Consider the following 57161-nt stretch of genomic DNA (forward strand, 5'->3'; position numbering starts at 1 on the left):
CGCGGGATCGGCTCGACCAGGCGGCTCGACGAGCGTCGGCGCCGCTGGCGGCCAGGTGCCGTGGCGCCAGTCGTGCCCTGGCCACGGTGGCCGGGGCCGTCGAACATCTGCCCCCATTGCGCAGCGGTGAAGATCCCAGCACACGTACCTGACGTCGCCGCCCCCGCCACCGTGGCACAACTTCTGTGAACTACCCCGCATCCGCTCCGAGCGACCCGCCTTCGAGCTGCACCGCCCCGACATGATCGACCGCATGCGCATCGAAGCGCACATCGGGTGGGGCTCCCGTGCTGGCGCGCCGAGAGCCACTCCGCGACAACGGTTTCCGCGACACCGTCGGCCCAACCCGCGGAGGCTCGGCGTCGCTGGGGCAACCCCGAACACGCCATTGGTCGGCTTATTTCTCGGGCAAAGGGTATTCGGCCCGCAACGGAGGTGTCCATGTATGACCAGTTCGCAGCGTCGGACGATCGTCCCATCTCGTCGGCGCAGTCGCGCATCGCGTTCGCCGACAACCTATTGCGGGCCGCAACTCGACCGGAACGAATTGCCGAGGTGGTCGCTGAGATCATCGGCGACCACATCGAAACCGGCCCGATCGCGGTGGGTCCGGGTGGGCTCTTCTCCGCGATAGCAACCGGCCGGACCGAGCGAGTGCAGGTCGCGTCGTCGGAAACGGACTGCTGCGAGATGTCGGTGCTGGTGCCGGTCACGTTCCGGATTCAGGCCGGCCTGGGTGGGATCTCGGCCCACTACCTTGCCGCGGCATGTGTGCAAACGCGGGTCACGCTCGTTCCCGACGCACCGTGTGCGCTGCTGGTGCGGCATCAGCTGATCTCCCGGCAGGATGTGGTCACGAAGGTGCGTCCGCAGAACGTGCTCGCTCGCCTCACCGAACCCTTCGCGCGCCTGAATTCCCTGGTCGCCGACCAGGTGGTCGCCTACGTCAATACCCTGGTGACCAGCCCGCGGGTGCGTGAGTTGAGCCGCATCGACGTCGCAGAGCTCATCGAGCGTGCCTGGGAAACCGGCCTCCTCACGAGCCGCTCGGTCGGATACCCATGAAGGTGCTGATCACCGGAGCGAGCGGCAATGTCGCTACGGCACTGCTGCTTACCGGGCGCGGAGAACTGGGAGGTGATGGGCATCGCCCGTCGCCCACCCGCCGCGGACCGCGCACCCTACACGGGTGTCCCTGGGTCCGCTGCGACATCGGCGACCGAGCGGCGCTGCCGATGCTGACCCGCGCGTGCACCGGCGCAGATGCGGTCGTCCATCTGGCGTGGGCGCGGGTAGGGCTGCAACCGCTGCGGGCTGGCTTGACCTGGCCGACCAGGCGTGCCTGATCGATGCAGGCCGGGCCCGCCGGGAGCTTGGTTGGTCGCCGAAACACGACGCCATCGCCGTGGCCACCGAACTCGCCCACCGGTTGCGCACGCCGGCACGGCGCCAGCCCGGTGCTCGCACCGCCGCGAGCTCCGTTTCGATTCGGATCGCCGACCCATCAGCGCCATACCGCTGATAAATCAGAATGAAATTGGTGTTTGCGCAACGTTTTTGGAGGTAGTCGCGCCGAGAAGGGGTTTCACTTCTATTCCTGGAGGCTGACGTGTTTCGACATACCGACCATCTGCAATTCGATGTCAAACCGGAAAAGCCGGACCCGGTGTACGCGCGCAAGCTCCAGGAGCTCATCGGCGGTGCCTACGGTGAGATGACCGTGACGATGCAGTACCTGTTTCAGGGATGGAACTGCCGGATGCCCGGCAAGTACAAGGACATGATCATGGACGTGGCGACCGAGGAAATCGGTCACGTCGAGATGATCGCGACCATGGTCGCCCGCCTGCTGGAAGGCGCGCCGGCTACCCACGCAACCCAGGCGGCGATGGGCGATCCGGTGGTCGCCGCGGTGCTGGGCGGGATGGATCCGCAGCAGGCCATCGTCTCCGGTGGTGGGCCGGTACTCGCCGACAGCAACGGCGTGCCGTGGAACGGCCGCTATATCGTGGCCAGTGGCAACCTGCTCGCCGATTTCCGGGCCAACGTCAACGCCGAATCCCAGGGCCGCATCCAGACCGCACGGCTGTATCACATGACCGACGACCCGGGTGTGAAGGACATGTTGAAGTTCAACCTGGCTCGCGACACCTACCACCAGAATCTGTGGCTGTCGGCTATTGCGCAGCTCAAAGCGGACGGCATCGAGGACACGATCACCCCGAACGCGCTGTTCGACGAGGAGCATTCCGAACACGCGACCAGTTTGTGGCATCTGTCCGACGGTGCCGCGGCCGATCAGGGCATGTGGGCGCATGGTACGGCGCCGGACGGTGTGCACAAGAACGGGTTCATCCCCGATCCTGTACCGCTGGGGGACAAGGCCGCACCGCCGCCGCCGGACCCGCAGCTCTACGTCACCTACGACGGCTCCCAGGGCAAGCCGCGCTCGACCGAGCTGGGCACCCAGGCGGGTCTGATGGGCAAGATCAAGGACACGCTGGATCCCGACAAGCCTTGACCGGCAACCATTTCACCGACGAGGAGTTCGACCTGGCCGCATCGACCAGAGGGCACTCGGCACGCGCGCCGTGTCGGTGTCCTCGCGGCAAGCACGTTATTGGGCATCGACCTGGACTTCGTGCCCGCGGGCCGCATTCCGAAGACATATCTGATCGACGCGGCCATGGAGATCGGCTGGATCGCCGCATGGTGCCGCCTGGCATCAGCGCAGAGGTCGGCTACTTCCGCAGGTGGACCGGGCGATCAGCAACTGGTGGGGCAGGGCAGCGCCCGGACGTCCGGGCAGTAATGATCGTATTAATGGTTGACGCGGCGTAGAGTTGGGTTCTCTCCCCTCCGAGTCCAATAGCGCGGCTCTCCCCGTTCTCGACCGGCTTAGGTGGAGTCATGCCTTTTCTCGATCGTCGCGCTGCGGGCCGTCGGCTTGCGGAGCGCCTGCGATTCTTCCGCAATTCCGATGTGGTGGTACTCGGAGTGCCCGCTGGCGGAGTGCAGGTCGCCTACGAAGTGGCGGCAGCGCTGTCTGTTCCGCTCGACCTGGCGGTGGTGCGCAGAATGACCGTCCCGTACCAGCCCTGGTCGGTGTTCGGCGCGCTGGGCGAGGACGGGGTGTGTGTCCTCGACGAGGACGTCGTCGCCCGTGCTCTGGTGTCCGAGCTCGAACGGTTCGCGGTGCAACGGGAGCAGCGGGAAAGATTGGCGCGCAGCGTAACTCGATATCGCGGCGACCTCGCGCGCCGGTGGCTCGACGGCCGTACCGCGGTGGTCGTGGACGACGGGATCGGCACCGCGGTCGTCGTCCGCGCGGCTGTGGCGATCGCCAGGGACCGTGGCGCGGGCCGGGTGGTTGTCGCCGCACCTGTCGGAGCGGGTAAGGCTGTAAGCGCCGTGTCCGAATTCGCCGACCACGTCGTCTGCCTCGAGACGCCACCGCTATTCGGGTCGGTCCAATCGTGGTATCGCGACTACGACGACGTCAGTGAAGCGGACGTGTGTGCACTACTGCACCGCGCACCCACCGCCGCGACCGTTGCGCGCGACCCGCAAACGCGTGCCGACTCCCGCCCTCCCCGAATCGCCGACAGCCTTAGCACTCGCCCGAGCGAGAGCGTCGAATCAGTAGATGTGTAGCTGCAGTCGCGGGAGACTCTGCATGCGACTGTATTGCCTTCGGCGACAATGGCGACCGTCGCGGTCCCAATCGCAGATCCGTCGGTTCCACTGTGCCCTAAGCGATCGGCCGAACGGACGGACATCCTGTCGCGGGTTCGCGGATAGATACCGAAGTTCAGGTGTAGTTGGCGAGTGAGTGGCGCAGTTCGTGGATAGGTGGCGAAAGGCTTCAGTGTGCTACTGGCGGCTTGGTCGTGGGTAGGTCGAAGGACTCACGGGTAAAAGCCAAGATCCCGCAGGCAGTGGAGTCCGCGGGACCCCGGGGGGGCCGCAGGCGGCCTACAGGGCGCCTCGTTGGGAGTTGAATTTCGTCAACCTCGCCACGACCGTGTTCGGTTGGTCTGGGTCGACCAGATCCACCGGCTTTTCCAGCATGTACCGCTCGCCTTGTGCTGGGTACCGGGTGAGCTTGGCGGTCAGGATCATCGGAGCCTTGGCCCGCACCGCGACTGGCTCCTGGTCCGGCAGTTCGATCTTCGCGGAGATCGAGATCACATCGCGTTCCTCATAGCTCGGTGGGAACTTCTGGGTGAGACGCAGCTTGCTCTGCGAATCAATGTCGACCTCGTCTTGCTCGAGGGTGACCGTGCCGCCGTCCGGAAGCTCAGCTTTGACGCCGAATCCGATGGTGCGCAGCCGCACGTTGTTGCCCGGGCCCCCGGGGTCGGCCTCGACGCGCTGTCTGATGCCGCCCTTGAAGTCGAGCGTGTAGCTCTGGCCGTTGTACTCGAACGCGCTGTCGATCGCGATCATCGAGCTGGGGATTTCGGCGCCGATGGGCGGCAGGGGCGCGGCGGTGGCCGTGCCGGTCGCCGCGGGAGACGCGGCGAGGGCCAGGCAGGCAGCGCCGACGGCGAACACGCGACCTAAATAAGGGATCACTCGAATCCTCCTGATCAGTCGATTGAACTTCCGGGCGATGCACTGACCCGAGTGTCCATAGAGCAACGCATGTAATTCGGTGCCACCGTGACGCTGGACCGGCCGCAATTGTCGAGGGGCTCACCACCACCTCACCCTTGTCCGGTTGCCCAACCTTCTCCAGATGATTCACGGTGTCGACACAGTCCAACTGGCCACGAAATATCCCACGCCGCTGCCACTATTCGTGCCGACGCGTTGGGTCCGCAGCCGCAAACCGAGGCGCTGTCTAAACCGGATTTCGGCATGGCCATCAACAAGATTCAGTTCGACATACAAGTCGAGTTCCGCCGCCCACGCCGCTGGCTGCTCGCCGACATGCTTCCGATCGTGCGACGCGACCGGATCATGCCCTGTATCGACAGTGTGCCACTCACCGACCTGATCGACAGATTCGAGCTAGAGGCAGCTATGCGGCCAGCAGGTGGGGCATACGGGGGTCTCATCCCGGAGTACTCTCGGTGCCTCCGGTTGGATGACCACTTCCATGGAAGGTCCACCATGGCAACGGGATCCAAGACGCCCGTGCTCGTGTGTGAATGCGGTGAGTGGGGCTGCTGGCCGCTGCTGGCCGAGATAACCGTCACTGACGACCTTGTGCTCTGGGATTGCGCCGAACAACCCGATCGCCGGGCACGCGACTATGGCGCGTTCGGTCCATTCCGGTTCGACCGCAAGCAATACGACGACGCTCTCCGGAACCTGATCAAGCCGATCAGATCAGACATCGCGTGAACCACGGTTCGCCGCACGCCTGATCAGCGGAACTCGCTCCCCCGCAACTTGCCAAAGTTCAGAGAAGGCAGCTACATCGCCACCGTACGGCCCGATCACGGGCACAAACTCGCCCGCGCTGACACCGTGACCTGATCCAGGATTCACAACTCAGGGACGATGCGGGTTACCTGACGACTGCTTCCGGCACGCTTGCTTGTAAACACCTTCCGCGGAGAAGCGCCAACGTCGTCCGTTGCCGAAATCCTAAGCGCCCCAAGCGCAGTCGCTAGAATGCATCCGTGGCCTGACCCGAGACGATAGCGCCCAGACCGCCGAGGACCAGCGCGTCCCGGCGGCCTCGGGCGCAGCGCAGCGCTGCGAGACCCGAACGCACGCAATTGCTGCTGCCGCCCGCCGTCGTTGCAAGACGGAGCCATAGAGCTACGCGCCCCAGAGAACCATGATCTCGACCCGAGACAGGCGTGTTCGCCTGCACTTTCGGTTGCTCAGGTGAAATTAGTTGGTTGCGGCTCTCCGTCAGTGATTGTTGATCAGGCGGCCCGCGGAGCGATCGTCCGGGGTGGATGCGATGGTGTTCATGTTGAACACAGTTCTCTGTCGAGCAGCGCGCGCACGGCATCGCGGGGGCGGTCAGCTCCCCAGGTCAGCGAGACGGTGATTCGTTTCTGGGGGGTGCCGAACGACCAGGTCGAATAGCCGGGTGCGTCGCCGTCCTTGCCGTAGGCGGTGACGCCGCACGACAACTCCAACGTGATCAGGCCGAGCCCGTATTTCGAACCGAGCACGGTGGTGCGCATGGCCTGCAGCAGCGGCGCAGGTAGCAGACGACCGTCCAGCAATGGACCGAAGAACCGGTTCAGGTCTGCTGTCGTGGAGATTATCTCACCTGCTGAACCCATCACCGACGGGTTGAGTTCGGTGATGTCGACCAGTCCGTTCGGCGCGATCGACAGGTATCCGTGGGGATGTGGGCCGCTTATATTCGGGTCGGTGCCGGGAATGGTCGTGTCGGTGAGGTGCAGCGGCCCGACGATGCGGTCGCGAATCGCTGCCGCGAAAGGCTTCCCGGTGATGCGTTCGATGCCCATGCCGAGCAGGAGGTAGTTCGTGTTCGAGTAGCTGGCTTTCGTGCCCGGCTCGAACAGCAGCGGTTTGTCGGCCACTCGGGCAACCAGCTCGGCATCGGTCCACGTACGCCAGCGCAGGTCGAGAAAGGCCGCCGAACGCGGCGACGGGAGGGTCTCGAGGTATTCCGGGACGCCACTGGTGTGGTCGAGCAACTGGCGGATCGTGATGCGGCCGGCATACGGAAGTACTCCCGGGAGGACGCTTTCGACCGAGTCGTCGAGCCCGAGCCGCTGTTCGGCCACTAGTTGCAGCACGACGGCCGCGGCAAACGCCTTGGTGACGCTGCCTATCCGGAATCGCCCGTCGACCGGAACCGGTGCGGCGGAACCGATCTCGGCGACACCACTGGACGCACGCTCCCGGTGCCCGCCGGTGTCGACCTCGGCAATGGCTCCGGTCGCCCCGGCGGCCACGATCGAATCCAACCCCTGCTGCAGTCGCGTCGGCTCCGGACTGCTAGCACATCCAGCCGCTGATGGCACGACCAGCGCCAGTACGATCGCACCCGCGACGGACCCGGATCTTCTTCTCGAACCGATCATGACTATGAGCCTGGCGAACCTAGCACTGCCCCGGAAATCGGGGATTACCCCGATCTTTGCCCGGAGATCTACCTGGCGACCACCAACCGATCCGGAGCGATCTTGGGCGTCTGACCAACAGCGTCATGCGGCGATACGTAATTCCGCGACGGGGAGTATGACTGGCGAACCCGAGCTGTGGTCCGCGGCTCCGCCGAAGGTGCTTCGGTCGACAATGGCTGCGCAGAGCCGACGGCCGTCGACGACCACGGCGGTCTGCGATCTGACCGACACCTTCGCCCTGCTGCGCAAAGAGACAGCCACCGCCAAACAGCGGGCACGTCAACTCACCGAGCTCCGCGACAAGACAAGGGTCACAGCGAAGAAATCGCCTCCCGCGCAACCCGCTACACCCAAATCACCGAGTCGCCCCTCGACGCCGCGGACCGGCAGGTCGAGTTTGTCGAGAGATTGATCCATTTTCGGTAATGGCTACGGAGACCCCCTGACCGCCGGTAGCGGTGCGATGGGATGCTGTCGGCAGTCAGACGTGCGGAATGTCTTGCAGGGAAGGGATGTCGTGCCAGGAGAAGGTCACGCATCTGGCCGAAATCAGCGTCGACTACTATGTACGAAACGGGCCCTGTTACCCGTAGATGTACAAACTCAATTCGGATTCTTAGCGTTACATTTTCCACAACGTCGGAAGCTGCCTCCGTTGGATGCGCCGCAGGCTGGGCATGTCCAATCGTTCCAACGGTTGTGTGCCTCCGACATGTGTGGGTTTCGGAAGTCGCAATGAACGCAGTGATACTGGTCGTCGGGTGTCTGTTTGTGGCAGCGGTCGCAGATCATGACTATTTCTCCTCGGCTCGAACGTGTACCGGGCTTCCTGAAGAAGCTTCGTGCGCCCTTACGAGTTTGGCGACCGGGGCTTCTGGTGTATGTCCACTGAACGTTCGACACACGGGAGGCTGACGATCGCCATTCTCGTGCGGGTGATCCTGGCTCGGAGAAGTACACCTCGTAGTTCCACGAGGTGGCCCGGGCCCGAGCGGCGCTGGACTAGTAGTTGATATGCCTGCTCATCGGAGGTCAGATGGGGTCTGGGCGGCATTACCCTGAACGAACGAGTTCTCGAACACCGCTCTTGCGGAACGCCGGTCGGCGGGCGCCCCGCGATCTCGTTCGGCCAACGGTCGTTTTACGAACGGGGGTTTGTCGCCCATGGGCGACAAACCAATGCCCGCTACACCTGCGTGTTGGTCTCGTTGTCCGCCAGCGCGCGCGGCCAGAACGACGTGAAAGGGGGACTTGGGTGTGACCGGGTCGATCGCGAAGACGAAGGCACCCGCCATCCACATCGACAGCAGCATGCAGAACGCGGGCACGGCGAGCACGAAGACCGAGGCCACCGGGCCGAGTTCGGACGCTGAGCCATCCAGGCGCAGACCATTGCCGAGAGCGGCGAGCGCAATGCCGGCCGCGGCGACAATCGTGAACACCCAACGCCCAGTTCGCATGCCAGCCACAGCCCGCGCTGATCCGATCGCAGCTGGTGACCGGATTCCAGCTCACCTCGGCCCACTCGATCTCGACACGGTGCCCATGCGGCAACTCCGACACACCTGAGCTGGCGCACAGAGCCGACGTCACCGATCATCAGCAAAGGCAACAGGAAGCGTCATGAACGAGTCACGCCAGACAACTCCCTTCGAAAACGTCTGCCACCGGGCGAACGAGACTCTGGTGTCGTGCGAGGGCTACTTCATCCACCGGGTCGCCTTCGACATCATCGATGGCGGCGACGCACTCGAGATCCTGCTCAGGCACAGCCCACACAAACCCGACATCACGATCTCCCTTGAACGCGTCTATCTCCTGTCGATCGACAAGGCCGCAGAGTCGTGGGGCTGTTCCCTCGACAAGGCCTCGGTCGTTCACCTCCCGGTCCCACCGGCCCCATGGCCCAACGGGTTCACCAGCATCCGACGCCATCCCGGACTGCCCGAACTTGCCCGGATCCAGCTGATCGGTCCGATGGAAATCGAGATCGTCGCTTCCATCCTGACGGTGTTCATTGCCTCGAGCGATGACATCGCGCGCACAAAACCGAATCTCTAACAGCCAGCCACAAACTCCAGCCGACATAGTTGCTGAACACCAACCGTTTTCGACACGCTTCTTTGACGACATCGCCCTGGCGTGGCCATCCTGGTGAATCTGTCCGACCGGCCTGCTGTCCAACTGACTATCGGTTCTCGACACCGGTTAGTGGCAGACCAGGCTTTCACCGAGTAGGAAGAACGGCAGAGCGTCGCTCAGTTCTCCGTTAGCGTTTCTGGCAACCTCGGTGACCTCGTCGGTGGCGGCTCGTGCTGCGCCAGTGGCGATCTGGGCAAGGTAGCTCTTGAGCGCAGCCACACCCCGCCGGATCACACCTTGGTCCGGTCTGGCACGCCGAAATCACTGGTTTGTACCCGTGACACGATCCTTACCGGCGAACCCAGACATCCGCCTCTGCGGCGGTGCGGGTGGTTCGAAGCGGATTAGGGATCCGGCCAGGACACACCACGGCGGATCCACCGTCTCCGCGATCTATTGCGTCAGAGGACATTTGGCATACTTTGGGCGAGAAGGCTCTGGAGGGCGGTCATGACCGATGAAGAAATATTCGAGTAGATGTCACCACCGCCGACCCCGCAACCGCAGTACTACCCCGCCCTCAACCCCCACTCGAGGCGATCCTGACCACATACGGGCTGACCGGAACCCGGTAACCAGCCCCGCAGCGATCCGCGGGGGCCGCTGACGTCGAAAACGGTTGCACCCCACGGGCACGCGGCAGCCACGCCGATGCTGGCGACCGCTCATGTCTTGTCTGACACCGGGCGGTTACTAGCTGAGGTTTTCCTTGTCGCTCATATCGGGGCGTGGCAAGTGGTCCGGCGGGAGGGTATCGAGGTTTGCTTCTTCGGTTCGGTCGCGTGCAACCCACTCTGCTTGCCGGCTCTCGTACTCGCGGTCGATTGCGGCGCGGGATTGTTCTTCGCTTTCGTAGTAGAACGCCGCAGCCTCGGTGAAGTGATCACCGAGGCGGCGAAGGTAGTCGCGGGAGTCACGGATGCAGTCGAGGAGGGTGTCGCTGAGCTGGTCCCATTGGGCTTTGCCCTCTCCGATCAAAGGAGTGTTGAACGCCGCCCGGCCCCACGCATCGACACTATCGCGAATATCGCGATATGCGAGTTCGAACCCCACCGCCAAGTGCGGGAATACATCTTGTCCCGCCAACCGCAGCTTTGCGATGTCAACGGCGACTACGGCGCCGTCTTCTTGGTATGGACGCTGGCTGTAGGTCCTCGTGCTACCCAGCGTGATCTCTTCGGGGGGAATGTTGTCGAAAACGCTGTGCACGGTGTTGTACAGGGCGGTTCGGGTGTGGCCGACCTCCTCGAGCAACTCGTCCAGGGCATCGACGGCTCGTGTGATTCGCTCGAGACCCCAACCGTGGACGTTGTACTCGGTATTCTCGGGTGGGGGTTCTTCCGGGGCATATGACCCCAGTAGCGAGCCGACGACGCTGATCGTCGCCGCCGCGAGGGCGGGCATTTCGAGTGCAGCGATACCGGCGAGAACGGCCGCGGTGATCAAGAAGAGGTTGCGGGCCCCACCGGAGCCGCGGTCGTTCTCGCTGGCGAGTTCGGCGATGTCATACGCGCTTCGACGGGCAGAGGAGACCAATCCGTTCCAGCCTCCGGCGGCAGCGATGAGGCCGTTCAGATACGTGATTTGATTTGCCCAATTCTGCGGGAACTCGGCCCCGCCGTGGATCCGGAAGTTCTCGGCTGCTGATCCGGTCCAGCCGCTGAGGAGGGTGTGCAGCAGGTCGAGATCACCTCCTTCGTGCAGAGTCTTGATCCGCTCACGATGTGCGGTCAGCTCCTCGATCAGTCGGCCGAACGCGACGTCACTGCCCTCGGTGAACTGCAGTAGCCGCTCCTCCATGCGGTTGATCTTCGCCATACACTCGTCGTGCTCGAACCTGAGCCGTGCTGCACCGATATCGACGCCTCCCGACACGGCGCCGGTCCAGGCCGCGAAGTACTCGAGGTCCCAATATTCACGCGTGCGTGAGATGACGCCGCGCATATCGGCGTCGTAGGTCATCGGTACCCCGCGAGTTCGCTGTCGTGCGGCGGAACGACCTTCAGAAAGGCCGAACCCATGGTCGCCCGCGCGTCGGCGCAGGTGGCGCCGACGTCTTTAAGCAGCATCGGCGCTCCGGCGAACGGCCCTGCCGAGTGATCGCGCTTCGCCTCCGCTCGCACCCCGTCGAACGTCTCGATCGCCAGCACCCCCAGTTCGCTGGTCTCGATCCGGTCGATCGCCGCCTCGACGACGTCCATGGGCGACAATTCACCCGATCGCATAAGCAATAAGAGTTCGTGGGCCTCGAGCCCACGAAGGTCGGTCGACGCCTCGCCACACTCAGCGGTCGCGGCTCTGTCAATCATTTGTACCCCTCAGAAGAAGCGTTTCATTAAGCAACGTCGGCGCTAGCGGTACGCGGATGCGCAAGGGTGGGTCGGCAACTCCGAGTTTTCGATATTTAGTAAGTCGCCTCTGCAGTCAACCCGGAGCACCGTATAACGGCGCCGTTGCCGTCCATCACCACGTCGTTGTGGTGGACGGGCGGACGAGGGGCTCTCCCCTCCCGCGAGCCGCTTGCCGCACCCATACATTCATTTCCGAACCTTCTCTGCGTTGGACCAATACGGCCCGGCGCGAACGCTGCTCATGGGAACTCCGAGAAGTCGCACTGGATCCGGGTGGTCCGGCTTCCATATTGTCCCGCGCACTAACCGGCGATTCCGCAGGCCCGAGAAGAGAATTGCAACCAGCCACCAGACGGTTAACGGGCTGTTGTATTTCCTGTTGAACATGCGCCCACTCTCCTCAGCCAGAAGGGCCTGGGCGGCTTTGAACAGCCTGGTAACTTCTGCATCTTCAGGGCCTGCTCCCGCACCGCTGCAACCTCCTTCCCCGCCGCTATGGCGGATACCTCAATATCTCTCGCACTACGTCGAAACCGCTATACACACCACGCACACTTCTTGACTGATCCTGCACAACAGCCACGCCACAAACTCGATCAGCGTGTCTGCGTATGTGATCGGGGACCGCGGTGCGGGCACGCACGATCCACCGTGGGAGAACACACAGCGGCATCGGGCCGCATGCCGACAGCCAGCGAGACGGAGAAACCGGCGGGCCGCGAAGAACGTCGGTGCGTAACGGACTCGCGCGATCGGTCTATAATTCGTATCCCAAGACGCTGATCGTACGGCGAGGCATGCCATGGGCACCAAGATCTTCCAGGCAGCGGACGAGCCGGTCGCCACTCGGCCGGAGTACTGCCAGCATGTCATGCACGAATTGCTGACGCCGATCGACGTCCGATTCCCCGATCACGACTTCGACGCACGGATTGAGGCCAGCCCAGTGGGAGCGGCCGAGGTGCTGGATGTGACCTTGCCCGCAGGCGACGGGTTTCGCACACCCCAGCTGATCCGCCGGTCGGATCCCGAACACTGCAAGCTCGACATCCAAGTGCGCGGACACCTGATGCTCGAGCAGAACGACAGGCAGACCGTCCTGCAACCAGGGCGGTTCGCGTTCGTCGACATGTCCCGTCCCTGCCACTGGTCCTGCTCATCCGACATCCGGTTCGTCGCCCTCATCTTCCCCAGAGCACTGCTTCCGCTCCCCGAGCCCGACATAGCCGAGGCCGCCGCACTCGCGATCTCGACCAACCAAGGTGTCGGCGCTCTGGTCAGCCCACTCATCCTGCAATTGGCCCGTCAGGGAGCATCCTGCGACGGACTCGACGGAACCCGCGCCGCCGCGGCCCTGCTCGACCTCGTTGCCGTGGCTGTCGCCACTCGCCTCGATCGAACCGATGCCGTGCCCGTCGACTCCCGCCGACAAGCACTGCTGGCCTGCATCCTCGGGTTCATCGAACGCGAGCTGCCCAACCCCGAGCTTTCACCAGCCACTATCGCGGCCGCGCACAACATCTCGCTCCGCTATCTCTACACATTGTTCGAATCCCAGCAATCCGGTGTATCCGACTGGATCCGCCGCCGACGCCTGGAACGGTGCCGCCATGACCTGCTCGACCCAACGATGCGCGATCAACCGGTGAGTTGGATCGCGGCCCGATGGGGATTCAGCAGCCCAGCGCATTTCGCCCGCGCCTTCCGGACGACTTTCGGTACTTCACCAACCGAATTCCGAGCATTGCAGGCCCGGTCTTGAATTGGTGGCGGTGCTAGTCGGTCGCTCTGGTCGGGGCTGCACCGAAGCACATGCGCACTGTTTGCGGTTCGGTGCCACGCATCATCCCCGTAGCTCGGAGTGCCGGGACTAGGCGAACTGCCCGTGATCCGGCGGCCGCCGCCGCAGAGCCCGGAATGGAGATGGCTGCGGCCGAGCCTGTTCGATTGCCGTTCCGACGAATGCCGCCAAAGATCGCGTTGAACTCCGGGCATTCTCAACGGTCTCGGCGGCAAGCAGCATTACATCGATCGCTATCGACGGGACTCGCAGACCTTGCGGGACAAGGGCTACCGGGTCGGCGCGGTGGCGAGCGGCGGCGGTCGAGGCAGGCACCGACGCCCACCTGGACACGACAGGCCCAAGCCGAACGAGAAGTCGCCGCCCAGCTGACCGCCATGGAGGCCACAACCGAAGCCCGGCCCACACTGAGCCGCAACGGGATTCGCCAACCACGAAACACGGGCGGTGGCTGAAGTTCAGCCACCACCACCCGTGTGCGTAATGGTTGAGTCCGGAAGGGGACACGAACACTACGCCCACCTACTCCACAAGCAGATATCGCTGGAGATCGGGCCGTAGAGGCGGTACTTCCACCCCAGACAGGGCCGAAGGGGGTCTACCCGGCCTGAGTGATAAAAGGCAGATATTGCCCCGTAGCGGCAGCTGCGCCCAAGCGCTACTCGATATCGTTCCCTACATCGGAACAGCCTTATGACAACTCCCAACTACGCCGGTCCGGCCTTCCAAGTCATAGCCGTGCGCGAACGGCCGCACCGACATCCTTCGTGGAAAGGCTTCCGCCCGAATCCGGGGTGACCGGCTCGGCCGCGATCACCGAATGGGGTCGACGTCTATTCCTGAACTGGTGGGCCCGAATCGGTGGTGGTCGCTGCCTGTTCCGTAAAGGTCGCTCCCGGTCATGCCCGGAGGGAATACCGCCACCATGACATACGGCGACATCCAGATTGGCGATGCCACTACACCGACGTGGCCACGAGCCCGCGGCCACGTCATATGCCCATGAGCGCGGCGAAGGCGCAAACGTGACCGACTGGCGCGATGCGTTCCGGGCTCTCGGCCAATGGTTTCGGAACACGCTGGCCGCCCGAGTCGGAGATGCGTAGGTCATCATGGGCCGATGGAAGCGGATGGCCTTGTAGCGGTTGACCTGTCAGATGATGAACGGGACGTACTGCGGTGCGGGCTAGGTGAATGGGGCGGTCCTGCCCGGAGTACTGAGGCGCTCGCGGTCGCGATGGGTTTTGCGAGCGTGGCGGACCTGTATGAACAAGGACGGCGATTGCGGGCGGCGTTGAGTTCGAATGAGCCACTGAGCGCGGCAGATTGGCGAAGAACGCTGGCGGCGACTGAAATCGTTTTCGCGAGTGATGTTTTCGGTTCCGGTGTCGAGTGGTCGATCACCACAGGGTTCCGTGACGAGGAGACCATCCGAATTCTTCGGGGGTTGCAGCGGAAGCTCAACCGCACGGTGGGCCAGGCGCTGTACGGCCATTGTTGATCCAGACATCCGCTTCTGCCGCGGCCAGCGCGTTAGTAAGAAGCCCAAAATGGTTGGCTGACAGCATTTCTCAATGCGCGCTCAAGCCGATGAGCGTGCATTGCAGATCCTTGCCGGATATCGACTTTCTCACGATCCGGCTCCGGTATTCGGTTGATTGGAGCCTGATGGGCGGGCAATGATGGTCGGCGATGCGCAGGAGGGTTTGCCAGGATCTTTCGGGGCTCGTAAACAGCAGACGGACACTGATAGGCTGGCGGCCCGCCTCCGAACGCGAGGAGCTCGGACACAGATCGCGCGAGTGGATAAATCGTTGGCCGAGAAGATATTTGAAGAGAAGCCACCCGTATCGGGTACGTGCGTGAGCAGGGCGGATCAGACGCCGAGCCGAGTACGGCTCGTCGGGTTGCTTGCCATCTCTGCGCTGTTTGCCGCAGCGATCGCGACATGGTTCATTGCCGGGCCCGACGACCGTTTGGCAGTCCGCTTTTACCGACTCGACGCCATCCCCCTCACGGCGGCCCCGATATTCTGGACGACCGCCGTGGTGCTCTGCTTTGCGTGTGCCCCTAGGCTGACTCGGTACTGCAAGTGGGTGTGGAGAACGTTTGTTGCCGTCGTGACGCTGGTGACGATACCGCTATGGATGTTGACGGCGTTCATAGCGGTCTGGTCCTCCGATGACGGCAACGTCAAGGACATCGTGCTGAGCCCCGACGGCCGCCACGAAGCGGTTGCGGTGCCTTACCACGGCTTCGACACCGGCTGCCGCGTATGGCTTCGAGAGCGCGGCGGGCTGTTCAGCAGGCAGGCACTGGTGTGGGTCGAGTACGAAGGGCCCTGCCCCGCACAGATATCCTTCATAGGTGGCAGCACGATCAGCGTCACCGAATTGCGCGGTGGGAAGACCCTGACGACGACCTTCGACCCCGATCGAACCTCTGTGACTGCCGTGTTGTACTCGTAGCGAAGCTACTCGTTCTCGATCCACAATCGCCGCTCCTCCGCCCCGCCACGGGACCCGGCCGGGCCGCTGGGGCGCGGCTTGAGGTGTCTTGCGTCAAGCGGGTGGCAGGCCTCCGCGGCCGGTTGGATTGTCGGCCGGGGGCGGGAATCTGGGCCGCACGAATGCCCGGTAATGGCACCAATACAGGGCGCAGCGACCCGACCTCCAGGGAAGCAGATCGCAAAGGCGATCATCGGATGCTGATCCGCCAGCGCGGCGAGGTCGTGTCGGACATTCAGCAAGACCGCCATCGTCGTCACCACCTCGCCGCCGTGCGCAAGGTCTTCGGCGTCGCCACCGCAGACGTCCGTGTCGCCTCGCTGCGGGCCGCGCTGGATGCTGGCTCGGTTGGGCCATCTCTCTACGCCGACGCGAGTGGCCGGTCAGCCCGTGGCTCTCGCGTGATGTCGTAGATGTACCGCTCGCCTAGTTCCATTAGCTGCTGCACTTCGCTGATGTGTTCCAGCTGAAGGGAAGTGATGATCACGCACGCTCCTGTCTGCGGATCCTTCGGAGGATGCTGGTGAGTTGGTCGGCGATGTCGGCGGTGGTGACTGCTTCGGCAACGCTGCGGCCGACGATGGCGATGTCCCAGTCGTAGCTACTGATGAGTGCCTCGTCGGCTGTGCTGAATCCGCCGGAGACCGCGACGGTCAGTTGACTGCTGGTGCTGATTGTTCTCGATGTCATGGGTGGATGGTTGGCACCGACGCCGAGGTCGATGTTGGTGGTAACGGTGAAGCCGTCGATGCCCGTACGTTCCATATCGCTTAGCCAGGACACGTTGGCGTGCGAGGCCGGAACGTCAAAGACGAGAGCCACGCCGAGCCTTCGAGCGACCGCTACCGCTGCAGATACGCTCACGGTAGATGCTGGTCCGATAAGCAGGACGATGTCGGCGCCGGCCTCTGCGGCAAGTTCGACTTGGTCTCGCCGCCAGTCGGCGGACGCCAGATGTCTCGTGCTACACCTTTGATGGCCGCGATCGCCTCTACGCCCACCCTTTTGATCAGTGGATCACCTACCTCGATGAGGTCCACGCCTGCATAGACTGCTGCTCTGGTGATTTCGATAGCGCGGTCGAGGGAATGGACGTCGAGCGCGATCTGGAGCGCGCGTTGACCACGTCGCCTACGATAGTGTTCACGGACGTTTGCGACGTCTGCCCGACCTTCCTGCTGAAGCCCAAACAACTTGGCTTCACGCACAGTGTGCCAATCGGAGGACAGCTTCCCGCGGGCTAGGGGTGACTGTTCGAGATGGGCTGACACCTTGATCCAGCCGTACCGTATTTCTCCGTGTCGCCTGCGGAGCCGACAGCGCGCCGCCACACGATCAATCCATCAAAATTGCCTGGACTTGGCGATCGCGCGTGCCGAAAGTCGGTGTTCAGCCCTTTCCGGCACGCGAATTCATATTGGATTGGCCCAGATCCGGACTCGGATCACCAACTGTTCAGTGGGGTGGCTCGTTGCCGGGCGAAGTTCATAGCTCGGCCCGGTTCGAGACTTTGAGTGCGCCAGCCGCCGAGTCCTATAGGGCATTGATCACCACTTTTACGACGTAAACTACTCAGCAAAGACGAACCGTGTCCGATTGTGCCTTGGTCTCACCATTGAGCCGAATCTGAGTGTAAAAGCTTTCACAGCTTACCCAAAGTGGCTCGGAGGTCGCGGTCAAGACCCCAGTGGCGAACGTCTGCTCCCTGGAGGCAATCAGCTCGTCCGACCAGCCGGTTTCCCGGTAGACGTTGACCACAACACTCGCATTTCCGCAAGAATTCCCCTCGCGCTTACCGTCGCCAGCAACAACGTTCCAAGCCGGCTTATAAGGCTTCCAAGCGCTGTTATCACACCCAGGAACCCGCTGGGCCTGCGCCGGACCAACGCTCAACATGCTAGCAGCAAGCACAGCACTTCCGATGACAACGACACTCTTCACGAATTTCACGCGCTCCTCCAATGTGTAATTTCCAATGTATAAATTCTGTCATCCAAGTATGTCACCGATTGCCACAGGTTCAACTCGACTTTGCGATACCGCCCAGATGCCCCGAAAATACGCCGTGAGCTGCGTCGACAGCACGTTCTTAGTCGATCTTTGATGTGACTACTCGACTTTATATTTGTACTCGGTATCGCCAAGGTGCCCTTTGTGCCCGGAGGACGGTGCCATGGCCTCGGCAATACCAGAGGTTATAGGCGGCCAGTGCCACCGACGTCAGGCCGAGCCGGGTCGGCCTGGCCTGCCGCGAACTGGCCCTATCCTGTGCAGTTCGCGAAGGGTCGTTGCCCGTACATCGCCACAAAATCCGCGATCATGGCTCTCCCGGCCCCCTAATTCACGCTGCTGTTGGTCGGTGAGCATGCGCGTGAAACGACGTTGAAGAGTCTGCGTTTGAGTGCGTGCAGAGCCTCCATCGAGGTCTTCCCCGCGGTTTCGCGGGCGTCGTAGTAGGTGCGCCCGGGTGTTCGGTTGCGTAACTGGACCATGGCCATGATGCGGGTAGCGAAGCGGCGGATATCGCCGATTTCAGCCAAAAGTCTTGCTGCGCTGGAGGATCCGATGCCATGGAGTTCCATCAAAGTCGAGCCGTGCTCGACGACCAGTTGCCGCAGTTCTTTGTCCGCGGCCTCGATTTCTGCCGTCGATGGCTTCCAACTCGCCGATCAGTTCGACGACCAGGCGGCGACGGACCTTTCCTGCTGGGTCACGTGGTTTGACGGTGGCGACCAATTTGCGAGCCTGGGCCGCGGACAGGAACTTCTTGGCGCCGCCGGGGATCAATTCCAGCAGCAGCCGGAGGAGCCGGTTGATGGTCGGCGCGGCCGAGTTCGTCGCGGCGGTCGGCCAGCATGCCCAGCGCGATCAGTTCCGAATCGTGCTGGACTCGCCGCAGATTCGGTGACCGCAGTGCTGCCATGGCGACCGAATGTGCGTCCACGGAGTCGGTTTTGCGGCCGTTGCCGGTGGCGAACACGCGCACCCGCGCGGACAGTTTCGCCGGGACATCGATCACCGATTCACCGTCGTGGGACCAGCCGGTGTGCCAGATGGCGTCCGATCCCGTTGCATCCCTCGATCGCCCACACGCGCTGCGGGAACCGCGAGGCAGCCGTGAGCATTTCGCCGTAGCCGGTGTTGTCGGTGGCATATCGGCCGGTGACCAGGATTTTCCCGGTGTCATCGATGATCTCGATCGTGGCCGAGCGTCTGTGCGGGTCCATCCCGATGATGACCGTCACCGGCGCATCCTCCCTGTCGACGTGGTGGTGTCCGTGCGGGAAGGCACCGCTACTTCGAGCTCGGGCAACCCCTCTTCAGCCATTCCCGACACGGTGACCGCGAGATGCAAACCATTGAGAGCCATACTAATGACACAGGCAGGCAGCCGATTTGGGAGCATCTCGCCAGGCACCTGGACTCGATCCAGGCCGGGATCAAGCCCTACCACCAGTCTCTAAGTAGCCGATTACCTGCACGACCACGATGCCACCGCCCTGCTGGCGCGCCACCACGGCCGCGACCGCGTCACTGCCGAAGCAGATGTCCACCCCGAACTGATCGAGCAGTGTGCCCGGTTACCGCTGGCACTGTCTGTTCCAGGATCCGCCGCCGAGTTCTCGGGTGTCTCGGCCGTACGTTGTTCCTCTGAACCTTTGCGCCGCAATACTGTTGAGAAATCCAGCTGAGGTCGAGCAGACGACCCGGCCATCGCCGGAGTACTCAGAGCCTGGCACGCCCACGCTTGGTCCTCGGGCAGCCACAGCAGGCGATCACGGCTCGGCTTGCCCGAGCATCACTCGCTTCAGATAGGCATGCGCGGCCAGCGTGCAGTAGTAACCCGGCGTTCCTGACCTTTACCCGATCTCCCGGCGGTGCTTGTGGGCTAGGTAGGTGTGAGAGTGGCCGGGGGTGCGGGGTCCGCGAGCGTGTGGCCGGTTGGGGATGTAGGTGCTGGTATCGGCGGTGCTGGGGCGGGGGTGAGGATGGTGTGTTCGATCATCGAGGTGATGGCGGTGGGCAGGATGCGGGTGAGCTCGGCGATGTCGAGGTCGTTGTCGTGAGCCAGGTCCGGCAGGAGCGCGCGTGGTGTGGTGGTGAGGGTGCAGCGGGCGAGCAGGTCGACAGTGATCTGGTTGATCTCATCGATTCGGCAGAGGCCGGTGGGGCTGGTGGTGGTGATGAATTGTTTGGCGATGGCCCATTGATGGTCGTCGAGGTGGCCGTGCTGGGTCAGTCGTGTGGTGGGGTTGGCCTGGTAGGGCAGGTCGAGCAGCTGGTCGGTGTGAGTGTGGAGCCAGTCGCGGTTGCGGAACCAGGTCGCGATGTCGGGAGCACGGACTGCGGTGTTGCTGAGGTCCTCGGCGTCGCGGTGGGGGATGTCTCGGTGGGCGTTGCGTACGGTGACAAGCCCCCATCCGACGGCGTCGATATCTTGGTCGGTGAGCCAGTTCAGCCACGCGGTTTCCTCGGCGGGGTCGCTGTCGTGGCCGCCGCTCCAGGTACGCACGTAGGTGCGGGGGTCGCAGACACCGAGCTGGATGGCGTAGAGATCCAGGTCGGTGCCCTGGACCCAGCCGGTGGCCTGCTCACGCCAGTCCTGTCCGCTGCGGTGGAGGAACGCGGACAGGTATTGCAGGTAGCCGCCGTCGGTGAGGACCCGCGGGGCGGACTGGACGAGGCTGGAGGCCAGGACGTGGTTTTCCAGGCCGGAGTCGCGGTAGAGGTAGTCGACGGTGCCGGGTTTGACGATGAACGGCGGGTTGGCCACGACGAGGTCGAAACGCCGTCCGGCTACCGGTGCGAGCAGGTCGCCGGGCAGCAGTTCCCATCGGTGTCCGGCCAGCGCGGCGGTGGTGGCGGCAAAGCGCAGCGCGCGCGGGTTGAGATCGGTCGCGGTGACATGGTCGGCGCGTCGTGCCAGGTGCAGGGCCTGGACTCCGGACCCGGTGCACACATCCAGTGCCGTGCTGACCGGGTGGTCCATCGCTGCAGCGGCCAGGGTCGCGGGGTATGTCGAGAGCCCGATGACATGATCTAGCGAGGGCTGGGTGCGCCCGGAGAATGGCGGGTCAGCCAGAAACCACCGGTCCTGATACGGCAACAGCTGCACCCGAGCCCGCACCTGGCCGGTTTCTGCCGGTGCGATCAGACCCGCGGCCAGCGCGGAGGCCAGAGGCAACGGCGCCAGCGCCGCCGCCAGCTCCTGCGCGGAGACCCCGCGGCCTTGGACGAACACGCGCAGCAGTGTGCCCATGCGGGTTTCGTCGCCGCCTGCGAGCAGCGTGCCGGAGGGGTCACCGCGTTCGAGGCCCGCAACAGCAGGGGCCCCGATCCGGCCGGCAAGCCCGGCACTGGTGTAGGAGGCGGCCTCGAACGCCTCACGTAACCGTTGCGCATCCCCAGCACTCAGCAACGACCCTACGTACTCAGTCACCAGTGGAAGCCTGCACTTACGTCTTCCGCGCCCTTCGACGACTTACCCGACTTACCCGACTCCGTCGGACATTTCACGATGGCCGTGGCACCTACCGCGATGGTGATCTGAGCGCCGGAACTATCGCCCCTGTCGCAATACCCCGAAATCTTCTTGTCAGTCTTGTTGGTAGCCCTGACCTTCACGGTATCGATGGCAACATCCTCCTCCGATGGCTTGACACGGATATAATCGTTGCCCTTCTCGACCTGCGCCGACTTCTTCTCCATCACCTTGTTTTTCGCGTCCAGGAACTCAACCTGGATCGTTCCCGAGTTGGCGTGCGCGGGAGCCGCGACGATGAAACTACTCGCAGCGGGGGCGATCATCGCAGCGGTGATCGCCGCCGCGCGCAACGGTTTACCCAAACCCACAGAACTCTCCTCTCACCTCAACAACCCGGTCACCGGACCGTCACCGGGGGGAACTGCCGAGTACAGAAAATCTCGGGCCTCCCACCGTATTCGAGGCGACCATCCTCTCCGGATGGGTCAGCGACGGCGCCGTCTTTGACGCACACCCCTGGCGACTACGCGGCAAGGCGGGCACTGGCCGCACGTGGATGGGGCGCCACGTGTGCGTTCGAGAATCTGGACGCTGTCCTCGATACCCACCGTGCGCAATCTGTCTGCGACACACGTCGGTACCAAGTTATCGGGAAACGGTCTTGGGCTCACGGGGTGACTGCATCACCACGTTGCTCGGCTCTCGTGGAAGTTCGTGCAGCTCAGCGGCTTCTGCTGCCAAGGTAGCAGATGGCAACAGGTGTCGGGCACCGCCGAGAACGAACGGCCGGGGCCTCCACCCATCCAGGGGATGGGCATCGCGACGCGAACGCGCTGTAATGCCGCGTGTCGTGCGTTCTGCCTGGCGAGATCGACTGTGGCGCAGAACATCCGTATTGCCGAATACAGGATGTTTCTAGGCGGCGCTGGCACCAACCGCGACCGATACCAGCGCCCCGGACAGATACGCTGGTCACCGCGATTGAGTATCAGGCTCCATCCCGTCCCAACCCTGTACGGCGGGCGAATGCTGTGGCCCGGACCTTTATACCGCCGGTCGGAAGGACCTTGCCACGAGCGCCCGTTATAGAGTCCTTAATCATCGTCGTCGCGTTTCGGAGACAGCTCCCCCTCCGTCGCAGGCCATTCGGCCTCGATCCCGCGGCGTTTCTGTTCGGCCTGCAACGCGTCTTTCATAAATTTCATCTTGTCTCGGTAGAGCTGCTGGATGGCTGTGGGGTTGTTTTCGAACTCTTTTTTGAACCCCTGGTCAAATTTTTCGCGCTGGGTCGTGATGGCGTTAGTCCACGCCTCCTTGAAATTGGCATCGGTGCACCACAGAAAACGATGCAGTCGCAGCGTGTCTCCGCGACTCGCGCTGTCGGCTTTCGGGAACGCCCAATCCGGATTGAAGTCTGGATTCATCACGATTGGGCGGGAAGCGACGAATGGATCTTCCACATACTCCCTCGGTGTCATCTCGTACGCCTCCTGGTACGCAATTGCGGCCTCGTCGCTGAACTGTTCCGCTGCACCAGCCTTGTCTTCCTTCGGATTTATCGGGTCCTCTCCGGGTTTGAGATGGCAGTAGTACTGGTTGATTTCCTCCCACGCAGCCATCTGATCGGCGTGGACCGGGGCACCGGTAGCGATGAGGGCGGCCGTGAAGCCGGCTATCAGCAGCCCGGCGAGACGTGAAGCCATTATTCCTCCTAGTACCTGGCCACACGGTGGGGTGCGACGAGGTAACGGTCTGGTCGGTGGGACAGGAGCGGGCACCACATCGATGGCGACCACTCGTCGCCAAGACAGCACCGCCTAATCTGTTCGTAGCGACGCACGGTTTGGATGGCTTTGACCGCAGATCCACAGGTCGCAGAGAGGCCCCGAACTAAGGTCCGTGGCCCGAGCCGCAAAGGTGGCGATCTAAATCGTGCTGCTGCTGGCGCGGCAACCCACGCGGAAGCGATTGGGGCCCGACCTAGTGTGTGTGCCGGAGTGCTAGCGGACGCCGAATAATCCGGGTGCGCGGACGTGTGGCCTCTTGTGGGCCGACGACAGCACCAGCTGCGCAAGCCCGAGCTGGCGGAACAAGGCAATGGGCAGCCACGCCCTCTCGCTGCTGAGCTTGCTCAGCAGCGCTTGCGCCGTGCAGGTGCCTCCCCAACACGTCTCGGCAGGTGCGCGGCCTCCTGTGTCGTTCCAACGCACTCACATCAGCGTAAGACGTTTTAAGTCAAGCGGTTTGGTCGGCGTGCCCCGTCTGTCGTCGTCCCGGCATAGCGGTAATGGGGTTGGTACCCGGCAGCGTGTAATCGGGTTGTATGACGACAGGTCGGAGCTGCCCATGATGAGCGACGAGATCACCAGGGTTGTGTCTCGATGCCGCGTGCGGCTCGCTCCGACCTTCCGCTCGACAGGGCCGCGATTAGGCAGCGGTCGAGATCAGGGTGGTTGCTGAGGTGGTGGTGGGTGGCGATGTGCGGGTTCCAAGGTTGTCGGCTCGTGATGACCGCGTGGAGTTCTTCGATCGCCACCCCGACGCCTGAATCTACCGGCCCCTGCCGGGATTAAGCGTCGTTCTCGCCACCCGCATCCTCGGTGAATTCGGCGACGACCCCGACCGCTACGCCACCGCCAAAGCACGCAAGAACTACGCGGGAACCTCCCCACGCACCATCGCCTCCGCCGCAAACACGCCGTGCTAGCCCGCCACGTCCGAAACCGCCGTCTCTCCGACGCCATCTACGCCTGGGCCTTCAGCGCCCTAACTCGCAGCCCTGGCGCACGCGCCTACTACGACCAACACCGCGCCTGCGGCGATCTGCAACACAAGCCCTACGCGCCCTCGGCAACCGCCTCGTCGGCATCTGCACGGCTGCCTGCGCCACTACACCCTCTACAACGAGCATACCGCCTGGGCCCACCGCCAAACCACCATGGCCGCTTGACAATTTACGCACCTGGGATGTCTAACTAGCCGATCTTGCGGATGTACCTCCTACCAGTAAAGCCGATCGCTAGGAGCTAGTGCGCCAGTAGGGAGGCAAGGTCATCGGCGCTGGTGTCGATGTCGTAGCCGCTCGATGGCCAGTCGGAGCGGCCGTGGCCGCGCCGGTCGAGCGTCGCGCAGCGAAAGCCGCGTTCTAGGCCCGCCGCTTCGCTGTCGACAAAATCCCAGTCCCGACAGTTTCGGCAGTGAGGACGAAAAGGACTATTAGTTCCTCGAAGGCTCCCGAGAAGGCGCGGGAGCCCGGATCCTTCTTTGCAGGAGGCAGCGGCTAGCGGGCGGCTGGGGTCGGTGCCAACCCAGCGATTTTGGTGCCGAACACCTTCAGCGCGGTTCCGCCGAGGATGTTGTTCTTCGCCTGCTCCGACAAGTTCGGGATCGACATGATGCGGCCGGGGGTGTCGAAGTCCCAGTGTGGCCAGTCCGAGGAGTACATCAAGGTGTTCTCGGCATCGATCGCCTTCAGTGTGCTTTGCAGTAGGTCGGGGTCCGGCATCTCCAAAGGCTGTGAGGTGTAGTACATTCCGCGCATGTAGTCGCTGGGCATTTTCCGCAGCAGGGGCGCATCCGAGGTCCGCAGGGTGAACTCGTGGTCCAGGCGCTGCATGAGGAATGGTAGCCAGGCCAGACCGCTTTCGATCCAGATCGTCTTCAGTGCCGGGAAGCGCTCGGGGATTCCATTGAAAAGCCAGTTCGTCAGGTGGGTGATATTGCAGGTGACGAACGAGATCGCGTGTACCGCGGTGAAGCGGTTCATCGTCGAGGTCATCGAGTCGCCCCAGGACGGGCCGGCGTGGAAGCCGATCGGCATCCCGAGACGCTCGAGCTCGGCATAGATCGGCATGTAACGGTTGTCGTGCACGGAAATATGGCGCTGGCTGGTGACCAGGAAACCGATGACGTCAGGGTGACCGTGATACAGCCGTATCGTTTCCAGCGCCATGTCCGGATCCTCGAACGGCAGCCCGAGCATGGTCTTGATCCGCCGATCCTGGCCCAGGATGTTTGTCACGAACCACTTGTTGTAGGCCATCATGAGCGTCGCACCGATCAGCGGATTCGGGTGCAGACCGATTTCCAGCATCGGTTGCGGGAATACCACTTGGCAGTTGATGCTCATCGCATCCATGGCGCGCCGGACCAGGGTCACGTCGCGGTGTACGCCGTTCGGTTCTACGTATTCCGACAGTGCCGCCTGGTGCGGCACTCGGCCTGCGGTGTCTTGAAAGGTGAGTCCAGCAACGTGATTGGAGAGCGCCAGATGCCCGGCTTGCGGCCAGTTCTGCGATATCTGCTCGCCGTAATCCCGCAGGATCGGATGTTCGACGTACTTCAGGATCTCCGGCCACGAGTCGAGCTCGACGTGGTGGGAGTCGACATCGACGATGAATCGTTGGTCCAACCCGTACCGTTTGGTGTCGTTGGCGGCGTTGGCCAAGATTTGCCGCGAATCGGTGGTCACGGTGATCTCTTGGGTCGGGTGTAGCGCGACGGTCGGCTGAAGCGTGCTTGTCACGAGCGGACTCCTTCGATCGACGGGATACGGGATAGCCACAATGCGAGATCGAATGTGTTGAGGTTCTGCGATTCCATCAGCGCGGATATCAGGACGACAGCGTCGGTGCTCGAATAACCGTCCGCTTCGATCGTCGGCAGGTAACCCGCCGCGTGGGCGGCCGCCGCGTACAAGGTGGCGGTGTCGGCAACCAGCCTCGACAGCGCCTCAGACGTCAACGTGTCAGCTCCGCCCGTCGCGAGCCGTTCGACGCCCTCGTGTAACCGGGCGAGCGCACTGATCAAGTCGTTAGAAGCGGACATGGACCTTTCCTCCTTCTTCGGTGACTTCGACGGCGCTGAGCCGAAAGTTGGGCCTGGTGGCGTGTTCTCCGGTGATGATGACGAATTCCGAACCGTGCCACGGACATACAACGTGCATTTCGGACTCGTCGAAACGCATCCCATGCGCGCGCTGCTGTTGGTCGAGCACCTCGCGGACCTTCGGGATGATCCGGCCCTGACATGCCGGGCCGCCCTGATGGGGACAAATGTTGTGGTAGGCGTAGAGGCGTCCGTTGATACGGAAGATGCCGATCGTGCGGTCATCGACGTCGACGATGAGACGGCCGCGCTCTGGGACATCGGCGGAATCGGCCACGGTGACCGGTGTAGGAGTCGTCATCGCTGACTCCGTCCGAAACAATCCAGCGCGGTCGTACCGAGTTTCCTGCTCATAAAATCCTCCTGTTTCGGAATCTGATGTGCGAAATTATTTAGGTGACCGGGTACTCGAGATCGAGGTCGGGAGCGAACGGCCGAGGATCGACGTCGCGGAATTGCGCGCGCGCGAACTGGTCACGTAAGTGGAAGGGCACGGTGGCATCGAAGACGGTCTTGGCGGTAACGCCGCGGGCCGGAAGTCTCGCGTTGTATGCCGGAGACTGCGACGGATCCAGCACGTGGCCGCTGACACCGGGGATGACGATGATGTCGATATCGCCCTGCATCCGGGTGGTCATCGCCCACAAGACGTCGTCTGTGTCGAAGATGTCGACATCCTCGTCGACCATGATCAGGTTCTTCAGCTCCGAGTAGGTGCCCAGCGCCACCAGCGCCGCTTGCCGCACCCGTCCGTCGTCGAGGGCCTTGCGTTTGACGCATTTCATGATGGCCAAGAACTTTCCGCCACCGGCCGAGTGCGCGTAGACCTCGCTGACGAAGCCGGGCAGCGCCGCATCGCAGGCGTTGTAGATGCTCGCTTCGGTGGGGATACCTGCCAAGCTCACGTGCTCCTCGCCGGGGCCGACCAGAGTCTGCAGGATCGGGTTGTGCCGGGTCGTGACCGCGGTGACCTTCAGGACCGGCAGCGCGGGGTTGGCGGTGCCGTTGTAGCCAGGGAACTCCGGCATCGCGTGCCCGGTGTGGGTGTTCTGGTCCTCGGCGTCGCGCCGTCCGGGCAGGATCAGGCCCTCGATCACGACCTCGGCGTTCGCGATGCCGCGTTGCGGGATCGACACGCAGTCGACGAGTTCCACCGGCCTGCCTCGTAGACCGCCGGCGATGGCCAGTTCGTCGTAGCCGTAGGGGGTCGTCGGCGCCTCGAAGGTGGCACCGATGTGGATGGCCGGGTCCAGCCCCATGTTGATCGATACCGGCAGCGAATTGCCTTGGGCTTCCGCCTTTTTCCGGAAATGGTCGATGTGGCGGCCGGGTGCGAAGAAGATGGTCATCTCGTCGCGGTTCTGGACGCACAGCCGGTGGATGGTCACGTCGGTGCCCGCGTCGGGATCGCTGCTCAGCACCAAGCCCAGGCAGAAGAACGGTCCGGCGTCCTCGTCGGTGTTGGTCGGCGCGGGCAACAAGGTGCGCAGATCGAAATCGGGATCGTCGGCGCGGTACACCACCTCCTGACAGCGTGCCTCGGCCGAATCGACGTCGATCGGTTCGATCGCGTCCTCGACCGCGGCGGCCATGCGCTGGGTGAGCTGCCGCGGCGGGGTGTCCAACAGCAGCCCGACTCGCTCACGACTGGCCATGAGCCCGACCAGAACACGGGAACCTGGGAAGCCGATCACGTTGTTGAACATCATCGCCGGGCCGATGCGGGTCGGGCGAACCACCGTCGCGCCCGCCCCGACGCGCTTGTAGACACCGGCGAGTTCGGCGTGCGGGTCGACGGGGTGGTCGGTCTCGAGGAGCTGACCTGGATGATCTCGCAGCCGATCCAGCGCAGATCGTAGGTCGTGCACACCGCGGTGGGTGTCCTTGTCGTCAAGCACTATTCCTCCTAGGGCGAAAGGTGGTCACAGGGCGAGGACGCATCCGAAACGGTCGAGCCCGTCATCGGGTAGGTCACCGGCGGCGAGGCCGTTACGACGGGCGTGCGGCAGGCCGGTCCACGGTTCGGCCTTGTCGTAGGTCAAGCCGAACTGGTCGAGCACTCGCGCCACGGCGTGGTCGACGAGGTCGTCGATGGTGTGCGGATGGTTGTAGAACGCGGGCATCGGCGGCACGATCCGCACACCCATGCGGGAGAGAGCGAGCATATTGTCCAGATGGATTTCACTGAGCGGTGATTCACGCGGCACCAGCACGAGCCTGCGCCGTTCTTTGAGCATCACATCGGCAGCCCGGCCCAGTAGCCCGTCCGCGTAGCCGACCCGAATGCCGGCCAGCGTCTTCATGCTGCAGGGAACGATGACCATCCCATCGGTGTGAAAGGAGCCCGAGCTGATCGGCGCGGCCTGGTCACCGGGCTGGTAGACCACATCGGCGAGTGCGGCCACCTCTTTCACCGAGAGCGCGGTCTCGAGTCCGATGGTCGCGCGCGCCCATTTCGAGATCACCAGATGCGTCTCGACGTCCTCCATACGGCGAAGCGCGTTCAGTAAGGCCACAGCCAGCGGCGCACCGGTCGCGCCGGTCATGCCCACGACGATTCTCATGCGATACCTTTCGATCGGATACGAATACACACCGGCTGGTTCCTCAGATGAGGTAGCTGGGGTGGGCCGGTTCAGCGTGGACGGTCACCCAGCGGACCGTGGTGAAGTCATCGGCACCCGGCTGCCCGCCGAACCTGCCGTAACCGGAATCCTTGACACCACCGAACGCGGCCATCGGCTCGTCACCAACACTTTGATCGTTGATGTGCACGACGCCGGTCTGCACACCGGCCGCCACCGAGAGTGCTTCTTTTATGTTCTCCGAAATTATTCCGCAGGACAGGCCATAAGAACTGTCGTTGGCGATGTCGATTGCCTGTTCCGCCGAATCAACGATATGGATCACTGCTGCCGGTCCAAATATTTCCTGATAATAGATTTGCATATCTTTTGTCACCTCGGCCAGCAGAACCGGCTTGAACAACACTCCGCCCTGACCTTCGGCCTTGCCTGAGCCGACAAGTGGCACAGCGCCCTTGGCGACGGCGTCCGCGATCAATTCACTGAACCCCTGTGCCGCACGAGCATTGACCACAGGTCCGATATCCACGACAGGATCCCCCGGATCGCCGTACGTCAGCGAGTCCACTCGACCGGCCAGCTTCTCGATGAAGCTTGCGGCTACGTTCTTGTGTACAAGGATCCGGTCGGACGACATGCATATCTGGCCCGAATTCATGTACGAGCCGAAAGTCGCGGCCCGAACGGCGAATTCGACGTCGGCATCCTTGAGCACGATGAGCGCGTTCTTGCCACCCAGTTCGAGTGTCACCGGTTTGAGGTGTTGCCCGGCCAACGATCCGATGATGCGTCCCACCTTCGTCGACCCGGTGAAATTCACCATCCGCACACGGAAGTCGGCGACCAGGGCGGCGACCACCTCGCCCGCGTCCGCAGGGTCGTTGGTAACGACATCGAGGACGCCCGGCGGGAGACCGGCCTCGCTCAGGATGTCCGCGATGAACAGCCCGCCGGCGATCGGAGAGTCTTCGCTCGGTTTCAGGACGACGGTGTTGCCCACCGCCAGAGGAATGGCGGTGGCTCGAATCCCCAAGGCGTACGGTGCGTTCCACGGAGATAGCGATGCCACCACACCCAGCGGTTCCCGGATCTCCATCGAGTAGGTGGTCGTCGCGGTGCTGTTGGTTGCCACCACCCGCCCCAGTGGTGCGGACGCCAGCGCGGCGGCCCCGCGCAGATGCGCGACACCCAGATGAACTTGGAACTGCCCCCATTTCCGGGTTGCGCCGAGTTCTGCGACCATCACCTCGATCGCCTCTGCCGACCTCTCGGTCAAGATGTCGGCCGCTCGATTCAGAATCGCACTCCGCTCGATGGGTGGCGTCTTGGACCATGCGGCGAACGCCTCGGAAGCGGCGTCTACCGCTGCGGCCACATCATCGAGTGTGCACGCGGCAACAGTCGCATAGGTTTCGCCCGTCCATGGCGAAATATCGTCTATCGTGTTTCCATTTGCGGCTGGGATTTCGTGGCCGCCGATGATCAGGCCCCGGGAAAGTGTGGACATCGAATCTCCTGTTCAAGTCAGGCGCAATACCGGTTTCGATAATGTCGGAGCTGCGTACCGCCGTGGTCGCCATATCGACGGATCTGAGGTCGGCCCGATTCGCCATGGATAGGCGGACAACCGGCGCTTGTTTCATCGCGACAGCCATTGCATTCGGGCCGCATTTGAGAATCAACTAGTGGTACGTCGTCGTACCAGAGATACGGTACGCGCATGTACCAGTGCCAGACAAGAGGAAATTCTCGCTAATTCAAAATGGCCCCGTGACCGGGGAGAACCCTACTGAGCTTCGACCTACGACGTCGTTCAACTCGAGGTTCTCCGATGTGATGACCCGAGGCATTCCGGACACACGGCATGGCGAAGCTCCGATCGGCGGTACGTCGATGTACCATCGCTGGCAGGTCCCATATTTTCGATACTCAACAAAGGCTGTGGCGATGTGACCGTCAACGACCAAGACACCGCGGACGACCGCACGGACGTGTTCCGGCGCCGTCTTCTCCAAGGTCTCGCGGCCTCCATCGAGGAACGCGGCTACCGCGACACCACGGTCGCTGACATCGTCAGGCATGCGCAGACGTCTCGGCGGACGTTCTACCAACACTTCGACAGCAAGGAAACATGCATCGCTGCGTTGCTCATGGAAACCAGCCGCGAAATCCTCGCATTCGTCACCGCGGCGGTGGACTCGACCGCGCCGTGGGCAACCCAGGTGCAGCAGGCAATCGAGGCATGGTTTCACGCGAACGAAGCGCGCGCGGCCCTCGCCTTGACCTGGGTCAGCGAGGTGCCGAGCCTCGGCCTGGCAGCGCGCACACTGCAGCGGGACATGGCAGCAGGATTCATCGACTTGGTAGTCGCGATATGCGATACCGAAAAATCCCGTGCGGCGGGCGCGGCACCCGCCTCACGAGACCTCGCCGCCCTGCTCCTTGCCGGTCTGCGTGAGCTGACGGCCGCCGTCGCCGAGCAGAGCCTGCCCATGAGCGAGGCAATCGAACTAGGAGTAGATGCCTCGATCAGACTGCTCGGTCCGCCCGCGGAACGAACCAACGACTCCCTCGAATAGGCGCATCCCACGCACCACCCTGACAGAGCGGCTCGGCAGAGAACACGACGACATCAGCCACCCCCGGGTAGATATCGACCGGCACCAGCCCGGCTACCCGCGCATTGCGGATCACCGTACGACAACGATGTGTGCATGGATGTACTCACCGTCGACGCTGATCAGCTGGCTTACACGATCGATGGCCAAGGACCGCCCGTGGTGTTGGTGCACGCGGGCATCGCCGATCACCGAATGTGGGATGCGATAGTGCCGGCCCTGGTCCACGCGTACACCGTAATCCGTTATGACATGCGAGGTTTCGGGGAATCGTCGGTTCCCACCGCCCCGTTCGGCCATCATGAAGATCTGCGCAGGATTCTCGACCACCTGGGCTACGAAACCGCTCGTATCGTCGGCGCCTCCTTCGGCGGACGGGTCGTTGTGAATTTCGCGCTGACCCACCCTGATCGGGTGCATTCCCTCGTGCTACTCAATCCGCCATGGCCTGGATACGACGGGTCGGCCGAGATGATCGCCTGCGACGAAGCCGAGACGGCTGCTCTGGCCGCCGGTGCCCTGGACACAGCGGTGCAGGTGAACCTGGACATGTGGCTCCGTGGGCCGGTACACGATTGGGCTGATGTGCGTCCCGACCTGGTGGGCGAACTCGAAGGGGCGCTGCGGATCTCACTGATGAATATGGAGCTCGTCGACCGGTACGAGCGGGGCGTCGATTGGTCGCGACCAGCGACTCCGGCGAGTCCATCGCGATCAGGTGCGTCGCATCGTCGAATTCCACCAGCTCAGCATCGGGTATTCCGGTGGCGTAGCGGGGTGTTCTCGACTGTTCGACACCCTGGGTGAAAGGCGTCGGGTCGGGCGGGCGGGTTCGAACCACGAGCAATCACACCCCTTGATGGCCGCCGACCCGGAAGACATACCGCGCCAACCGAACCCGGCCGCCGCGCTCGCATCTGTCCACAGCGCCCGCCGCCTTAGTGAGGACTCTGCGATCCGAGGGGAGCCACAGGAGTCACCGAGACGGACCGAACAAGATAAGTAGGGGAGCCATTATCGGATGTTCGGCGCCACCTCCTGACCGCTACGTCACCGACAAATCAGTGGTGTCGTGGAAGTCCTTGTGCAGCTTGGGCGTTACCATGGCAGGAACTTCTGGAGTCCTGCTTGACAGTTAGCGGAATCGGAGGTCTTTAGGTCAAGACCCTGTTGGGTGTTGGGGTTAGCCTGTTGGGTGGGTCCGGGTTGTGGCTTGTCCGAAGGATCGGTGTGCGGGGTCAGGCCGGTCGCGCTGGAGTCAGTAGTCGTTCCCGTTTGCCCTCCCGGGCCCGATAATTCATTGCGTTGCTGGTCGGTGAGCATGCGTGTGTAGACGACGTTCGAGAGTCGTCGTTTGAGAGCTCGTAGTGCTTCTTTCGAGGTTTTCCCACTGGCTCGCCGCTGGTCGTAGTAGACGCGTCCGGCGGTGTGGTTGCGTAGTTGAACGACGGCCATGATGTGCAGGACCCGGTTGATTTTGCGGTTGCCGGCGCGGGAGAGCCGATGGCGTCGTTGTTCGCCGGAGGAGGCGTCCAGGGGTGCGGTGCCGTTCCAGGATGCGTAACGGTCCCGTTGCGGAACCGGCGGATATCACCGGTGTCAGCCAAAAGCCTTGCCGCTGAGGAAGGTCCGATGCCGTTGAGGTCCATCAACGTCGAACCGCGCTCGGTGACCAGCTGGCGCAGTTCTTTGGCCGCGGCGTTGATTTTGCGGTCGATGGTTTCGAGTTCCTCGATTAGTTCTTCGACCAGGCTCAGGCGAATCCTGATGACCGCGTCCTGAGGTGTGATCGTGTCGATCAAGGCCCGCGCTTGCATCGAGGAGAGGAACTTCTTGGCGCCGCCAGGAATCAACTCGAGGAGCAATCGGTATATCCGGCACAGGGTTTCGGTGCGTGCGCGCCCGAGTTCGTCGCGCCGGTCAGCGAGCATTGCCCAAAGCGATCAATTCCGGATCAGCGGTGACTCGACGCAGGTCAGGGGCGTGCAGTGCGGCAAGGGCAACCGAGTGCGCGTCGACCGGGTCGGTTTTGCGGCCGTTGCCGGTGGCGAAGACACGCACCTGGGAGGAGAGTTTCGCGGGCACGTCGATCACGGTTTCCCCGTCGTGCGGGAGGGCACCGCTAGTTCGAGCCGGGCAGACCCCTTTCCAGCCACTCCCTGCACGGCACCCGGTGGGAGGCAAGCCATTAACGAGCCACACCAATACCGACGGTGGGCAGCCGCATGAGTGAGCACCCCACCGCGCACCTGAACCAAATCCTGGCCGGGATCTGATCCTGACAGCAAGTGTCTAACTAGGCTCGTGGCGTGCGGTTCGAAGTCGCTACTGCGGCACCTCGGAAGATCAACGAGCCGGAAGGCATCTGACGTCGACCGTAGGCGCCATCATGGCGAGTCGAGGGTGGTCGAGGTTCTCGGCGCTGATTGTTTGTGATGTTGCCCAATGATTTGCCGCTGACATCGTGATTCCGCTGAATCGGGATGCGTCGGCCATCCGTTCCAAGTGGCAGCTTCGAATAGTGGTGTAGGACAACGAACCTCGGGTACAGGCCGCGTCGCCGTGACCCCGACGACGCCCGGCCTGATGATTGGGAGCAGAGTGCTCCGGGGATGATCGTGCTGTGACCGAATGGCAACTGCATCTCACGGATCTACTGGCCGATCCGGATCGAGCAATCGGATACCACCTGGTGTGGCTCTCGGATGTACTGCGGGCTATTGGCCAGACGGTTCACTGACTCCCGGCGTCCCGCGCCACCATGCCGCCCCCAGATCGCGGATACCGGTCCGCTCGTGCCGCGGAGCGCGCGTTGGTCGGCCGTCCAAATTGGTTGGCTGACAGTACTTCTCAACGCGCGCACATGCCGAATTCAGTGCATGCTCTAGGCCGCTGCGGTACCACAGCGGGTGGGATGTCGGCCGTTCGGAGGACGTGCCTGACTACGACGGGTTCGAAGCGGTCCTGGTATCCGCCACTTTCGCGGCGCCACCGTGCTTTGAAAATCGTTGTCCGCGCGGACCCGTCACCTGGGGACCGTGACGGTGTCGAAGCTGTTGTGTGCGAGGTTGTATCGACCCGAAACCGGCACCGATGCGCGAGACTGGATCGGTGGATACCGGACCGACAAATGCCGGAAGGCATGCCATGTCCCAACCCTCCGCCGCCTACCCGAGCGTGGTGCCGGTGGGAGTGGATATCACCCGCGCGGGCATCGCGCGGGTCTATGACGCCGCGCTCAACGGCAAGGACAACTACCCGGTCGACCGCGAAGTGTTGGCGCAGGTCCGCACCGTAGCGCCACAAGTCAACGAATTGGCATGGGCCAACCGCGATTTCCTGATCCGGTCGTGTCGGTTCCTGGCCCGCGAAGCCGGGATCGATCAGTATCTGGATTTGGGCTCGGGTCTGCCGACCGCGGAGAACACCCACCAGGTGGTGCAGCGGATCAACCCGGCCGCGCGGGTGGTGTATGTGGACAACGATCCAACGGTGCTCGCCCACGCACGAGCGCTGTTGGCCAGCAACGAGTCCACCGCGATCGCCGACGCCGACATCTTCCGAGCCCTCGAGGTCCTGGGGCACCCGACGGTGCGTGACGGGCTGGACTTCACCCGCCCGGTGGCGCTGTTGCACATCGGGACACTGCACCACTATCTCGGTGACGACGTTGCCGCGATCATGCGGACCTACATCGACGCGCTGCCGTCCGGGTCGTATGTGACCATCGCTCATTTCTGCGACCCACAAACCCCCGAGCACAGCGAGTTGGCGCGCAAGATGGAAGACAAGTTCGTGCACAGCCCGATGGGCAGCGGTCGTTTCCGAACCCGAGATCAGATCCAGGCCCTGTTCGGCGGGCTGGAGATGGTCGAGCCGGGTCTGGTGCTCTGTGATGACTGGTGGCCCGACGGCCCACGGCTCGCGCCGCTGGCCGATGTGCGTCACTGCATCGTCGGCGGCATCGGCCGCAAACCCTAAAATGAAAGGTCCTCCACGACGACGGCATCGCGCTCAACGTCGCGAGGAATCGTTTCGAACCCACCACCTCGAAACCATTCACCACCACCTCCCGCACCCCGGCGCGGGCATCACCGAACAGCCGATGCGGGCGTCGGCTTGTGGCACGATCCAGAGCAACGGGTTCGTGTCGTCGTCCTGAAGGCTGGATCCTCCAGCCGAATTTCTAATTCCGTACGGCACAGGATGGCTGCGCCAGCAGCTCCTGAGCTCTATCCGGCGCGCAGTCGGTAACTGACTGGGTTCGGAAGGCGTTGGGGCCGATGGTCCTCGCCTACGGTGGTGGGTGACCCGATCGCTGCAGCCGACGCCGAAGTGCTCGGTTACCGGCCGGGCCACCCGTGCCGCGATCTGCAGCGATCACACGGTGATGAACCGGCCGGTCCGCACTCCCTCGATGAAGGCATCCCATTCAGCGGGTGTGAACCGCAGTGCCGGTGCGTTGTCGGTGTCGCGGGTGTTGAAGACCGCGATACCACCCTCGGGCAGGGCCGCGAAGGCCACACAGTTGCCATCGGGGCCGCTGGCGGCGGCCTTGAACGCGGCCAGCCCATACAGGTCCTTCTTGAGAAGCATCAGCCGATCTCCTTTACCAGTCGAACCATTCGGAAATTTCGCGGTGACGGGTGGTACTCAGGATCAATCCGAGGCGGGCGATGTCGTCGACGAGCAGGTCGAGCTCGCCGAGCACCCCGGCGAGGGACTCGCAGGCTTCCGGCAATGCGCCCGCCTCGCCGCCGTGCGCGCGCTCGAGCATCGTGCGCACCTCACTCAAGGGAGTAAGGTACTGCCCGGCGGTGGACAACCGCCGTTCGAGTCGTTCTACCGCGACGGCCAACCGCCGATGCGGCGCCGGGGCGCTGTCCGGCGAAAACAGCTGCGGTACATCGTTTTCCGACCGCGTACCTGCTGCCCGGATGTCGTCATCGAGCACGAAGGTGTTCCTCTCCACCAGGGTTTACCGGGGGTGACGCCGACATCCACGCGCGCACGGCGGTGCCCGGCCCGGCGGTGTGCGCCGGGCAGGAGATCGGGAGATCGCAAGCATCCGCACTCCTGAGACATCGACTCATGGCAGGAGATCCACCGAGGTCCGGGGCGGATGGTGAACGATTGCACCGCGCGATGCGGGGTCAACCGGTGCCGAAAATGATAGCGGTCGCGTCGCTGGAACGGGCGGCGAATTCGCGGAATTCGCGGACCGATGCTTACCTGGTAGCTGGACGGGCGGGCTTCATACCCGCAACCCGACCTCGACGATGGCGCGCGCGACGGCGTGCAGCGGGGCCTGCTGGGCGCGGGCATAGCGGCGGATCAGGGTGAACGCCTCGTCGGGGCTGATCGCGCGGGCGTTGGCGATGATGCCCTTGGCCTGCTCGATCACCACCCGCGAGTTCAGCGCCTGCTGCAACTGCTCGGTCAACTGTTGCTGCTGGAATCGTCTACCGGCGTTGACGACATAGCCGGTGGCCATATCCGCCAGCAACCGCGCCACCTCCACATCCGCGGCCGACCAGTCCCGAGGCTGGTCGGCATACAGATCGATCGCGCCGACCTTGTGTCCATTGAGGCGCATCGGGACCCCCGCCACCGCCGCCACGTTGTAGCGCGCGGCGACCGAGGTGTACTGGGGCCACCGATCCAGATGTTTGCTGAGGTCATCGACTGTGACCGGGTGCCCGTTGTGATGCGCGTCCACGCATGGGCCCTGCTGGGCGTGTTCCTGACAGCGTTCGACCTCGGCGATCTGCTCACTCGGTGCGGTGACGAACCGCAGTTGCCCACCCGATTCCATGGTCACCCCCGCCCCCGTCAAGCCCAGCACCGCGGTCACGCTGGACACCAGCTCGTCCAGCGCGGTCTCCACCCGATATTCCGTCGGCAGCATCCGGGCGAACCGCGACAACACTTCCACCAACGCCTCCGCGTCGTAAGCCACCGCCCGCCTCCCAACGGTTACCCCACTCCCTTAACCACGTTCCCCTGCCGATGTCGACCTAAACGAGGACACACTCGGACAACAGCCCGGCAAAGTTCGGTGACACAAAAGTTCGTTGACACAACGGTGCTCACCATCGCTGGTGGGTTACGGGCCGGGGCAACTCGCGGCCGACTGGGATCTCAGCGACCGCTGCCGCCTGGGCCGGGCTGGTGCGGTGGCTATTGCTGTCATGGCTCGAGTCCGATGGCATAGGTCACCGGCCAGCACATGACCCAGGGGATGCTCATGGTCACGGCCATGCTCGATGGTGGCTGGCCACGGAGGTGGCCGCCGAGATCTTTGCTCGGTGAGTAGCGGGCGGCGGGCCACCGGGCACGGCTGGAACACAGTGGCAACCTACGAATGAGCGGTGGACGACCACCTCGCGTTCTGCCTGGCGATCGGCGCCCGACCTCCGAGACCTGGCGCATGGACGCACGCACACCCCAGCCGCGAGCGACCATTGCCTCACAACCTGCCGCCTACTCGAACAAATGCCGATTGGCCCGGCTCCAGGCAAGCCGGTTCGCCAACTCCTCGAGAAGGCCGTTGGCGACCCAGTCGACCTGGGGCTGATATCCCGTGTTGGCCAGCTTCCGGACCTGCTCGATGCCGTCCCGTTGGGCCTCGATCACCGCATCGACCAGTCCCGACGTGGACGCCAGGTCGTAGACGCTGGCGAACAACTCCAAGCGGTGCCCCCGATTGGGAGGATCGGGATAACGCAGCCACCGCAGGCACTCTGCGTCGTCTCGGAAGGGGGCGACGTACTCCAAGGCGTAGGCGACATCCTGGATCCGGTTGCCAGGACGGGCGTAGTCCCAATCAAGGATTCCCACCGGCTGTTCGCCTTGCCAAACGATGTTCCAGGGGCCGAAGTCGCCGTGGCAGATCAACTCGTTGCCGCCAGTGCCGCTCTCGCCGGTGAACCACCTGGGCTCGTCGGGTGGTCGAAAGTCGGCCACCGCCTCGTGATAGTCGCGCAGCAACCGCGCGAACCTCGTCAGACCAGCATCGTCAACCACCTTAGCCCAGCCCAGTGGGCCCGAGTCGCCCTCCAGGTACGTCAGAACCTCGCGGCCTTCCTCGTCGAGGCCCAGCACGCGAGGTGCATAAGGGAAGCCCACAGCCTCGAGATGCCGCAGCAGAGCATGGACCGCTGGCGACCACGGGTAGGTGGGCCTGCGGACAGTGTCGCCGACTCGTACGACACGCCGATGCGGCTGATCCTGCAACAGGTGATCCCCGGTCACACGCGCGAACCCTACCCGCAGCGACCGGCACCCTTCCAAGCATTTCCGCCACGCCCCCAGCAGGAAAATTATCGAACGGCCACCGTCTTCAAGAGATCGAGGCACACCCCACCCTCACTCGCGGTGTTCGCGTACGGGAGCCAGGTGAAGAAGTCGTTGATCGTGCTGTCTCGGTCCCGAGCACGAACATCCGCACGATCAATCTTGCGAGATCCCGGACCAGCAGTGGCGCAGCGGGTTCGCGGTGTAGCGGTCGGATCGAGGCCGGGTGCTGTTGTCGCCAGCGGTCAGCACTGCGACGATTTTGTGACATCGGGGGGCAGTGGCCGAGATGTTTGGGGCGGCGGAACTCGGGTAGACGCGAGGGACTACTCGCTGACCGAAGGCGGGGTATTCATGGCCGGACAACCGTCGTATCTGATCGTTGTGGGTGCCTCGGCCGGGGGCGTTGAAGCTTTGCGGGACTTCGTTACCGGGCTTGAATCCGATTTGCCCGCGGCGGTGCTGGTGGTGCTGCACCTGCCCCCGGGTGGGTCGAGCGCGCTGCCCGCGATTCTGAGTCGAGCCGGAACGATACCCGCCGTGGCTGCCGAGCAGAGAATGCGGTTGGCCGCGGGGACGGTTTATGCCGCTGTTCCCGATCATCATCTGTTGGTCTCCGATGGCCGAGTCTTGTTGTCGCGTGGGCCGACAGAGAATGGGCACCGTCCAGGTGTGGATGCGTTGTTCCGGTCCGCAGCGCTCGAATGGGGGCCGCGGGCAGTCGGTGTTGTGTTGTCCGGGTCCCTTGATGACGGCACCGCGGGACTGATTGTGATCAAATCCCAGGGTGGGCTTGCCGTGGTGCAGGATCCGCAGGAGGCGCTCTACCGAAGCATGCCGGAGAACGCGTTGACCAGGGCGCCGGTGGATGTGATCGCGCCGGCCCGCAAGATCGGTGTGGCGGTGGCCGAAGGATTGCGTGCGCGGCCGGTGGGCTCGATACCGTCGCAGCCTTCTGGACTGGATCGTTTGGAAGTCGAGATCGATGCCGGAGTGGACATGGATTCCGAGCAGGTAACGCGCTGGGCGCAGCCGTCCGGGCTGATCTGTCCGGATTGTGGCGGTGCCCTGTTCAGTCTGGCGGAGGCGACACGATACCGCTGCCGGGTCGGTCACGCATGGAGCGCGGAAGCCCTGCTCCTGGAACAGAATGCCGAGATCGACAAGGCGTTGTGGACCGCGGTGCGGGTGCTGGAGGAAAAGCGGCAGTTGGCCGACCGGATGCGGGTCGACGCCGAACGTCGCGGGCAGGACTTGCTCGCCGCCAGGTACTGCGAACAGCAGAGCGAGCATGCCCATGCTGGGGCTGTGCTGCGACAGCTGTTGGATCGGCGCAACCTGCACTGACGCGCGCCGGTACGGTTAGTAGGTGGACCAGGACAGTGTGCACACCGCTGCGGAAGGTTTCGAGGAGCTTCTGCAGTTTCTGAAGGAAGCTCGTGGATTCGATTTCACCGGCTACAAGCGCAGCAGTCTGATGCGCAGAGTCGGGCGCCGGATGGGTCAGCTCGGGGTGGAGGACTACGCGGGATACTTGGACGTGATTCAGGCCAACCCGGATGAGTTCGTCGCGTTGTTCAACACGATTCTGATCAACGTCACCGGGTTTTTCCGGGACGCGGACGCTTGGGATTTCCTGCAAACCTCCGTCGTTTCGTCGGTACTTGCCGAGCGTGGGCCCGATGAGCCCCTGCGGCTGTGGTGCGCGGGCTGCGCCTCTGGGGAGGAGGCATTCGGGCTTGCCGTCGTGTTGGCCGAGGCACTCGGGGTGGACGAGTTCCGGCAGCGGGTGAAGATCTATGCCACAGATGTCGATGAGGACGCGTTGAGCGTTGCCCGCCAGGCGGTCTATACCGACAAAGAAGTGCAGCCGCTGGGGGCGGAGCTGGTTCGGAAGTATTTCGAGCCGGTCGGCGAGCGTTATTTGTTCCGCAAAGATCTACGTCGTGCGGTGATCTTCGGTCGCAACGATCTCGTCCAAGACGCACCGATATCTCGTATCGATTTGTTGTCGTGCCGAAACACGTTGATGTACTTCAATGTTGAGACCCAGACGAGGATCCTCGAAAAATTCCACTTCGCGCTGTCCCCGCGCGGGATACTTTTTTTGGGGAAGGCGGAGATGCTGCTCAACCGAAGTCGACTCTTCGACCCGGTCGATCTGAAGCGCCGGGTTTTCCGTAAGGTGCCGATCGGGCGAGCCGATACCGGTTCGGCGTTCGGCCGCTCGGTCGTCCCGGATCGTCGCGAGCTCGACCATCTGGAAACCTTACGTAGCCTCGCGTTTTCGGCTGGGCCGACGGCGCAGGTGGTGCTCACCGCCGACGATATGGTCGGCTTGATCAATCAGCAGGCCAGGGAGCTGTTCGGAGTGGGCGACCGCGATGTCGGGCGGCCGCTGCGCGATCTCGAGCTGTCTTACCGTCCAGTCGAGCTGCGCGGCTACATCGATCAAGTCCGTACCGGCCGACGAGCATTGCGGATCAAAGACATCGAATGGCAGCGGGGCCCCGGTGAGCTGCTGACCCTCGAGGTTCACCTCAGCCCACTACTGGTCGACGACAGGACGATCGGGGTGTCGGTGGTCTTCCACGATGTCAGCGCCAACCGCCAATTGTTAGCCGATCTCAACCGTGCCAACGAGCAGCGCGAGGCCGCCTATGAGCAACTCCAGTCGGCCAACGAGCAACTCGAGACAATCAACCAGGAACTGCAGTCGGCGGTAGAGGAACTGGAGACGACCAACGAAGAACTTCAATCCACCAACGAGGAACTCGAGACCACCAACGAGGAACTGCAATCCACCAATGACGAGCTGCAGGCGATCAACCGGCAATTGCGTGAGCGCAGTAGCGAACTCGACGAGGTCAACGACTTCTTCGGCGCCATCATGGGTTCCTGGCCTGCGGGTGTAGCCGTAGTGAACAGCTCCATGCGGATTGTGGTGTGGAACAGTGCCGCTGAGGATCTGTGGGGATTGCGCTCTGACGAAGCCGAAGGTGAGTACCTGCTCAACCTCGATATCGGCCTGCCTGTGGCCGAGCTGCGTCCGATCGTGCGCCCGGCCCTGGCCGATCCACAGTATCGGCGCGAGATCTGTGTTACCGGGGTAAACAGGCTCGGGCGCACTATCACCGTGCGGGTGATCTGCGCTTCGCTGCGGGAGCGCGCCGGAACCTCCAGCGGTGTCATCGTGGTCATGGAGCCGCTCGAATCCGGCGACGGAGGCCGCGATCTTGCTCAGCTGCGTTGACGCCGCCCGCCGATGCCCAACGTCGCCCAGACGACTTTGCCGCTCGGCCAGCGCGGCGCACACCCCCACGCCTTGGACATGCGGGCCACCACATGCAGTCCGTGATAGGGACGGGGGCCAGCGCTCGGTTCACGCAATACCGCTTCCCCAGGGTCGGCGTCGGCGACGGCGACGGTCAACAACTCGTCGCGCAATTCCAGACGCAGCGTGATGTCGTCTCTGATATCGGCGTGCAGATAGGCGTTTTCCACCAACTCGGTTGCCACCAATCGCGCGTCAGCACGCGTTTCGGGTAACGACCATCGGTCGCAGACTTCATCGACGAACCGGCGTGCCTGTTGAGCGGAGTTCGCTGTCAGCGCGAGATCTACGCACGCCCGTCTGCGCTTGGGTTGTGTATCGACTGCTGCCTGTGCAGCGCTGAGGGTGGCGAACACGGGGACGAATCGGTGAATGACAGCGTGCCGGAGACGTTTGCGGTAGGCGGGTGACTCGGCAACGAGCAGGATCGGAACACTCGGCCAATCACCGATTCGCATCCACGCGGTCGTGAAAACGGTGAGTAGCAGATCTTCGGTAACCAGTAATTCGTCCACCATCACGATCAACGCACGCGGTTGATCCATCGCGAACTTCACCAAGTCGTCACTGAATAGGCGGTATGTCCTGGAGGTCAGTGCACCATGAGGTCGCAACGTCGTGCAACCGGCTAACGCTGACTGCTGCCAGCGGATTTCATTCTCCATAGGCATGTGGTCAACTCCCACGCGCAATGGGTGACCGCGTGAGTACACAGTGCCGATATGCCACGTCCGCACAGTCGATCAGGTGGACGACGTCCGGATGGGCCGCCACGACGAGGCTGATTCCGCTGTGGGCACACTGGTCGTACACGGCGTCCAGGACATGCAGCCCCGCGGCGCCGAAGAATGTCACCGTCGTGAAATCGATGATCAGACGGCTGGAGTCGCCAATCAATCCGCTGTCGAGCAGACACGCTCTGAGCTCACCCGCGGTCAGGAGATCGATCTCGCCGCCGATGCGCACGATAGTGCTGTCGGCCTGACGATCCCAGTTGATCTGCACCGCAGATTGCGCTTCGCCGAGCACCCGAAGGTCTCGCTGGCTCATACGAACCACACTAAACCCGTATCCGAAGCGGTCGGGTCCAAACCGAGGACCGCCGGCTCCCGGTCCTGAAATCGGTGGCGGGACTCGATGGGAAACGACCATCGTGTTGTGCGCGGACTCCTGCGCGGCGTATCGTCGCTTCGCCGGTTCGGCAACGAATCAGCTGGTCATTCTCCAAATCACTTCCAATTCAGGCAGTACCGCAATCCGTTTCGTCGAGCGGCTCGTCGCTCGGCAGCGTCTCCGGAGCGTAGATGATGGCCAATCACGCGGCACGACGTAAGCCTCGAATGACAAGGCGTCTGGTTTCACATTTCCATCCGGTCGAGCGGACCATGCTTTGCCAAGACGGGTTACGGATCGTGACCGTCGCCGCGTTAGGTGGAGCCTGCGTGATCAGGGTTGCCGGTGAGATCGATCTGGCCACCGTGCCCCTGCTGGTGAAGGCACTGCGGCGCACCGAACAGCACGATATCGACCCCGTCGTGCTGGATCTGTCCAATGTCGACTTCTTGGGAATGGCCGGCCTCAACGCCCTTCTCACCGCCGCCGATCAGGCACGAACCCGCAATCGCCGATTCGCTGTGGTAGCCGCCACCAAGCCGATACTGATGATTCTTCACCTCACCGTCGCCGAAGAGACGCTCGCCTGCTACCCAAGTCTCGACGCCGCGCTGCACGCGCTCGAGCAGCCGCCACGTCACTGAAGATTCCGGTCACCCTGGCCTGTTGGCACACCAAGTCGCTGCGCTTGCGGGCGTAGTAAATCTTCGGTGCTCGGTCGTTGCGGATGCTGAGTCGCGCGGCGAGGTAGCAGGCGCGCAGGAGGCGGCGGTTGAACCGCATGCGCCCGCCTCGCCATCGACACCAACGCGAGGCAGCACGAGTTCGGTGGTCGACAAGGTTCGTCAGGCGCGGAAAGAGCAGTGTGTTTGTCGCCGGGGCGGAGGGGTATCCGCCGAGCGTCGGTGCCGGAATGCGCTGTTCCGGGCGTCCCCGATGTGGCGAGTTGTCCGTCTTGCGTGCACGGGCGGGGCGGACAACACCACCCACTACACCGACGCGGTGAACCCCGATGAGCTAGCGCTGGCGAACGGCGAGCCATCGCGGTTGCGCGATCATTCGTCTCGTGAGTCTCGAGTGTCGCAATGATCTGTTGCGCAGTTCGTCAACCCTGGCGGCGGATGTTCGCGAACGTGGAACAACACCACGGTTCGGCGCGCATGGAGTGCTGCAACCCGCTGTCCACCAGGTGATTCCGATGTGCCGATGCCGCTTACCGAGACTTGCGACGGGTAAGTCCTGCTCATGAAGCGCATAGGCACGATCGCGGCCGTCGCGGCGATTGTTGTCGTTGCCGGCTGTGCGGATCAACCGGACCGGCACGGCGACAGCACGCAGACGGTGGCTCCGGCGACGACCCTGGCCGGCCCGCCGGTGTCTACTGGTTACGTCGAGTTGGTCGACCGGGTCGGTCCCAGCGTCGTCACCGTGGAGCATCCGGGCGGGGTCGGCAGCGGTGTGGTGATTCGCTCCGACGTGATAGTGACGAACGCCCACGTCGTCGGGGACGCACCGACCGTCACGATCGCCTTCGAGAACGGCGATCGCTCACCGGGGGCTGTCCTGGCCGCCGATCGGGTGACCGACCTCGCTGTCGTGCGCACAGAACGAAAGAACTTGCCGGTACCGGAGTTTCGGAGCGGCTTGCCTGAGCCGGGCGAGATCGCGCTCGCGATCGGTAGTCCATTGGGTTTCCAGAACTCCGTCAGTGCCGGTGTCGTCTCCGGCATCCAACGCAGCGTTCCAGGCGCGGCCCAGCAAGCCCCCGCACTGGTGGACCTGATCCAAACCGACGCGCCCATCTCACCCGGGAATTCCGGCGGCGCACTACTCGACGTGCACGGCCGCGTCGTCGGCATCAACGAGGCTTATATTCCGCCCAGCGTCGGGGCCGTGTCATTGGGGTTCGCCATCCCATCGGCCACCGTGCTCGATGTCGTGGACCAACTGCTCACCAAAGGCACGGCGACACACCCCTATCTGGGCGTGTCCGCCGGACGCATCACCGCCCAGATCCAGGAGATGCTCGGCGTGCCCGCCGAAGACGGGGCCCTCGTCCTCGGCGTGGACCCGGGCGCGCCCGCCGCCGCAGCCGGGCTACGCCCGGGCGACGTCATCATCGAATTCGCAGGCAAACCCGTGCGAACCGTGGAAGACCTGCTCAGCGTGCTGCGCCGCCTCGAGCCAGGATCACAGCAGCCGCTGGTCTTTCTCCGCGGCGCCCAGCGTCAGCAGGTCACGCTCACCATTGGGACCCGCACCGGTTGACCAACGCACTCGGCATAGCCGAAAGGAACGCTTTACCGCCACCCACACCGTGGGTCTGCCGCTGCGGCCCGCAGTCGAGGCTTCAAGCGGTGTGGGCGGTCCGCAGCAGTTCCTGTGCCCGCGGCGCGTGTTCGGGGCTGACTGCCACCTCGTACCGTTCGGCGATGAGCTGGCTCGCCGAGATGAAGTCGCGGCGGCCGCCGGTGAGGGCGTAGGACACGATGCCGAACAGTGCTCCAGCGACCGCGCCGCACACCACGCCCCAGATGATGATGGCCAACCACGACACGGTGTTGGTGGCGAACAGCGACAGCAGCAGTCCGATCAGCAGGCCGATCCATGCACCGGTCGCGGCGCCGTAACCGGTTGCGCGCCAATGATCGAGCCGCCCGAGCACATGTTCCACGCTACGCAGACCGACTCCGACGATCGTGGTGTGCTCTACCGGGAAATTCTGGTCGGACAGATGGTCGACGGCGCGCTCGGCCTGCTCGTAATGATCGTAGGTGGCCACCGGAACTCGGGACCGTAACTCGGCGGTCTTGTTGAGCTTCATTACTGTTTCCTTTCTTTCTGGGGGCCGACGATGGACAGGAATTGCCAGGCCCGGGTGGCGGCTTGCAGATTGAACCGAATGTTGACGTCACGTAGGTCGTATCCGGTGAGTTCACGGATCCGGCCGAGCCGGTAGCGCAGGGTGCTTCGGTGGATGTGCAGGACGGCCGCGGACTCGTCGTAGTTGCCGCCGCATTCCAGGTACTGGCTCAGGGTGTAGACCAGATCGGTGTGGCGGGCCTGGTCGTAATCGAGCAGCACACCGAGCTCCTCACGGAGAAACGCCGCGGCGGTCCCGTCGGCGCGGGCGGCGTCGACGAGTCGATAGAAGCCGAGTTCGTCGAAGGCATTGGCGCCATCCGGGATTCGGGATCGCAGTCGGATGTTCAGCGCCCGGCGGGCCTCGTCGAAACCGCGAGCGAGGTCGCCGGCTTGCTCGCAAGCGCCGCTGATGCCGATCGCTACCGGTCCGAGGGCCGCACGCATGACGCGGTGCAATTCTTCGGGGTCGGGCCGGCGATCGGTGACGAAGACGACCATGCCCGCGTAACGGCCCTGCAGGTAATGCAGGCCGAGGTCGGCGGCGGCGCGACCGGCGGCCGCATTGTCGGAATTGTGTACGAGAACGAGATGATGCGGGCCGCGCAGGTCATATCCGAGCGCCTGCGCGCGGGCGTAGGCGCTGTCGTTGTCGTTGTCGGTGCCGGAGATCAGGTCGTCGACGAGTTCGCGCCGTAACCGCAGCTCGATCTCGGCCACGTTGCGCTGGTGGGAAAGTTCCAGTGCCAGCACGGTACTGCCGTAACTCAGGGCGAACATCTGATCCTCGGCGATCCGGTGCTCCGGATCGACCAGGGCGAGTGTGCCGAGGATTTCGCTGCGCGGCTTAACCAGCACGATCACCCGCTCACGCACCCGCAAGGGCGCATTGTGGGTGGCGAGCCGGTGTAGCAACTGTTCGCGCCGCAGCGGCGGATCCTTGGGATACGGGTCCGGCCTGCCCGGCCCGGACCAGGCCCGCAGATTGCCGAACGGATCCTCGACTACCACCGGCAGCCCGGTCAGCTGGCCGAGCGCGTCGGCAATGGCCTGCTCACCGGTCCCGTAGGCGGCGGCTCCGGCGAGCACCTCGTGCACGCGGGTCTGCTGTCGCAGTCGATGCACCGTGGCCGCGAGTTGCTCGTTCATCGCGGTGAGTTCGGCGAGCGAGGTCGGCTCGGCGCGCTTCGGGGATTCATCGAGGTGCGGACGCGAGTGGTTCATGGCGAGGCAGGCGATCAGTGGGTGTGGTGTCGTCAATCGTCTACCCGCAGCCGATCAACCCATGCGGTTGCCTCACACGAAATTCCGGTGCACATAGCACCAGCACCAGTCCTCCCCCGCGACCAGCGTGCGCACGATGGGATGGCCGGACTCGGTAGCGTGGGCCCGCGCGTGCCGCATCGGCGAGGAGTCACAGCAGCCGACGTGCCCGCAGGTCAAGCACAACCGCAACTGCAACCACGGCGTCCCGAGCCGCAGGCATTCCTCACAACCCCGCGGACTGCGCGGCGTCACCGCACGAATCGCGCTCACGTGCGGATCGAGGTGCGGGGACGCCGTGCCGTTGCCGCCTAGCGAGGGCCCGTAGGGGCCGCCCATAACCGAATCCTCATGCTGCAACCGGCTTCTGGTCGTGCGCGACGAGAAGTTCCCCGTCTCGCTCGGTGACGGTGATCACGCCGTGGTCGATATCGCCGCGCAGCAGCGCCCGGCCGATCTTGGTTTCCACCTCGTGCGCGATATAGCGACGCAACGGCCGGGCACCGTAGACCGGATCGAAGCCGTGCTGCGCCATCAATCGCCGGGCCTCCGGGGTGATCTCGAACTCGATCTGCCGCTGCGCCAGCCGGTCGCGCAGCTCCTGCAGTTGCAGTTCGACGATTCGCTCCAACTGCGGCAGCGTCAGCGGTGTGAACAGCACGATGTCATCGACTCGGTTGAGGAACTCCGGCCGGAAATGGGTCCGCAGTTCACGCAGCACGCGGTCCCGGGCATCCTCCTTGATCTCGCCGTCCGCGGTCACCCCGTCCAGCAGATACTGCGAGCCGATATTGGAGGTCATGATGATCACCGTGTTTCGGAAATCGACCTGCCGGCCCTGCGCGTCGGTGATCCGGCCGTCGTCGAGAACCTGGAGCAGGGTGTTGAACACGTCGGTGTGCGCCTTCTCGATCTCGTCGAACAGCACCACCGAATACGGCTTGCGGCGCACCGCCTCGGTGAGCTGCCCGCCCTCGTCGTAGCCGACATATCCCGGTGGTGCGCCCAGCAACCTGCTGACGGTGTGGCGCTCCTGGTATTCGCTCATATCCAGGCGCACCATGTTGTCCGCACTGTCGAACAGTGCCGCGGCAAGGGTTTTCGCCAGTTCGGTCTTGCCGACGCCGGTGGGGCCGAGGAAGATGAACGAGCCGATCGGCCTGCGCGGATCCCGGATGCCGGAGCGGGCCCGGATGACCGCGTCGGCGACCGCCTGCACCGCCTCGTCCTGTCCCACGACACGCTCGTGCAGGATCTCATCGAGGCGCAGCAGCTTTTCGCGTTCGCCCTCTTGCAGCCTGGCGACCGGAATACCGGTCCAGGCGGCGACGATCTGGGCGATCTCATCCTCGGACACCACCTCCCGCAGCAGCGGCTGCTTACCCTGCTTGGAGATCAGCTGCTCCTCGGCGGCCGCGAGATTACGCTCCACCTTGGTGATTTCGCCGTAGCGCAGCTCGGCGGCTCGGTTCAAGTCGTAATCACGCTCTGCCGCTTCGGCGTCCAGTCGCAGCTGTTCGAGCCGACCGCGCAGGTCCTGCACCCGCCGGATGGCTTGGCGTTCGGCCTCCCATTGGGCGTGGCGGGCGTCGGCTTCGGCACGCAGATCGGCCAGCTCTCTGCGCAATTCGTCGAGTCGGGTCTTGCTCGCGGTGTCGGTTTCCTTCGACAGCGCCGCCTCCTCGATCTCGAGCCGGGTCACCTTGCGGGTGAGTTCGTCGAGTTCGGCAGGCATGGAGTCGATTTCGGTGCGCAGGCGAGCGCAGGCCTCGTCCACCAGGTCGATCGCCTTGTCCGGCAGGAAGCGGTCGGTGATGTAGCGGTGCGACAGGGTCGCGGCGGCGACCAGCGCGGTGTCCTGGATCTTCACCCCGTGGAACACTTCGAGACGCTCCCGCAGCCCACGCAGGATCGAGATGGTGTCCTCCATGGTGGGTTCGTCCACCAGCACGGTTTGCAGTCGGCGCTCCAGTGCCGCATCGGATTCGATGTGTTTGCGGTATTCGTCGAGAGTGGTGGCGCCGATCAGGTGCAGCTCGCCGCGGGCCAGCATCGGCTTGAGCATGTTGCCCGCGTCCAACGCCCCCTCGCCGACCGCGCCCGCGCCGACGACGGTGTGCAGCTCGTCGATGAACAGCAGGATGCCGCCCTCGGCGGCCTTGACCTCGGCGAGCACCGCCTTGAGCCGTTCCTCGAATTCGCCGCGGTATTTCGCGCCCGCCACCAGCGAACCCATGTCGAGCGCGAAAATGGTCTTGTTCCGCAACCCTTCCGGGACATCACCGCGCACGATCCGCTGGGCCAAGCCCTCGACGATGGCGGTCTTGCCGACGCCGGGATCGCCGATCAACACCGGGTTGTTCTTGGTCTTGCGGCTCAATATTTGAGTGACCCTGCGGATTTCGGCGTCTCGGCCGATCACCGGATCGAGTTTGCCTGCGCGGCCGTCGGCGACGAGGTCGCGGCCGTACTTGGTGAGCGCCTCATAGGCGCCTTCCGGGGTCGCCGAGGTGACCCGCTGGTTGCCGCGCACCGTCGTCAACGCGGAAAGAAATGTCTCCCTGGTGATTCCGTGGCTCGACAGGATGCGCCCGGCCGCGCTCCCCGACCCCTCCTCGGCGAGCGCCAATATCAGATGCTCCACCGAAACATAGGAATCCTTGAGCCGCTTGGCTTCTCGCTGCGCCGCCTCGAGCAGCGCCGCCAGCCGCCGGGTGATCATCACCTGACCGGGACGCACGCCGGGCCCGGTGACCTTGGGCCGCCGGGACAGCTCGCGGTCCAGATCGGCACGCACCGCTTGGGGATCAGCACCCACCTGCTCGAGCAGCCGTGGCACCAGACCTTGTTCCTGCTCGACCAGCGCGAGCAACAGGTGTTCGCCGTCGACTTCGGGATGCCCCAACCGCAACGCCACGTTCTGGGCCTCGTGCAGGGCTTCCTGCGACTTCTCGGTCAGGTTACCGGTGTCCATGAGGTGTCCTCCTTCGGCGCAGGTCGGCTTCGAGTTCCTCGATGCGATCCAGCAGATCGAGCACCAGCCCGATCGCCGCGTAGTTCAGACCCAGCCCGGTACGCAGCCGCTGGATCCGGGCGGCCACGGCCACCGCCGACGGTTCGAAGCGCAGCTCGCCCGCGCTGTCCCGGACGCTGTCGAGTAGGCCGAGCGCGACCAGCCTGCGCACCAGGTCGGGATGCAGCCCAGCGCGCCAGGCGACGGTTTCCAGGTGCAGGGGCGCGGGGTGCGCCAGCAGGTATCGGGTCACCGGGCCCTCCTCGGGTCGAAACTGGATACGGCGGCCAACTGCTCGAACAGTTGGCGCTCACGTTCGGTCGGTTGATCCGGGACCACCACCTTGATCTCGGCGTAGAGGTCACCGTTGGCGCCGCGCGGATTCGGCATGCCCTCCCCGCGTAACCGCAGCTTGCGTCCGGTGGACGAGCCGGGCACGACCCGTACCTTCGCCTCGCCGCCCGGCGTCGAGACGGCGACCGTCGCGCCGAGCACGGCCTCCCACGGCGAGACGGGCAGGTCGAGATAGATATCGCGGCCGTCCAAGCGGTACCGCGGATGCGGCTGGATCCGCACGATCAGATACAGGTCGCCCGCGGCCGCCCCGCCGCTGCCGCGACCGCCCTGCCCGGCCAGGCGAATGCGCTGGCCGTCGGTGACTCCGGGCGGAATGTCCACGGTGAGCGTGGAGCCATCGATACCGAGGCTGCGCCGACCGCCGCGGTAGGCCTCCTCGAAGGTGAGCACGAGTTCGGCCTCCTGGTCCGTACCCGCCATCGGACCGTACCCGCCACCGCCGCCGAATCCACTACGACTGAATCCCCCTCGGCCACCGAAGATTCCGCCGAACAGATCGTCGAAATCGAAGGCTTCGCCGCCGTGACCGAAGCCCTGACCGACGTTGACGCGGATACCGCCGGTGCCTGGTCCCCACTGGACCCCGCCGGTCCCGAAACCGCCTGCGCCGGCCATTCGTTCGTCGTAGTCCTCGGGGATCTGCCGGAAATTCTCGCCGAAGCGGTCATAGCGGCGTCTGGTCTCCGGGTCCGCCAGCACCTGATACGCCTCACCGATCTGCTTGAACCGCTCCACCGCGGCAGGATCGGAGTTCACATCCGGGTGGTACCGGCGGGCGAGTTTGCGGTAGGCCTGCTGGATCTGGTCCTTGTCGGCGTCGCGAGGGACGCCGAGGACCTCGTAGTAGTCGCGCGCCATCGGTGTTCAATCCTCACGCTTGCTCACAACCACTGCCGCAGGCCGCAGTTGGCTGCCTTCCTCGCCATAGCCGGCGCGTACCACCTCCACCACCGTGCCCGCCGGCACATCCGGTGCGTCGACCACACCCACCACCTCGTGGATGGCGGGCGAGAACGGCACGCCGGTGTCGCAGTGGCGCGGGTAACCGAGCCCCTCCAGCAGTTGCACCGCTTGATCTCGAATCGCTTGTACGCCTTGGATGATCGAGCCCGGATCGCTGCCTGCGTGGGTGAGCGCCAGTTCGAGATTGTCCAGTACCGGCAACCAGGCCGCCGTCACCTTGGCGCGTTCGGTGGCGCGCTCCCGGTCGACGTCACGGGCGTAGCGTTTGCGCAGGTTGTCCAGGTCGGCGGCAGTGCGGCGCCAGCGATCCTCGGCGTGCGCTACTGCGGCGTCGATGTCGGGGGAACGGTCCTGGGCCTCGGTGTCAGCGGGCGAACGCGCCGAGGGTTCCTCCGAGGGATCGACATCTGACCGATCTCGGCTCGCAGCCACGGTGTTGGTGTCCTTCGGTTCAATGGAGGCGTCCATCGGTCTTCAACTCCGGTCGAAGTCGGCATCGATCACGTCGTCCCCGGATGCAGAGCCGCCGCCGGGCTGACCGGCGCCACCCGGCTGACCGGTCCCACCGGGCTCACCACCGGAGGCCATGAGCCCGTAGAGCAGCTGCTGCAGTTCCGAGGTCAGTGGCTGTACCCGCTCCGGGGGCGCGCTTTCCTTGACCGCCTGTCGCGCGTCGTTGATCAGCATCTCGGCGCGTGCCCGCTCATGCGGCTGGGCGGCGTCACCGAGCTCGGCGAGCCGCCGTTCCACTTGGTAGGCAATGGAATCCAGCTCGTTGCGGGCGTCGACCGCCCGGCGCAATTGCTCGTCCTCCCTGCGGTGGCGTTCGGCCTCGGCCAGCATCCGATCCACTTCGCTCTTGTCCAGGTTGGACTGTTCGCTGATGGTGATGCTCTGTTCCCGGCCGGTGTCCTTGTCGTGGGCGGTGACATTGAGGATGCCGTTGGCGTCGATATCGAAGGTGACCTCGATGCGCGCCTCACCGCGGCGGGCGGGGCGGATGTTCTCCAGCCGGAACCGCCCGAGCACCCGGTTGTCGGCCGCGCGTTCGCGTTCGCCTTGCAGCACAACGACATCCACGGCGGGCTGGTTGTCCTCGGCGGTAGAGAAGATCTCCGCGCGCCGGGCCGGGATGGTGGTGTTGCGTTCGATGATCTTGGTCATCACCCCGCCCTGGGTCTCCACACCCAGCGACAGCGGCGTCACATCCAGCAGCAACACATCCGAGACCTGCCCCTTGAGCACACCCGCCTGCACCGCCGCCCCCAGGGCGACGACCTCGTCGGGGTTGACGCTCATATTCGGCGCCTTTCCGCCGGTGAGGCGGCGGACCAACGCCTGCACCGCCGGAATGCGGGTGGAACCGCCGACCAGGATCACCTCGTCGATATCGTTGGCGGTCACCTTGGCATCGGCCATCGCCTGCTGCACGGGTCCGAGGCAGCGCTGCACCAGATCCGCGGTCAGATCCTCGAACTTGGCGCGATTGATGGTGGTGGCCAAGTGTTTCGGCCCATTGGCGTCGGCGGTGACGAACGGTAGATTCACCTGTGTCTGTGCGACCGAGGACAGTTCCACCTTTGCCTTTTCGGCGGCCTCGAACAGGCGCTGCAGGGCCTGTGGATCCTTGCGCAGATCCACCAGCTGGTCGCGCTGGAACTCGTCGGCCAGATAGTCGACCAAGCGCCGGTCGAAATCATCGCCGCCGAGATGGGAATCGCCCGCGGTGGCCCGCACCTCGACCACGCCCTCACCCACATCGAGCAGGCTCACGTCGAAGGTGCCGCCGCCGAGATCGAACACCAGCACCGTCTCGTGGGTCTGCTTGTCCATACCGTAGGCCAGCGCGGCGGCGGTGGGCTCGTTGATGATGCGCAGCACCTCGAGCCCGGCGATGCGGCCGGCGTCCTTGGTGGCATTGCGTTGCGCGTCATTGAAATACGCGGGAACGGTGATCACGGCTTCGCGCACCCGCTCACCGAGGAACTTGCTCGCGTCCTCGACCAGCTTGCGCAACACCTGCGCGCTGATCTCCTCCGGGGCGTACTTCTTGCCACGCACCTCGAGCCGCGCCGCGCCGCCCTCACCGGCGACCACATCGAAACTCACCGCCTTGGCCTCCTCGGAGATCTCATCGAAGCGGCGGCCGATGAAGCGTTTCGCGGAATAGATGGTGCCCTTCGGATTCAAGATCGCCTGCCGGCGGGCGAGCTGACCGACCAGGCGCTCCCCACTCTCGGTGAACGCCACCACGGACGGAGTCGTGCGCGCCCCTTCGGAATTGGCGATCACCACCGGCTCCCCGCCCTGCCAGCTCGCGATGACGGAGTTCGTGGTGCCCAGATCGATACCTACAGCGGTGGCCATGACTGTTCCTTCGGGTCGAGTCGGCGGACGGACATCCGGGGCATCGCGTGATCCGCGCGGTAGCTGACCCGGGTGATCCGATCCTCGCAACTCGAGACCGGCACCGGCCATGGCCTGGCGATACCGGAAACAGACACCCAATTCGACCTGCCAGCACAGGGCCACGGTCCGCGTTGAGCCGCGCCGACGACGAGCACCGAGTTATGGTGTCCCACCGCATGAACCACCCGCCCAGCGATAGGATTCGTTCATGGAACCGGTGGCAGAGCAGCATCGGTCGTGTGCCAGCGTGCCATACGGAACCAGCGCACCCCCTCGGCGGGAATCGACTCCCCTCAGCTCCAGCTGTTTCCCTCGCGGTGCAAGCGATTGACCCAGCTATAGGTCGCATCGATCCCCAAACGACCAGTCACGAAATCCCATTCGACCGCCGAAGGCGTGGCCACCAGCTAGTACATGCCAGCCGAGTCCGGCAGCTGGACGCACACATGCTCAGGTTCACGCGTCCATAGTCGTTCGGGTGCGATGGTGAGCAGATCAGCCACCGCGCAGATCGTGGCGCGGGATTGGTCGATGTGTTCGAGGTCGGGGGTGATCACGAGAATCTGTGGGCGCGGTTCACCGCGGGCTGCCGCGGCGGCGAGCAGTGCTTCGACCGTGTCGAGTAGTCGCCCGATGGGGCGGTCCATGCGGGGGCCGATAACGAGGGTGCGCACGAGGGGATAGCGGTGTTTGCGCGCCATCGACGCGATCTGTTGTTCGAACCATCGCTGGCCGACGGGATCAGCGTGACGCAAGGTGAAAGCTACCGCCGCCCGTCTCCTATAGGTCATTCGTGACCATCTCCGTGTTTGCGGCAGGCGGGCCTCTGAACCGGGAAACCGCGCTGCCGGCGTGGGAGCCCGTGGATCCGATCACCGCGATACTGCGACGTGAACCGGTGCCTACCTATCCTCTCACCAAGGCCGGTACAGCTGAGGGGTTTCGGGCAACCGCCCGGTTCGAACGGACTTCTTCGATCCGGGTTTTCGGTGACAACATCGCCGACTGTGGTGACCAGCCCGAACGTTGGATCCAGCGGCGAGACCGGCTACCCGCTGGTAAGTGTTCGGCTCTGTCGAGCAACAGTGTGGCTGCTCCGTGGTTCGCGCGTTCGACGGTGTAGAGTCTTGCTCGCTTTCTCCGGGTCCCGTAGCGCGGCTCGCTTCGGTGTGATGACTGACTCAGGAGCAGAGCATGGTATTTCTCGATCGTTGTGAGGCGGGACGTCGACTCACCGAACACCTGCGGGTGCTGGCGTCTGGCCCGGCGGTGGTCTTGGGTCTACCGCGCGGCGGGATGCCGGTCGCCTACGAGATCCCGACCGCACTCGGTGTCCCTCTCGATGTCGCGGTGGTCGCTGAACTCCCTGTCCCGGATCGGCCGTGGCCGGTCTTCGGTGCCGTCGGTGAGGACGGGGTGCGCGTCATCGACGACGACATGGTCGCTCGCGCAGTGGTTTGCGAGCCCGAACGGCTCGCGGTGATCCGCGAGCAACAACACCGAGTGCGGCGCGGCGCCGCGCGTTATCGCCGCGATCATGCGCGCCTGCCGTTGGCTGGTGCCACGGTGGTGATCGTCGATGATGGCCTCGCCACCGGCGCCACCGCGCAGGCCGCCTGCGCCAGCGCCCGCGCGCGGGGCGCGGACCGGGTGGTGTTCGCGGTACCGGTCGGCGCGTACCGACCGCTGCGCGCTTTATCCAAGGTGGCCGACCAGGTCATCTGTTTGGAATCGCGGCAACTGTTCGGCTCGATCCGCTCCTGGTACCTCGACTTCGCCGAAGTCAGTGACCTCGAGGTGTGTGCTCTGCTCGACCGGGCCGCGGACCATCCGCGCGGCCGAGCACCCACGGTCCACCAACCGGTCCAATGATCGGAGCCAGTGGCATGGCGTTCTGCGCTCACGGCGGCAGCCGCGGTTTCCCGATGATCGGCGCGAGCGGTGTTGAGCCCGCCGCGGGTGGAACCCAGCGTGTCCCCAAGTCGGCGTGCCCGCCCTCGGAGAAGCCGAGCACCGCCCAGGTGCGGTTCGTCACCGGAATGTCAGCGGTTTCTCGTCACGAAGAATGTCAGTGGGCCCTTGGGCGAATAGCCGTCGGTCACCGGTGAACCACTAAATGGGGTCAGGCAGGCGTCGCCGAGGAGGCGCGTGGCCCGACCGGCTTCCGTTGCCGTGTGATTATGGATTGGTCGGACGTCTGAAACAGTTGCCTAACAGCGACTCCCGAACGCGCGGCACTGTCGGCCATCGCAGCTGTGTAGCTGGGCGTTGCGAGCGCGGCTGTCCATCGACGTAGACATGGCACCCCTCCCTGCGCTGTCGAAAATTCTGCAGTACTGGAGCATCCGCGCCCATAGAGCGCTTGTTGACAGTGGGGCGCTGAAGCCGGTCGAGCGCTACATTTTGGTGATGACCCAGGGGACCGCGGCATGGCTCACTTTGGTCGGCGTGTTGGGGGGAGTGTCGATTACCGCAGTGTTCAGTCTGATCTCGACACACCTGACGCAGCGCTGACAGTATCGAAACACGTTGCTACAGCACATGTTTGGGTACCATAGGGAGGTCGGCGAGGCCCGCAGGGAAGCGTATGTGAGATACATAGTCTCCGCCCAGAGTGTGTTCGATAAAGCCTGGGATCTCTATCTCGAGCATCGCGACCTACCGCGTGCGGATCAAGAACGGCTCGTCGACGACCCGCAGGCCGACCTTGCTGCGCTGGTGAGCGCGAACGAGTCGCGACGGGTCGAGGCGTTGTTGTTCGCCGGTGAACCCGTTGTTAGCAGGGACTGCACGTAAAAGCTGAGCTTCTTGAGCACGACGGGGGTGCCCGTCCCGATGCCGAAGGCGATGAGAATATTCGGCGTAATCAGGCCACTGCTGAGCACGGCAGCAGAAGTCGCAGCACCCGTACAGATTTGGACTACGACCGCCGCGGCGTAGACATCTCCACCCGGTCCCTCGGGCTGGCCCCACGGCCACCCTTTGACTCTGGTGCTGGCCTCAACGAAAAACGACCCCGCAGTTGACAGCTGCACCGATGCACCCCCACACGGCATACAGCCACGTGCCACAAACTATAGGTGCTAGCGACAGTCCAGGTAGGGCGAA

Annotated in this window: 55 protein-coding genes and 1 pseudogene (1 of these 56 only partly in view); 20 read left to right on the forward strand and 36 right to left on the reverse strand. The window is 64.0% G+C overall.

The window, feature by feature from the left end:
- The 4 genes from ACFK0J_RS23460 to ACFK0J_RS23475 form a co-directional block, all read left to right on the forward strand.
- Window positions 1–152 carry the 3' portion of a hemerythrin domain-containing protein gene (locus ACFK0J_RS23460; RefSeq protein ID WP_378730708.1) on the forward strand. 601 nt of this gene lie to the left of the window's left edge, so the window shows 152 of its 753 coding nt (coding positions 602–753); its start codon lies beyond the left edge, outside the window; it ends in the stop codon at window positions 150–152.
- 289 nt (window positions 153–441) lie between these two features.
- On the forward strand, window positions 442–1065 hold the full coding sequence (locus tag ACFK0J_RS23465) for a hypothetical protein (protein ID WP_378730709.1): 624 nt from the start codon (window positions 442–444) through the stop codon (window positions 1063–1065).
- 544 nt (window positions 1066–1609) lie between these two features.
- On the forward strand, window positions 1610–2521 hold the full coding sequence (locus ACFK0J_RS23470) for a manganese catalase family protein (RefSeq protein ID WP_378730711.1): 912 nt from the start codon (window positions 1610–1612) through the stop codon (window positions 2519–2521).
- 389 nt (window positions 2522–2910) lie between these two features.
- Window positions 2911–3654, forward strand: a complete 744-nt coding sequence (locus tag ACFK0J_RS23475) for a phosphoribosyltransferase (RefSeq protein ID WP_378730713.1) — start codon at window positions 2911–2913, stop codon at window positions 3652–3654.
- Window positions 3655–3975: 321 nt separating this feature from the next.
- On the opposite strand, the gene ACFK0J_RS23480 is transcribed toward ACFK0J_RS23475, so the two are convergent.
- Window positions 3976–4578 carry a hypothetical protein gene (locus ACFK0J_RS23480; protein ID WP_378730715.1) on the reverse strand — a complete coding sequence of 201 codons (603 nt, stop codon included), beginning with the start codon at window positions 4576–4578 and terminating at the stop codon, window positions 3976–3978.
- A 540-nt stretch (window positions 4579–5118) separates the two neighbouring features.
- On the opposite strand from ACFK0J_RS23480, the gene ACFK0J_RS23485 reads away from it, so the two are divergent.
- Window positions 5119–5352, forward strand: coding sequence for a hypothetical protein (locus ACFK0J_RS23485; protein ID WP_378730717.1), 234 nt, complete (start codon window positions 5119–5121; stop codon window positions 5350–5352).
- Between the two features lie 578 nt (window positions 5353–5930).
- Here the strand turns inward: ACFK0J_RS23485 and ACFK0J_RS23490 are convergent.
- Window positions 5931–6896 (reverse strand): serine hydrolase domain-containing protein, encoded by a 966-nt coding sequence (locus tag ACFK0J_RS23490; RefSeq protein ID WP_378730719.1) that lies wholly within the window; start codon window positions 6894–6896, stop codon window positions 5931–5933.
- A gap of 1193 nt (window positions 6897–8089) precedes the next feature.
- Window positions 8090–8509 (reverse strand): hypothetical protein, encoded by a 420-nt coding sequence (locus tag ACFK0J_RS23495; RefSeq protein ID WP_378730721.1) that lies wholly within the window; start codon window positions 8507–8509, stop codon window positions 8090–8092.
- A 181-nt stretch (window positions 8510–8690) separates the two neighbouring features.
- Between ACFK0J_RS23495 and ACFK0J_RS23500 the strand changes: the two genes are divergently transcribed.
- Window positions 8691–9128 (forward strand): hypothetical protein, encoded by a 438-nt coding sequence (locus tag ACFK0J_RS23500; RefSeq protein ID WP_378730724.1) that lies wholly within the window; start codon window positions 8691–8693, stop codon window positions 9126–9128.
- Window positions 9129–9902: 774 nt separating this feature from the next.
- Here the strand turns inward: ACFK0J_RS23500 and ACFK0J_RS23505 are convergent.
- Both ACFK0J_RS23505 and ACFK0J_RS23510 read right to left on the reverse strand, forming a co-directional pair.
- Window positions 9903–11171 (reverse strand): hypothetical protein, encoded by a 1269-nt coding sequence (locus ACFK0J_RS23505; RefSeq protein ID WP_378730726.1) that lies wholly within the window; start codon window positions 11169–11171, stop codon window positions 9903–9905.
- A complete protein-coding gene (locus tag ACFK0J_RS23510) occupies window positions 11168–11410 on the reverse strand; it encodes a hypothetical protein (protein ID WP_378730728.1) in 243 nt (80 codons plus the stop codon). The genes ACFK0J_RS23505 and ACFK0J_RS23510 overlap by 4 nt, the downstream gene beginning before the upstream one ends.
- 952 nt (window positions 11411–12362) lie before the next feature.
- Here ACFK0J_RS23510 and ACFK0J_RS23515 point away from each other — a divergent pair.
- From ACFK0J_RS23515 to ACFK0J_RS23530, 4 genes are all read left to right on the forward strand, one after another.
- Complete coding sequence (locus ACFK0J_RS23515; RefSeq protein ID WP_378730731.1) at window positions 12363–13322, forward strand: helix-turn-helix domain-containing protein; 960 nt, start codon at window positions 12363–12365, stop codon at window positions 13320–13322.
- A 1159-nt stretch (window positions 13323–14481) separates the two neighbouring features.
- Window positions 14482–14862, forward strand: coding sequence for a hypothetical protein (locus ACFK0J_RS23520; RefSeq protein ID WP_378730733.1), 381 nt, complete (start codon window positions 14482–14484; stop codon window positions 14860–14862).
- A 313-nt stretch (window positions 14863–15175) separates the two neighbouring features.
- A complete protein-coding gene (locus tag ACFK0J_RS23525; RefSeq protein WP_378730734.1) occupies window positions 15176–15829 on the forward strand; it encodes a hypothetical protein in 654 nt (217 codons plus the stop codon).
- Window positions 15830–16065: 236 nt separating this feature from the next.
- Window positions 16066–16281: a hypothetical protein gene (locus ACFK0J_RS23530; RefSeq protein ID WP_378730736.1), complete on the forward strand. Its 216-nt coding sequence runs from the start codon at window positions 16066–16068 to the stop codon at window positions 16279–16281.
- A 70-nt stretch (window positions 16282–16351) separates the two neighbouring features.
- On the opposite strand, the gene ACFK0J_RS23535 is transcribed toward ACFK0J_RS23530, so the two are convergent.
- The 7 genes from ACFK0J_RS23535 to ACFK0J_RS23565 form a co-directional block, all read right to left on the reverse strand.
- Complete coding sequence (locus ACFK0J_RS23535) at window positions 16352–16633, reverse strand: hypothetical protein (RefSeq protein ID WP_378730738.1); 282 nt, start codon at window positions 16631–16633, stop codon at window positions 16352–16354.
- 807 nt (window positions 16634–17440) lie between these two features.
- A complete protein-coding gene (locus ACFK0J_RS23540) occupies window positions 17441–17818 on the reverse strand; it encodes a hypothetical protein (protein WP_378730739.1) in 378 nt (125 codons plus the stop codon).
- Window positions 17819–18204: 386 nt separating this feature from the next.
- Complete coding sequence (locus tag ACFK0J_RS23545; protein ID WP_378730741.1) at window positions 18205–18450, reverse strand: hypothetical protein; 246 nt, start codon at window positions 18448–18450, stop codon at window positions 18205–18207.
- A 441-nt stretch (window positions 18451–18891) separates the two neighbouring features.
- Window positions 18892–19113 (reverse strand): hypothetical protein, encoded by a 222-nt coding sequence (locus tag ACFK0J_RS23550; protein ID WP_378730743.1) that lies wholly within the window; start codon window positions 19111–19113, stop codon window positions 18892–18894.
- Window positions 19114–19757: 644 nt separating this feature from the next.
- Window positions 19758–21308, reverse strand: a complete 1551-nt coding sequence (locus ACFK0J_RS23555; protein ID WP_378730745.1) for a methyltransferase — start codon at window positions 21306–21308, stop codon at window positions 19758–19760.
- On the reverse strand, window positions 21305–21721 hold the full coding sequence (locus ACFK0J_RS23560) for a hypothetical protein (protein ID WP_378730747.1): 417 nt from the start codon (window positions 21719–21721) through the stop codon (window positions 21305–21307). The genes ACFK0J_RS23555 and ACFK0J_RS23560 overlap by 4 nt, the downstream gene beginning before the upstream one ends.
- A gap of 726 nt (window positions 21722–22447) precedes the next feature.
- Window positions 22448–23056 carry a hypothetical protein gene (locus ACFK0J_RS23565; protein WP_378730749.1) on the reverse strand — a complete coding sequence of 203 codons (609 nt, stop codon included), beginning with the start codon at window positions 23054–23056 and terminating at the stop codon, window positions 22448–22450.
- Window positions 23057–23877: 821 nt separating this feature from the next.
- Here ACFK0J_RS23565 and ACFK0J_RS23570 point away from each other — a divergent pair.
- Window positions 23878–24303, forward strand: a pseudogene (locus ACFK0J_RS23570) (transposase); the annotation flags it as partial.
- 330 nt (window positions 24304–24633) lie between these two features.
- Here the strand turns inward: ACFK0J_RS23570 and ACFK0J_RS23575 are convergent.
- From ACFK0J_RS23575 to ACFK0J_RS23600, 6 genes are all read right to left on the reverse strand, one after another.
- Window positions 24634–25878 carry an amidohydrolase family protein gene (locus ACFK0J_RS23575; RefSeq protein WP_378730751.1) on the reverse strand — a complete coding sequence of 415 codons (1245 nt, stop codon included), beginning with the start codon at window positions 25876–25878 and terminating at the stop codon, window positions 24634–24636.
- The gene (locus ACFK0J_RS23580) at window positions 25875–26180 is read right to left on the reverse strand and encodes a hypothetical protein (RefSeq protein WP_378730753.1); all 306 of its coding nucleotides are present in this window, start codon (window positions 26178–26180) and stop codon (window positions 25875–25877) included. The genes ACFK0J_RS23575 and ACFK0J_RS23580 overlap by 4 nt, the downstream gene beginning before the upstream one ends.
- A complete protein-coding gene (locus tag ACFK0J_RS23585) occupies window positions 26167–26541 on the reverse strand; it encodes a Rieske (2Fe-2S) protein (RefSeq protein ID WP_378730755.1) in 375 nt (124 codons plus the stop codon). Before ACFK0J_RS23585 ends, ACFK0J_RS23580 begins: the two co-directional genes overlap by 14 nt.
- 91 nt (window positions 26542–26632) lie before the next feature.
- Window positions 26633–28138: a UbiD family decarboxylase gene (locus ACFK0J_RS23590; RefSeq protein ID WP_378730756.1), complete on the reverse strand. Its 1506-nt coding sequence runs from the start codon at window positions 28136–28138 to the stop codon at window positions 26633–26635.
- A gap of 24 nt (window positions 28139–28162) precedes the next feature.
- Window positions 28163–28804 (reverse strand): non-oxidative hydroxyarylic acid decarboxylases subunit B, encoded by a 642-nt coding sequence (locus ACFK0J_RS23595; protein ID WP_378730758.1) that lies wholly within the window; start codon window positions 28802–28804, stop codon window positions 28163–28165.
- A 43-nt stretch (window positions 28805–28847) separates the two neighbouring features.
- Window positions 28848–30332: an aldehyde dehydrogenase family protein gene (locus ACFK0J_RS23600; protein ID WP_378730760.1), complete on the reverse strand. Its 1485-nt coding sequence runs from the start codon at window positions 30330–30332 to the stop codon at window positions 28848–28850.
- Between the two features lie 442 nt (window positions 30333–30774).
- Here ACFK0J_RS23600 and ACFK0J_RS23605 point away from each other — a divergent pair, with 442 nt between their 5' ends.
- The gene (locus ACFK0J_RS23605; protein ID WP_378730762.1) at window positions 30775–31404 is read left to right on the forward strand and encodes a TetR/AcrR family transcriptional regulator; all 630 of its coding nucleotides are present in this window, start codon (window positions 30775–30777) and stop codon (window positions 31402–31404) included.
- A gap of 135 nt (window positions 31405–31539) precedes the next feature.
- Window positions 31540–32250 (forward strand): alpha/beta fold hydrolase, encoded by a 711-nt coding sequence (locus tag ACFK0J_RS23610; protein WP_378730764.1) that lies wholly within the window; start codon window positions 31540–31542, stop codon window positions 32248–32250.
- A 291-nt stretch (window positions 32251–32541) separates the two neighbouring features.
- Here ACFK0J_RS23610 and ACFK0J_RS23615 read toward each other — a convergent pair whose 3' ends face one another.
- Window positions 32542–32979, reverse strand: a complete 438-nt coding sequence (locus tag ACFK0J_RS23615) for a transposase (RefSeq protein WP_378742967.1) — start codon at window positions 32977–32979, stop codon at window positions 32542–32544.
- A gap of 384 nt (window positions 32980–33363) precedes the next feature.
- Complete coding sequence (locus tag ACFK0J_RS23620; RefSeq protein ID WP_378730766.1) at window positions 33364–33537, reverse strand: hypothetical protein; 174 nt, start codon at window positions 33535–33537, stop codon at window positions 33364–33366.
- A gap of 1053 nt (window positions 33538–34590) precedes the next feature.
- Between ACFK0J_RS23620 and ACFK0J_RS23625 the strand changes: the two genes are divergently transcribed.
- Window positions 34591–35424 carry an SAM-dependent methyltransferase gene (locus tag ACFK0J_RS23625; RefSeq protein ID WP_378730767.1) on the forward strand — a complete coding sequence of 278 codons (834 nt, stop codon included), beginning with the start codon at window positions 34591–34593 and terminating at the stop codon, window positions 35422–35424.
- Window positions 35425–35823: 399 nt separating this feature from the next.
- On the opposite strand, the gene ACFK0J_RS23630 is transcribed toward ACFK0J_RS23625, so the two are convergent.
- The 4 genes from ACFK0J_RS23630 to ACFK0J_RS23645 all read right to left on the reverse strand — a co-directional run bounded on the left by ACFK0J_RS23630 (window position 35824) and on the right by ACFK0J_RS23645 (window position 38547).
- Entirely contained in the window at window positions 35824–36039 is a 216-nt protein-coding gene (locus ACFK0J_RS23630; protein WP_378730769.1) for a DUF397 domain-containing protein, read from the reverse strand.
- Window positions 36040–36052: 13 nt separating this feature from the next.
- Window positions 36053–36415 (reverse strand): hypothetical protein, encoded by a 363-nt coding sequence (locus tag ACFK0J_RS23635; protein WP_378730771.1) that lies wholly within the window; start codon window positions 36413–36415, stop codon window positions 36053–36055.
- 282 nt (window positions 36416–36697) lie between these two features.
- A complete protein-coding gene (locus tag ACFK0J_RS23640) occupies window positions 36698–37402 on the reverse strand; it encodes a GAF and ANTAR domain-containing protein (protein ID WP_378730773.1) in 705 nt (234 codons plus the stop codon).
- Between the two features lie 524 nt (window positions 37403–37926).
- Complete coding sequence (locus tag ACFK0J_RS23645; protein WP_378730775.1) at window positions 37927–38547, reverse strand: phosphotransferase; 621 nt, start codon at window positions 38545–38547, stop codon at window positions 37927–37929.
- A 546-nt stretch (window positions 38548–39093) separates the two neighbouring features.
- Here ACFK0J_RS23645 and ACFK0J_RS23650 point away from each other — a divergent pair.
- Window positions 39094–40086, forward strand: coding sequence for a chemotaxis protein CheB (locus tag ACFK0J_RS23650; RefSeq protein WP_378730777.1), 993 nt, complete (start codon window positions 39094–39096; stop codon window positions 40084–40086).
- A gap of 37 nt (window positions 40087–40123) precedes the next feature.
- Window positions 40124–41992 (forward strand): CheR family methyltransferase, encoded by a 1869-nt coding sequence (locus ACFK0J_RS23655; RefSeq protein WP_378730779.1) that lies wholly within the window; start codon window positions 40124–40126, stop codon window positions 41990–41992.
- Here ACFK0J_RS23655 and ACFK0J_RS23660 read toward each other — a convergent pair.
- Together ACFK0J_RS23660 and ACFK0J_RS23665 are read right to left on the reverse strand one after the other, a co-directional pair.
- Window positions 41980–42618, reverse strand: coding sequence for an ATP-binding protein (locus ACFK0J_RS23660; RefSeq protein ID WP_378730781.1), 639 nt, complete (start codon window positions 42616–42618; stop codon window positions 41980–41982). The genes ACFK0J_RS23655 and ACFK0J_RS23660 overlap by 13 nt on opposite strands.
- 130 nt (window positions 42619–42748) lie before the next feature.
- The gene (locus tag ACFK0J_RS23665; RefSeq protein WP_378730783.1) at window positions 42749–43123 is read right to left on the reverse strand and encodes an STAS domain-containing protein; all 375 of its coding nucleotides are present in this window, start codon (window positions 43121–43123) and stop codon (window positions 42749–42751) included.
- Window positions 43124–43485: 362 nt separating this feature from the next.
- Here ACFK0J_RS23665 and ACFK0J_RS23670 point away from each other — a divergent pair, with 362 nt between their 5' ends.
- Complete coding sequence (locus tag ACFK0J_RS23670) at window positions 43486–43830, forward strand: STAS domain-containing protein (RefSeq protein ID WP_378730785.1); 345 nt, start codon at window positions 43486–43488, stop codon at window positions 43828–43830.
- Between the two features lie 601 nt (window positions 43831–44431).
- Window positions 44432–45454 carry a S1C family serine protease gene (locus ACFK0J_RS23675; RefSeq protein WP_378730787.1) on the forward strand — a complete coding sequence of 341 codons (1023 nt, stop codon included), beginning with the start codon at window positions 44432–44434 and terminating at the stop codon, window positions 45452–45454.
- Between the two features lie 82 nt (window positions 45455–45536).
- Here ACFK0J_RS23675 and ACFK0J_RS23680 read toward each other — a convergent pair whose 3' ends face one another.
- The 9 genes from ACFK0J_RS23680 to ACFK0J_RS23720 form a co-directional block, all read right to left on the reverse strand.
- A complete protein-coding gene (locus tag ACFK0J_RS23680; RefSeq protein ID WP_378730789.1) occupies window positions 45537–46010 on the reverse strand; it encodes a general stress protein in 474 nt (157 codons plus the stop codon).
- Window positions 46010–47272 (reverse strand): PucR family transcriptional regulator, encoded by a 1263-nt coding sequence (locus ACFK0J_RS23685; RefSeq protein WP_378730791.1) that lies wholly within the window; start codon window positions 47270–47272, stop codon window positions 46010–46012. The genes ACFK0J_RS23680 and ACFK0J_RS23685 overlap by 1 nt, the downstream gene beginning before the upstream one ends.
- A gap of 72 nt (window positions 47273–47344) precedes the next feature.
- The gene (locus ACFK0J_RS23690) at window positions 47345–47650 is read right to left on the reverse strand and encodes a UBP-type zinc finger domain-containing protein (RefSeq protein WP_378730793.1); all 306 of its coding nucleotides are present in this window, start codon (window positions 47648–47650) and stop codon (window positions 47345–47347) included.
- 10 nt (window positions 47651–47660) lie between these two features.
- Window positions 47661–50285, reverse strand: coding sequence for an ATP-dependent chaperone ClpB (gene clpB / locus ACFK0J_RS23695; RefSeq protein WP_378730795.1), 2625 nt, complete (start codon window positions 50283–50285; stop codon window positions 47661–47663).
- The gene (locus tag ACFK0J_RS23700; protein ID WP_378730796.1) at window positions 50272–50577 is read right to left on the reverse strand and encodes a chaperone modulator CbpM; all 306 of its coding nucleotides are present in this window, start codon (window positions 50575–50577) and stop codon (window positions 50272–50274) included. Before ACFK0J_RS23700 ends, clpB begins: the two co-directional genes overlap by 14 nt.
- A complete protein-coding gene (locus ACFK0J_RS23705) occupies window positions 50574–51539 on the reverse strand; it encodes a DnaJ C-terminal domain-containing protein (protein ID WP_378730799.1) in 966 nt (321 codons plus the stop codon). The genes ACFK0J_RS23700 and ACFK0J_RS23705 overlap by 4 nt, the downstream gene beginning before the upstream one ends.
- Before the next feature lie 6 nt (window positions 51540–51545).
- Window positions 51546–52076, reverse strand: coding sequence for a nucleotide exchange factor GrpE (locus ACFK0J_RS23710; protein WP_378742873.1), 531 nt, complete (start codon window positions 52074–52076; stop codon window positions 51546–51548).
- Between the two features lie 42 nt (window positions 52077–52118).
- Window positions 52119–54011 carry a molecular chaperone DnaK gene (gene dnaK, locus ACFK0J_RS23715; RefSeq protein ID WP_378730801.1) on the reverse strand — a complete coding sequence of 631 codons (1893 nt, stop codon included), beginning with the start codon at window positions 54009–54011 and terminating at the stop codon, window positions 52119–52121.
- A gap of 449 nt (window positions 54012–54460) precedes the next feature.
- Entirely contained in the window at window positions 54461–54844 is a 384-nt protein-coding gene (locus ACFK0J_RS23720; protein WP_378730803.1) for a hypothetical protein, read from the reverse strand.
- Window positions 54845–55247: 403 nt separating this feature from the next.
- Between ACFK0J_RS23720 and ACFK0J_RS23725 the strand changes: the two genes are divergently transcribed.
- Complete coding sequence (locus ACFK0J_RS23725) at window positions 55248–55925, forward strand: phosphoribosyltransferase (RefSeq protein ID WP_378730805.1); 678 nt, start codon at window positions 55248–55250, stop codon at window positions 55923–55925.
- A 28-nt stretch (window positions 55926–55953) separates the two neighbouring features.
- Here ACFK0J_RS23725 and ACFK0J_RS23730 read toward each other — a convergent pair whose 3' ends face one another.
- Window positions 55954–56088: a hypothetical protein gene (locus ACFK0J_RS23730; protein WP_378730807.1), complete on the reverse strand. Its 135-nt coding sequence runs from the start codon at window positions 56086–56088 to the stop codon at window positions 55954–55956.
- 554 nt (window positions 56089–56642) lie between these two features.
- On the opposite strand from ACFK0J_RS23730, the gene ACFK0J_RS23735 reads away from it, so the two are divergent.
- A complete protein-coding gene (locus tag ACFK0J_RS23735) occupies window positions 56643–56849 on the forward strand; it encodes a hypothetical protein (RefSeq protein WP_378730809.1) in 207 nt (68 codons plus the stop codon).
- Window positions 56850–57161: the final 312 nt, after the last annotated feature.

Origin of the sequence: Nocardia brasiliensis (assembly GCF_042691675.1) — a bacterium.
Classification (GTDB): Bacteria; Actinomycetota; Actinomycetes; order Mycobacteriales; family Mycobacteriaceae; genus Nocardia; species Nocardia brasiliensis_D.

Coding starts and splice junctions, on each gene's coding strand:
- ACFK0J_RS23465 (WP_378730709.1), top strand. CDS start 442: ATGTATGACCAGTTCGCAGCGTCGGACGATCGTCCCATCTCGTCGGCG.
- ACFK0J_RS23475 (WP_378730713.1), top strand. CDS start 2,911: ATGCCTTTTCTCGATCGTCGCGCTGCGGGCCGTCGGCTTGCGGAGCGC.
- ACFK0J_RS23485 (WP_378730717.1), top strand. CDS start 5,119: ATGGCAACGGGATCCAAGACGCCCGTGCTCGTGTGTGAATGCGGTGAG.
- ACFK0J_RS23500 (WP_378730724.1), top strand. CDS start 8,691: ATGAACGAGTCACGCCAGACAACTCCCTTCGAAAACGTCTGCCACCGG.
- ACFK0J_RS23505 (WP_378730726.1), bottom strand. CDS start 11,171: ATGACCTACGACGCCGATATGCGCGGCGTCATCTCACGCACGCGTGAA.
- ACFK0J_RS23510 (WP_378730728.1), bottom strand. CDS start 11,410: ATGGACGTCGTCGAGGCGGCGATCGACCGGATCGAGACCAGCGAACTG.
- ACFK0J_RS23515 (WP_378730731.1), top strand. CDS start 12,363: ATGGGCACCAAGATCTTCCAGGCAGCGGACGAGCCGGTCGCCACTCGG.
- ACFK0J_RS23520 (WP_378730733.1), top strand. CDS start 14,482: ATGGAAGCGGATGGCCTTGTAGCGGTTGACCTGTCAGATGATGAACGG.
- ACFK0J_RS23530 (WP_378730736.1), top strand. CDS start 16,066: ATGCTGATCCGCCAGCGCGGCGAGGTCGTGTCGGACATTCAGCAAGAC.
- ACFK0J_RS23535 (WP_378730738.1), bottom strand. CDS start 16,633: ATGGAACGTACGGGCATCGACGGCTTCACCGTTACCACCAACATCGAC.
- ACFK0J_RS23545 (WP_378730741.1), bottom strand. CDS start 18,450: ATGGAACTCCATGGCATCGGATCCTCCAGCGCAGCAAGACTTTTGGCT.
- ACFK0J_RS23565 (WP_378730749.1), bottom strand. CDS start 23,056: ATGGCTTCACGTCTCGCCGGGCTGCTGATAGCCGGCTTCACGGCCGCC.
- ACFK0J_RS23580 (WP_378730753.1), bottom strand. CDS start 26,180: ATGTCCGCTTCTAACGACTTGATCAGTGCGCTCGCCCGGTTACACGAG.
- ACFK0J_RS23585 (WP_378730755.1), bottom strand. CDS start 26,541: ATGACGACTCCTACACCGGTCACCGTGGCCGATTCCGCCGATGTCCCA.
- ACFK0J_RS23595 (WP_378730758.1), bottom strand. CDS start 28,804: ATGAGAATCGTCGTGGGCATGACCGGCGCGACCGGTGCGCCGCTGGCT.
- ACFK0J_RS23600 (WP_378730760.1), bottom strand. CDS start 30,332: ATGTCCACACTTTCCCGGGGCCTGATCATCGGCGGCCACGAAATCCCA.
- ACFK0J_RS23610 (WP_378730764.1), top strand. CDS start 31,540: ATGGATGTACTCACCGTCGACGCTGATCAGCTGGCTTACACGATCGAT.
- ACFK0J_RS23625 (WP_378730767.1), top strand. CDS start 34,591: ATGTCCCAACCCTCCGCCGCCTACCCGAGCGTGGTGCCGGTGGGAGTG.
- ACFK0J_RS23630 (WP_378730769.1), bottom strand. CDS start 36,039: ATGCTTCTCAAGAAGGACCTGTATGGGCTGGCCGCGTTCAAGGCCGCC.
- ACFK0J_RS23650 (WP_378730777.1), top strand. CDS start 39,094: ATGGCCGGACAACCGTCGTATCTGATCGTTGTGGGTGCCTCGGCCGGG.
- ACFK0J_RS23660 (WP_378730781.1), bottom strand. CDS start 42,618: ATGGATCAACCGCGTGCGTTGATCGTGATGGTGGACGAATTACTGGTT.
- ACFK0J_RS23665 (WP_378730783.1), bottom strand. CDS start 43,123: ATGAGCCAGCGAGACCTTCGGGTGCTCGGCGAAGCGCAATCTGCGGTG.
- ACFK0J_RS23675 (WP_378730787.1), top strand. CDS start 44,432: ATGAAGCGCATAGGCACGATCGCGGCCGTCGCGGCGATTGTTGTCGTT.
- ACFK0J_RS23680 (WP_378730789.1), bottom strand. CDS start 46,010: ATGAAGCTCAACAAGACCGCCGAGTTACGGTCCCGAGTTCCGGTGGCC.
- ACFK0J_RS23685 (WP_378730791.1), bottom strand. CDS start 47,272: ATGAACCACTCGCGTCCGCACCTCGATGAATCCCCGAAGCGCGCCGAG.
- ACFK0J_RS23690 (WP_378730793.1), bottom strand. CDS start 47,650: ATGGGCGGCCCCTACGGGCCCTCGCTAGGCGGCAACGGCACGGCGTCC.
- clpB (WP_378730795.1), bottom strand. CDS start 50,285: ATGGACACCGGTAACCTGACCGAGAAGTCGCAGGAAGCCCTGCACGAG.
- ACFK0J_RS23705 (WP_378730799.1), bottom strand. CDS start 51,539: ATGGCGCGCGACTACTACGAGGTCCTCGGCGTCCCTCGCGACGCCGAC.
- dnaK (WP_378730801.1), bottom strand. CDS start 54,011: ATGGCCACCGCTGTAGGTATCGATCTGGGCACCACGAACTCCGTCATC.
- ACFK0J_RS23720 (WP_378730803.1), bottom strand. CDS start 54,844: ATGACCTATAGGAGACGGGCGGCGGTAGCTTTCACCTTGCGTCACGCT.
- ACFK0J_RS23725 (WP_378730805.1), top strand. CDS start 55,248: ATGGTATTTCTCGATCGTTGTGAGGCGGGACGTCGACTCACCGAACAC.